39 protein-coding genes and 1 pseudogene are annotated in these 42,644 nt (G+C 44.9%); 25 read left to right on the forward strand and 15 right to left on the reverse strand.

Translation table 11 applies throughout. The features are described from left to right. Together AWV70_RS24600 and AWV70_RS12880 are read right to left on the reverse strand one after the other, a co-directional pair. Window positions 1-677, reverse strand: a pseudogene (locus AWV70_RS24600) (ABC transporter ATP-binding protein); the annotation flags it as partial. A 109-nt stretch (window positions 678-786) separates the two neighbouring features. Continuing rightward, window positions 787-1,680 carry a PucR family transcriptional regulator gene (locus AWV70_RS12880; RefSeq protein ID WP_082713612.1) on the reverse strand — a complete coding sequence of 298 codons (894 nt, stop codon included), beginning with the start codon at window positions 1,678-1,680 and terminating at the stop codon, window positions 787-789. Between the two features lie 351 nt (window positions 1,681-2,031). Here AWV70_RS12880 and AWV70_RS12885 point away from each other — a divergent pair, with 351 nt between their 5' ends. The 3 genes from AWV70_RS12885 to AWV70_RS12895 all read left to right on the forward strand — a co-directional run bounded on the left by AWV70_RS12885 (window position 2,032) and on the right by AWV70_RS12895 (window position 5,354). Next, window positions 2,032-2,268 carry a hypothetical protein gene (locus AWV70_RS12885; RefSeq protein ID WP_060207709.1) on the forward strand — a complete coding sequence of 79 codons (237 nt, stop codon included), beginning with the start codon at window positions 2,032-2,034 and terminating at the stop codon, window positions 2,266-2,268. 165 nt (window positions 2,269-2,433) lie between these two features. Then, window positions 2,434-3,843, forward strand: coding sequence for a tetratricopeptide repeat-containing diguanylate cyclase (locus AWV70_RS12890; RefSeq protein ID WP_060207712.1), 1,410 nt, complete (start codon window positions 2,434-2,436; stop codon window positions 3,841-3,843). Between the two features lie 191 nt (window positions 3,844-4,034). Then, a complete protein-coding gene (locus AWV70_RS12895) occupies window positions 4,035-5,354 on the forward strand; it encodes an acetamidase/formamidase family protein (protein ID WP_060207715.1) in 1,320 nt (439 codons plus the stop codon). Window positions 5,355-5,446: 92 nt separating this feature from the next. On the opposite strand, the gene AWV70_RS12900 is transcribed toward AWV70_RS12895, so the two are convergent. Beyond that, window positions 5,447-5,953: a hypothetical protein gene (locus AWV70_RS12900; RefSeq protein WP_060207718.1), complete on the reverse strand. Its 507-nt coding sequence runs from the start codon at window positions 5,951-5,953 to the stop codon at window positions 5,447-5,449. A 134-nt stretch (window positions 5,954-6,087) separates the two neighbouring features. Beyond that, window positions 6,088-6,861: a DeoR/GlpR family DNA-binding transcription regulator gene (locus AWV70_RS12905; RefSeq protein WP_060207721.1), complete on the reverse strand. Its 774-nt coding sequence runs from the start codon at window positions 6,859-6,861 to the stop codon at window positions 6,088-6,090. A gap of 205 nt (window positions 6,862-7,066) precedes the next feature. Here AWV70_RS12905 and AWV70_RS12910 point away from each other — a divergent pair, with 205 nt between their 5' ends. The 5 genes from AWV70_RS12910 to phnX are packed head-to-tail and all read left to right on the forward strand — an operon-like array spanning window position 7,067 to window position 12,364. Beyond that, window positions 7,067-7,819, forward strand: a complete 753-nt coding sequence (locus AWV70_RS12910) for an ABC transporter ATP-binding protein (protein ID WP_060207724.1) — start codon at window positions 7,067-7,069, stop codon at window positions 7,817-7,819. Beyond that, window positions 7,812-9,431 (forward strand): ABC transporter permease subunit, encoded by a 1,620-nt coding sequence (locus AWV70_RS12915; RefSeq protein ID WP_060207727.1) that lies wholly within the window; start codon window positions 7,812-7,814, stop codon window positions 9,429-9,431. The genes AWV70_RS12910 and AWV70_RS12915 overlap by 8 nt, the downstream gene beginning before the upstream one ends. Window positions 9,432-9,444: 13 nt before the next feature. Continuing rightward, window positions 9,445-10,431 carry an extracellular solute-binding protein gene (locus tag AWV70_RS12920; protein WP_414714837.1) on the forward strand — a complete coding sequence of 329 codons (987 nt, stop codon included), beginning with the start codon at window positions 9,445-9,447 and terminating at the stop codon, window positions 10,429-10,431. Between the two features lie 20 nt (window positions 10,432-10,451). Next, entirely contained in the window at window positions 10,452-11,546 is a 1,095-nt protein-coding gene (gene phnW / locus AWV70_RS12925; protein ID WP_060207732.1) for a 2-aminoethylphosphonate--pyruvate transaminase, read from the forward strand. Next, the gene (gene phnX, locus AWV70_RS12930; protein WP_060207736.1) at window positions 11,543-12,364 is read left to right on the forward strand and encodes a phosphonoacetaldehyde hydrolase; all 822 of its coding nucleotides are present in this window, start codon (window positions 11,543-11,545) and stop codon (window positions 12,362-12,364) included. Before phnW ends, phnX begins: the two co-directional genes overlap by 4 nt. A gap of 110 nt (window positions 12,365-12,474) precedes the next feature. Here phnX and AWV70_RS24160 read toward each other — a convergent pair whose 3' ends face one another. After that, entirely contained in the window at window positions 12,475-12,615 is a 141-nt protein-coding gene (locus tag AWV70_RS24160) for a hypothetical protein (protein ID WP_201024365.1), read from the reverse strand. 162 nt (window positions 12,616-12,777) lie between these two features. Further along, window positions 12,778-12,999: a hypothetical protein gene (locus AWV70_RS12935; RefSeq protein ID WP_060207836.1), complete on the reverse strand. Its 222-nt coding sequence runs from the start codon at window positions 12,997-12,999 to the stop codon at window positions 12,778-12,780. Window positions 13,000-13,161: 162 nt separating this feature from the next. Here AWV70_RS12935 and AWV70_RS12940 point away from each other — a divergent pair, with 162 nt between their 5' ends. The 5 genes from AWV70_RS12940 (at window position 13,162) to AWV70_RS12960 (ending at window position 18,942) form a co-directional block, all read left to right on the forward strand. Continuing rightward, a complete protein-coding gene (locus tag AWV70_RS12940) occupies window positions 13,162-14,754 on the forward strand; it encodes an ATP-binding protein (RefSeq protein WP_082713614.1) in 1,593 nt (530 codons plus the stop codon). After that, on the forward strand, window positions 14,755-15,441 hold the full coding sequence (locus AWV70_RS12945; RefSeq protein WP_060207739.1) for a response regulator: 687 nt from the start codon (window positions 14,755-14,757) through the stop codon (window positions 15,439-15,441). It abuts the gene before it with no gap. A 146-nt stretch (window positions 15,442-15,587) separates the two neighbouring features. Continuing rightward, a complete protein-coding gene (locus AWV70_RS12950; protein WP_201024366.1) occupies window positions 15,588-16,598 on the forward strand; it encodes a Bug family tripartite tricarboxylate transporter substrate binding protein in 1,011 nt (336 codons plus the stop codon). 349 nt (window positions 16,599-16,947) lie between these two features. After that, a complete protein-coding gene (locus AWV70_RS12955) occupies window positions 16,948-17,397 on the forward strand; it encodes a tripartite tricarboxylate transporter TctB family protein (protein ID WP_060207744.1) in 450 nt (149 codons plus the stop codon). An 18-nt stretch (window positions 17,398-17,415) separates the two neighbouring features. Then, window positions 17,416-18,942, forward strand: a complete 1,527-nt coding sequence (locus tag AWV70_RS12960) for a tripartite tricarboxylate transporter permease (RefSeq protein WP_060207747.1) — start codon at window positions 17,416-17,418, stop codon at window positions 18,940-18,942. A 172-nt stretch (window positions 18,943-19,114) separates the two neighbouring features. On the opposite strand, the gene AWV70_RS12965 is transcribed toward AWV70_RS12960, so the two are convergent. After that, a complete protein-coding gene (locus AWV70_RS12965; protein ID WP_060207750.1) occupies window positions 19,115-20,104 on the reverse strand; it encodes an ornithine cyclodeaminase family protein in 990 nt (329 codons plus the stop codon). 193 nt (window positions 20,105-20,297) lie between these two features. Further along, window positions 20,298-21,575, reverse strand: coding sequence for an MFS transporter (locus AWV70_RS12970; protein ID WP_060207753.1), 1,278 nt, complete (start codon window positions 21,573-21,575; stop codon window positions 20,298-20,300). Between the two features lie 158 nt (window positions 21,576-21,733). Here AWV70_RS12970 and AWV70_RS12975 point away from each other — a divergent pair, with 158 nt between their 5' ends. After that, a complete protein-coding gene (locus tag AWV70_RS12975; RefSeq protein ID WP_060207756.1) occupies window positions 21,734-22,285 on the forward strand; it encodes a helix-turn-helix domain-containing protein in 552 nt (183 codons plus the stop codon). A 32-nt stretch (window positions 22,286-22,317) separates the two neighbouring features. On the opposite strand, the gene AWV70_RS12980 is transcribed toward AWV70_RS12975, so the two are convergent. From AWV70_RS12980 to AWV70_RS12990, 3 genes are all read right to left on the reverse strand, one after another. Further along, a complete protein-coding gene (locus tag AWV70_RS12980; protein WP_235588658.1) occupies window positions 22,318-22,911 on the reverse strand; it encodes a YitT family protein in 594 nt (197 codons plus the stop codon). 163 nt (window positions 22,912-23,074) lie between these two features. Beyond that, a complete protein-coding gene (locus tag AWV70_RS12985) occupies window positions 23,075-24,001 on the reverse strand; it encodes a thermonuclease family protein (RefSeq protein WP_235588659.1) in 927 nt (308 codons plus the stop codon). Window positions 24,002-24,384: 383 nt separating this feature from the next. Further along, window positions 24,385-25,317: a general stress protein gene (locus AWV70_RS12990; RefSeq protein WP_060207762.1), complete on the reverse strand. Its 933-nt coding sequence runs from the start codon at window positions 25,315-25,317 to the stop codon at window positions 24,385-24,387. A gap of 183 nt (window positions 25,318-25,500) precedes the next feature. Between AWV70_RS12990 and AWV70_RS12995 the strand changes: the two genes are divergently transcribed. Continuing rightward, window positions 25,501-29,340: an AAA domain-containing protein gene (locus AWV70_RS12995; RefSeq protein ID WP_082713616.1), complete on the forward strand. Its 3,840-nt coding sequence runs from the start codon at window positions 25,501-25,503 to the stop codon at window positions 29,338-29,340. An 18-nt stretch (window positions 29,341-29,358) separates the two neighbouring features. After that, a complete protein-coding gene (locus AWV70_RS13000; protein WP_060207768.1) occupies window positions 29,359-30,099 on the forward strand; it encodes a hypothetical protein in 741 nt (246 codons plus the stop codon). A gap of 109 nt (window positions 30,100-30,208) precedes the next feature. Here the strand turns inward: AWV70_RS13000 and AWV70_RS13005 are convergent, their stop codons facing one another. Further along, complete coding sequence (locus tag AWV70_RS13005) at window positions 30,209-30,631, reverse strand: general stress protein (protein WP_060207771.1); 423 nt, start codon at window positions 30,629-30,631, stop codon at window positions 30,209-30,211. A 150-nt stretch (window positions 30,632-30,781) separates the two neighbouring features. On the opposite strand from AWV70_RS13005, the gene AWV70_RS13010 reads away from it, so the two are divergent. Beyond that, window positions 30,782-31,519, forward strand: a complete 738-nt coding sequence (locus AWV70_RS13010) for a hypothetical protein (RefSeq protein ID WP_060207774.1) — start codon at window positions 30,782-30,784, stop codon at window positions 31,517-31,519. A gap of 202 nt (window positions 31,520-31,721) precedes the next feature. On the opposite strand, the gene AWV70_RS13015 is transcribed toward AWV70_RS13010, so the two are convergent. Together AWV70_RS13015 and AWV70_RS13020 are read right to left on the reverse strand one after the other, a co-directional pair. Then, window positions 31,722-31,943, reverse strand: a complete 222-nt coding sequence (locus tag AWV70_RS13015; RefSeq protein WP_060207777.1) for a hypothetical protein — start codon at window positions 31,941-31,943, stop codon at window positions 31,722-31,724. 489 nt (window positions 31,944-32,432) lie between these two features. After that, complete coding sequence (locus AWV70_RS13020) at window positions 32,433-33,485, reverse strand: YsnF/AvaK domain-containing protein (protein WP_060207780.1); 1,053 nt, start codon at window positions 33,483-33,485, stop codon at window positions 32,433-32,435. 144 nt (window positions 33,486-33,629) lie between these two features. Here AWV70_RS13020 and AWV70_RS13025 point away from each other — a divergent pair, with 144 nt between their 5' ends. Beyond that, window positions 33,630-34,649 (forward strand): C40 family peptidase, encoded by a 1,020-nt coding sequence (locus AWV70_RS13025; protein WP_060207783.1) that lies wholly within the window; start codon window positions 33,630-33,632, stop codon window positions 34,647-34,649. 130 nt (window positions 34,650-34,779) lie between these two features. Further along, window positions 34,780-35,700: a patatin-like phospholipase family protein gene (locus AWV70_RS13030; protein WP_060207786.1), complete on the forward strand. Its 921-nt coding sequence runs from the start codon at window positions 34,780-34,782 to the stop codon at window positions 35,698-35,700. A 90-nt stretch (window positions 35,701-35,790) separates the two neighbouring features. Here the strand turns inward: AWV70_RS13030 and AWV70_RS13035 are convergent, their stop codons facing one another. After that, entirely contained in the window at window positions 35,791-36,477 is a 687-nt protein-coding gene (locus AWV70_RS13035; RefSeq protein ID WP_060207789.1) for a C40 family peptidase, read from the reverse strand. Between the two features lie 285 nt (window positions 36,478-36,762). Here AWV70_RS13035 and AWV70_RS25120 point away from each other — a divergent pair, with 285 nt between their 5' ends. From AWV70_RS25120 to AWV70_RS13060, 6 genes are all read left to right on the forward strand, one after another. Then, window positions 36,763-36,894, forward strand: coding sequence for a hypothetical protein (locus AWV70_RS25120; protein ID WP_268777868.1), 132 nt, complete (start codon window positions 36,763-36,765; stop codon window positions 36,892-36,894). A gap of 175 nt (window positions 36,895-37,069) precedes the next feature. Beyond that, a complete protein-coding gene (locus AWV70_RS13040; protein ID WP_060207793.1) occupies window positions 37,070-38,389 on the forward strand; it encodes an ABC transporter substrate-binding protein in 1,320 nt (439 codons plus the stop codon). A gap of 73 nt (window positions 38,390-38,462) precedes the next feature. Continuing rightward, window positions 38,463-39,425 (forward strand): carbohydrate ABC transporter permease, encoded by a 963-nt coding sequence (locus AWV70_RS13045; RefSeq protein ID WP_235588660.1) that lies wholly within the window; start codon window positions 38,463-38,465, stop codon window positions 39,423-39,425. Between the two features lie 12 nt (window positions 39,426-39,437). Next, the gene (locus AWV70_RS13050; protein ID WP_060207796.1) at window positions 39,438-40,259 is read left to right on the forward strand and encodes a carbohydrate ABC transporter permease; all 822 of its coding nucleotides are present in this window, start codon (window positions 39,438-39,440) and stop codon (window positions 40,257-40,259) included. Beyond that, window positions 40,256-41,026 carry an HAD family hydrolase gene (locus AWV70_RS13055; protein WP_060207799.1) on the forward strand — a complete coding sequence of 257 codons (771 nt, stop codon included), beginning with the start codon at window positions 40,256-40,258 and terminating at the stop codon, window positions 41,024-41,026. The genes AWV70_RS13050 and AWV70_RS13055 overlap by 4 nt, the downstream gene beginning before the upstream one ends. A gap of 16 nt (window positions 41,027-41,042) precedes the next feature. Beyond that, entirely contained in the window at window positions 41,043-42,140 is a 1,098-nt protein-coding gene (locus tag AWV70_RS13060) for an ABC transporter ATP-binding protein (RefSeq protein ID WP_060207804.1), read from the forward strand. Window positions 42,141-42,644: the final 504 nt, after the last annotated feature.

The raw sequence follows: 42,644 nt of genomic DNA on the forward strand, positions 1-42,644 counted from the left end.
GGATTTTCATATACCTCTTTCGGCGTCCCGATCTGTTGGATGAATCCATCCTTCATGACGACCAGACGGCTAGCCATCGTCATCGCTTCTGTTTGGTCGTGCGTTACATACACGGTCGTCGTCTTCAATCGCTGATGCAATTTCGTGATTTCGGCGCGCATTTGGACGCGCAGTTTTGCATCGAGATTGGATAATGGCTCATCCATGAGGAATAAGCCGGAATCACGCACGATGGCACGACCGAGCGCAACACGTTGTCGTTGTCCCCCAGACAGCGCTTTCGGCTTTCTCGTCAAATATTCATCCAACCCCAAAATGCTTGCCGCATCTTTTACACGCTTATCAATTTCCGCTTTGGAAAACTTCCTAAGTTTTAATCCGAACGCCATATTATCGTAGACCGTCATATGAGGATAAAGCGCATAGTTTTGGAATACCATGGCGATATCACGGTCTTTCGGCGGAACATCATTCATCACTTTATCGTTAATGCGAAGTTCGCCTTCTGAAATCTCTTCAAGACCTGCAATCATTCGAAGTGTTGTTGATTTACCGCACCCCGAAGGACCGACAAGTACGATGAACTCTTGATCTTCGACTTTCAAATTGAAGTCGGAGACCGCAACTGCATCGTCTCCGTACTTTTTATAAATGTTTTCTAGAACTAATTCTCCCATTTTCTTCACCCCTTGGTTATGTACATGGTTTTAGTTTACCGAATGAGGGGCCTTCGGGGTATGTGCAACGTGCATAATATTTTGAAGAATCATATTGTGCAGTTTGACGTCATTCAATGGCGAGCAAGCTTGCGCAATAAGCGACGAGAGCGCCGTCAAAATTGCGGACGGAAATGCCTGTAATATCTTGAAACTTTGCTAGACGATAGTTAAGCGTATTTCTATGGATATGTAATTTATCGGAAGTGACCGATGCATTGAATCCGTTCTCGAAAAAAAGACGAACCGTTTTCAGCATATCGACATCGTAATTGATCGGTTCCGTTATTTCCTTCCTTAATACATTTTCCATCGTGCCCGAAAGCGAATCCATAAGGAAGGTGGGGAAAACCCGTTCCATCGTGAAAATACGTTCACCTGGCAAAGAGGAAATGCCTCTGGAAAACCATTGCTTTTCAGTTTTATACTGCCCAGGATACATACTGTCTGCCGTATGGAACTTTCCGATATACATCTTTAATTTAATGAAAAAATCACTTTCTAGTATAGCGGCGAATGAAATGTAGTCATCTATGCTATGGATATATTCGGATTTTTGTTCAAGAAGCACCGCTTGTTGTGGGGAAGGGAATAAAAGTATTGAACCATTACCGAAGAAAGCCTCCACAGCTTCACGTACATCTACCTCCGTAACATCCTTTCTTGCAAAGGACAAATGGACAGCTCTAATCTCCGAATCATCCTTCAATGGAGGAGGGCCATCCCCATTGAGGAATCGCATCCACTTTTCAACTTCAGGGCTGAGAATAGCAGAAGAGGGTTGTACCTCATTGTAAACGAGAGACAACAAGTCATAGTCGCGTGGGGAAACCTCCATTTTGTCGATGCATATCCAACGATTATTCGATGGATCATGAAATAGATATGTATGATCGCGTATGTAAGAAGGTGCATCCGATAAAATTTCAAGAGAGGGAAATAGAGAATTAAAAGTAGTGGACAAAACAGAAAACCCCTTCCATTTTGAAAATATCCTATTCTTATTTAACCATAGGGCTGAAAGGAACGAAAGGGTGAGAGAAATCCTTGATAATGTTGACGGAATCCATTGGGCGGTTGGAATAACTTCAGACAGAAGCTGCTGTCCGCTCCTCCCGTCGATTTATACCTGTTGCGAAAAATGAATGTTTCCCCAAGTTCCCCCAGCATCTGACAATATAATCTGTCGATGCACATTGATTCGTTTTAGTTACTGGCGATTTTCAAAGGTGAATAGCGTATTTTATCAATAAAATTGAATTTTCTATCCCTTTAAAAAGCCGTATAGTATTAGAAAGAGCCTAAACTTGAGGGGGTGATCGCGATTAAAAAGATAGCCGCAATTTTTCTAGCAGTCTCCGTCGTGGCAAGCAGCATGGCTATATTTGCAGGGGTTGGTCCGGCTGTTGAACTTCTTGCTTCATTCGAAAAGGAATACGCGAATCAAAAAATTGATATCGAAACGATGAAAAGATTGGATGGGGGGTTAGATAAAGCCGAATTGGACATCCTCAAGCTCGCCAAGAAAATGGATGGACAAGCAAGGAAATAGGGGGAAATGCCACAAATAAAGGAGCTGTTCCATCCAGCTCCATACATATTATCTGACAAAGAAGTACTACAATAACCCAATGCATGATACTATAGTAATAGAGTTATTTAATTTTACGAGTCATGCAGTTATATAGAACTAATACTGTCGATGGAGGTTATGGGCATGGAGAAGGAAGAATTGGTTTCATTGCAGCAAAAAGTCTTGAAGCTACGGGTGGAAGGGAAATATGAGGAGACTATTGAAGCATGTTTTCAATTATTAGAAGCCGGAATAGCCGCGAATGACCCGAAATCCATTTTGACTGCCCATATAAACAACGCTGCGTCCTTTTACTGCATTGGTGCCATCGAAGATGCGTTCCATAGCATTGATGCTTATGTCGATTACTGCACCGACAATGGTGATGAAGACGACAAATTGAATGGCTACAACGTCCTTTTCCTGCTACATGAGTATAGCAAGGATTATGAAAAAGCGAAAAAGACATTGGCACGAGCCATAAAGCTCGGGAAAACACTCGAGCATTACAACATTGTCAGCAATGCATATAGCAATTATAGCTCCATTTTAGCGATAGAAAATGATTTTGAAAACGCCCTTTCCATGGCTGAAAAGGGATTGGAAGCGGCGAAACTTCATGACCCGAGAACGCCCATATTAGAATTCCGGGTCAAGCTAAATATCGCAAACGCGCTGATAGGCATGAATGATCTTGAAGCAGCGGAACAGTTCGTCATTGAAATGGTCGATGATCCGCTTCTTGATTCATTTATCCGGGAAAAGACGCAAGTGCATGATTTGTATGGACGCTTTTTAATGAAGAAAAAAATCTATCCGGAAGCACTGCAAGCCTACGACAAAGCGAAAGAACTCGCAGAAAGCTATAACGACCGGAATTTACTGAAAGGCATTTTGGAAAAGAGATGCGAGCTTTGTGAAGTGATGGGGGATGTGCAACGAGGTTACAAAGCCCAGAAAGTATATATCGATTTGTTAAGCGACCTGCATCAGCACGAAGTGACGATGACTGCTGTCAAGTTAGGCGTGAAGCATCGGATTTCAACTATCGAACGCCGGGCAAACACCGATTTTCTAACAGGCCTATACAATAGGAGCTATACGGAAACGACGACAGACAAATGGCTTGCCGAGGCTGTTACTAAAGGAGAAAGCATCGTGTGCATCGCACTGGACCTCGACAACTTGAAAAGCTTGAATGATACATACGGTCATATATTCGGCGACCAAATCATCAAGAAAATCGGTCAGGTGTGCGTCAGCCAAATTAGAAGCGGTGACTTGATGGGGCGTTTCGGAGGCGATGAATTCGCCATCATCCTCCGGGACCTTTCCATCGAAGAGGCTCAACATAAAGCTGAAAACCTGCTTGAAGCCGTCCGTTCAATCAAAATCCAGAAAGATGGCATCTATATTTCATTAACCGCCAGTGTCGGCGTCGCCGATAACGCAAACGGCACCATTCGAACATTCACCGATCTATTCCACCAAGCTGACATCGCGCTGTACCAAGCTAAACAAGAGGGGAAAAATAGGATCTGTACAATGAGTTAAGGAAAAGAGGCTGCAAGGCCTTTTTTTGTTGGATCGCGTCATGGCACAGTTAGAAATAACGTCCCCCGCGTCACAGAGCGCAACTCAACTAACTGTCATCGTTACGAAACAGCAGAAGGATCGAGAGTCACTACAAAATTATGAAGTTTGATATAATGAATAGAGCACTAGTGGATAAGGGGGAAGGAAAGATGAAAACTGCAGTAGGAACACCAGTTGAAACGCTTTTTGTAAACTCATTCATTGACGGAGTATTGGATCCCGCAAAAGAAATGATCGGCCCCGTGAAAGACGGAGGGCAAATCGTCGCGAATACAGCACCAGGATGCTGGGGCCCGATGATCACGCCGTGCATCAAAGGCGGACATGAAGTGACGACGCCGGTTTTCGTTGAAGGTGCAGAGGTCGGTGACGCAATTGCCATCCGGATCAAGTCAATCCAAGTGACTTCGATGGCAACATCATCAGGACATGACCAGCCAGTGGAAGGCCGATTCCTAGGCGACCCATTTGTTGCGGTAAAATGCCCTGGATGCGGAACGATGTATCCGGAAACCGTCATTAAAGGGATTGGGAAAGAAGCGATTCGCTGTGCTGCTTGTGATGAGGATATTACGCCATTCATTTTCACAAACGGTTATACGATCACGTTCAGCGATCGCGGTGACGTTGGATTGACGGTGACGAAGGAAGCGGCAGAGAAAATCGGTCAAAATGGCAGGAAATATATGCGCACGCCGGATGCATCCGTTCAAAATCCAATCGTCACATTTGCACCACATGACCTTGTTGGCACAGTCGCGAGAATGCGACCTTTCCTCGGACAACTCGGCACGACACCATCAATGAAAATACCGGATTCGCATAATGCCGGTGATTTTGGGTCCTTCCTTGTCGGTGCGCCCCATGAATATGCGGTATCGCAGGAAGAGCTGGACGAGCATCGGACGGATGGCCATATGGATATTAGCCGTGTGCGTGCAGGCGCGATACTCATCTGCCCTGTGAAAGTGCCGGGTGGCGGTGTTTATATCGGGGATATGCATGCAATGCAAGGAGACGGCGAAATTGCTGGTCATACAGCGGACGTTGCGGGGATTGTACATTTGCAAGTGAATGTATTGAAAGGCTTGTCCATTGAAGGACCAATTCTTTTGCCGAATGAAGAGGATTTGCCATATACAGCAAAACCACTCACTGCATCAGAAAAGCAATCCGCCAAGGCACTCGCAGCACAATGGGGAGTGGAGGAAATTGAAGAAAGTCTTCCCGTTTCAGTCGTCGGAACAGGCTCCGATCTGAACGGTGCAACGGCGAACGGACTTGCCCGCGCTGCGAAACTATTCGACGTGCCTGTTGAGGAAATCATGAACCGGGCAACGATTACAGGTTCGATAGAAATCGGCCGTCATCCTGGAGTCGTAACCGTGACATTCCAAGCACCGAAGGCTTATTTGGAAAAGGCGAACTTGTATGATGTGGTAGATGAACAGTATAGGGATAGGGATTGATAAGTAGTAGGAAGAGCGGGAAATTGACCGCTCTTTTTTGTATGGGAGTAAATTAATGGTGAGTAATAAAATACAGAAACTTATAAACGAGTTTATATCCCTGGAATGAAAAATAAAGTAATTAGCGTGAAGATGACAGCAATATTGGCGGAAGTAGTGATTTTGTTTGCCGGTAAATCTGAAGTCCCATACCTGACAACGATTGACAATACAAGTAAATAGAAAAGCGCAAGAAAATAGATAATAAGTATGTCGATTAGCCAATGCAATTCTGGCGTCACACTAGAAAGGACGGTCATCCCAAGAATAAGAAATCCAATGAGCGATAAAAGCAACAGTACACCTGATAAAGCCGGCATAATCCGCCAAACTTTATGTATGAAAAGCTGGTTACCCTTTTGAACTTGCCAATAAAATAGAAGCGCACAACCCCATATCGTTACGATGATCGTCAGAAAGGTGGCGACGATGGCCGGTTGAATCCCAAGGTTGATTAAAGAAAAAAATTCTGTAATCTTTTGCTGGAAAACTTGCTTCCCAACTATAAAAAGACCAAGGAAAATGATTGTTAATAATTGAAAGACAGTCCATTTCGGCAAAATGCCCAACTCCTTTGTTATAACTAATTACGGTCGGGTAAATAAGAAAGTTTCAATTGATTGTGTGAGCCGCTTAATCTGTGTGAATACAGAAAAATGCCACGTAGATGATGTACCTGTGGCATTTCCCTTTTTCATATTGAAGATGAATCTACACAAATCAAGTTTGTGGTTGTTTTTTTGAATCGATGAATCACATCATTCGTTACATGATGATCCGTAATGATATAGTCGATTTTCTCAAGCGGGGCAATCCCAATGGTTACATTTTTATTGAACTTTGTACTATCGGCAGCCACATATACTTCATTCGATAACTCAATTATTTTCTTTCTCGTAATTGCTTCTTCTAAATTATAGTCCGAAATTCCACTTTCAACAGTTATGCCACTTGCACAAATAAATGCTTTTAATATATTTAATTCATTAAAATTAAATAGAAAATCATACGAAGTAACGGATTTTTCCTTTTTTCTTACCTTGCCTCCGATAATGATCAGTTCAATATCACTTGTGAGTAATTCGTTCACTACGGGAATTGAATTAGTTATGACAGTCAGGTTCTTTTTGTTTTTAATATATTTTGCAATCTGGTAGGTCGTCGAGCCGCTATCCAAATAAATACAATCTCCATCATGGATATATTCACTGCATTTTTGTGCAATCATTTCTTTCTCTTTTAGACGACTGATCATACGGACATCGATTGAAGACTCTCCGAAATTCCATTCAACTAGTTTAACTCCACCATAAATTTTCTCGATTTTCCCTTGTGATGCCAGCAAATTGATATCTCTGCGAAGCGTTTCAACAGAAACATTTAGTTCTTCAGCCAATTCGGCGATCTTCATAACCTGATTAGCGATAAGTAGTTCAAGAATTTTCTTTTGCCTCTCCAATGGAAACATGTACACACCTCTTTGAATAGTTAAATTGTCTTGATTCAAGTGTACTGATTCTGAGTCAACGATTCAATAAAATCAAATCATAAAACACATTATATGTTCAACACTTGGTAATGAGTTGGTCAACATTTACATATGATTTACACAAATCGTGATTTGTATTTACAATTCTCCTCTATACTGAGGTTGTGGTTAGGGAGGTGAGCGTTTGCTGCAATTACAAAACATAAGCAAACAATATGATCTTAAAGTCGTTTTAGATGATATTAATCTTGAGATTCAAACAGGAGAGATTGTTTCACTATTAGGTCCGAGCGGGAGTGGGAAAACAACTTTATTGAATATCATTCTTGGATTAACAACTATGAACCGCGGGAAAATTATCTTTAACGATGTGGATTTGACGAATGTGCCAATGAAACGCCGTGGATTTAATATCGTATTTCAAGATTACGCGTTGTTTCCTAATCTAAATGCTTACGACAATATTGTATACGGCTTACGAAACAAGAAGGAAGTAGTGTCTGAGAAGGAAATCCAGGACTACATTGAGTTCTTAGGGCTGAAACCTCATTTAGCAAAGAAAATCGGTGAATTATCGGGCGGTCAGAAACAGAGAGTAGCGCTTGCGAGAACATTAGTTACAAAACCGAAAATTTTATTATTGGATGAGCCGCTGAGTGCATTGGACGGTGTCATAAAGGAATCCATAAAACAGCGCATTCAATTAATTGCAAAAGAATTTAAACTGACGACGATCATTGTGACGCATGATCCGGAAGAGGCACTGACGTTGTCAGATAAAATAGTGATCATTAATGAAGGGACAATTGCTCAATTTGGCACACCGCATGAAATCATCAATCAGCCAAGCAATCATTTTGTTGAAGAATTCATTTTGAAGCAATTGCATATCAAGAGACAAAATATTTATAACTTATTTGGTGACAACTATGCCTGATGTAAAACCGGCAATGCGAATCATCTATATCCCGATTTTACTATTCTTTACGGCTTTTCTCGTAGTGCCTCTTGGCATATTGTTTGTCCGTTCTTTTGAAACGAGCGATGGATTCAGTCTCTCGAATTATCTTTCAGTCCTTTCAAATGCAGAACTGATGGCGTCCATTGGCAACAGCATTAAAATCTCTAGTCTTACTGCTGTCATTACGACTTTTTTAGCATTTGTCCTAGCCTACGCCCTCAACTGTACAAACATATACAAGCCATTAAAAGCAGCGATTAAAACGGGAATCCTTATTCCGATGCTGCTGCCTACAATTACATATGGGTTTGCGATTATCTATTCTTTCGGCAACCAAGGGCTGCTCACAAAGATCACCGGGGAAAATCTTTTTGGGATTTACGGATTTAACGGACTATTGATCGGCTATGTCATCTATACATTGCCGGCGGCGTTTCTTCTGATTAATAACTCTTTCAAGTATATCGATAAAAAATTTATGATCGTTTCAAACTTGATGGGTGATGGAGTCATAAGAAGTTTTAAAAATACAATCGTTCGTCCGCTATTGGGAACTTTGGGGGGAGCTTTTGTACTTGCGTTCATCTTGAGTTTTACAGATTTCGGAATACCGGCTTCCATTGGAGGGACGTATACCGTTGTAGCGACTCAGTTGTATCAAGTGATGCTCGGTTCCATCCCGGATTTTAATAATGGTGCTGTCATTGCGGTTCTTATGTTACTACCGGCAGTATTTGGTGTTTTACTGTTAAACTACCTTGAAAAACTTAATTTTCATTATGACAAGTTTACCGCTATTGGGATGATGCAACATAGAGGTAGAGATGTAAGCTTTGGAATTGTCTCAACTGTCATTTTGATCGGTATGCTTTCGATTTTTGCTGTCATGTTTATTGCACCTTTTTTACACAGTTTTCCTTATGATCTTACCTTTACGCTTACACATATAATCGACACATTCCAATCAAGTGATGTAAGGACTGTCTATCAAAATTCATTATTCATTGCATTATCGACAGCAGTACTCGGTACGCTGATTGCGTTTTGCTCGGCGGTTTTAAATGTGCGAACAGCGATAAAAGGAAGAACGTCGACTGATATTATTTCCATGATGACGAATACAGTACCAGGCATGGTGTTAGGTTTGTCATATTTATTTCTTTTTAATGGAAGCAGTTTAAAAGGGACATTTACAATTATCGTCCTCTGTAACATTGTTCACTACTTTACGACACCTTATTTAATGGCAAAAAACTCTTTATCGAAAATGAATCCGATATGGGAAACGACGGGAGAACTATTGGGAGATAGCTGGATGAAGACGGTCTATCGGGTACTCCTTCCCAATTCGGCATCGACAGTGATTGAGATGTTCAGCTATTATTTCATCAATTCAATGGTTACGATCAGTGGGATTATCTTTTTAGTTACAGCGCAAACTTCGGTAGTAGCGAGCAAGATTAAAGAACTCCAGCATTTTGCGAAATTTAATGAAATATTCATTTTGTCAATACTAATCTTTTTAACTAATTTAGTCGTTAAGCTGCTTTGTGATCATTTTCAAAAAAGGAAATTCAACCATTTATGAGGGGGTTATGAATGTGAAAAAGTTGAAGGTAACACTGTTATCCTTAGTCGCACTAAGCTTACTCGTTGTATTGACGGCTTGTAGTAGCAGCAAAGCGGCTGGAGAAAAGCTAGTCATTTATACGAATGGTGATGAAGCGGCGTCAGAAGCTATGAAAAGTGCTTTGAACGAAGCTGGGTACGAAGGGAAATATGTACTCCAATCATTAGGAACTTCTGAATTGGGTGGAAAACTGTTAGCCGAGGGCAATCAAATCGAGGCGGACATCGTGACGATGAGTTCTTATTTCATCGAAAGCGCCCAACAGCAACATAATATGTTCAATGATTTAACGTTTACTACAAATGCTTTGGAAGAGCATCCACCGTATTATACGCCGGTGCTAGCGAATACAGGTTCAATTTTTGTAAATACAGAGGTACTCAAACAAAAAGGACTGCCGATGCCGACATCGATTAAAGATTTAGCGGAACCGGAATTCGAAGGGTTGGTGTCGATTCCGAACATCATGGATTCCTCAACAGGGTGGCTGTTAGTTCAAGCGATTATTAGCGAGTACGGTGAAGAGGAAGGGAAGACTGTTCTTCGTGAGTTACTTGCAAATAGCGGTCCTCATGTTGAGAGTTCAGGTTCAGGTCCAATCAAGAAAGTACAAGCTGGAGAAGTGGCTGCTGGTTTCGGGTTGCGCTATCAAGCGGTAATGGCTAAAGAAAGCGGTTTGCCGATTGAGTTTGTCGATCCGATTGAAGGCAATTTTTCATTGACTGAATCAGTGGCAGTTGTGAATAAAGACGACGCAACAACGACACTAGCAATGGAAATGGCAGAAGTCATTATTAGAGATGCTCGAAAAGAGCTGCTAACCCATTACCCGGTCGCGCTTTATGAAGGTGAAACGGTGGCGGATATGAACAAACCTGCATATTCCATGGAATTTGAACAACCGTTAACAGTGGAATTACTAGAACAACACCAAGAGTTTTTTAAATCAGCAAAATAACTTAAGAGGAGTGTTGCAAGATGAATACTTACAAATTATTAACACCCGGCCCATTGACGACGACGAGAACGGTGAAAGAGGAAATGCTTCTTGACCGTTGTACATGGGATGTAGACTATAAGGGCATTACGCAAAAAATCAGATCCCAACTGCTCGAATTCGCAGCAGCTCCCAAAGATGCGTATACGACGGTGCTCATGCAAGGAAGCGGAACGTTCGTTGTAGAGTCTGTGATGACAACTGCAATTGCTGGAAGTGATAAAGTGCTTATTGTAACGAACGGTGCGTATGGAGAACGGATTGTGAAGATGGCCCGATATAGTGGATTGAATTATGTTGAATACAGTGTGGCTTACAATGAGTTTCCAGAAGAAAATGACATAAGACGTATTTTAGAAGAAGATCAGCAGATTACCCATATTGTCATGGTACATTGTGAAACGACGACAGGTATTTTGAATCCGATCGAGATGATTTCGAACCTTGCTAAGGAATTTGACAAGACGTTGATCATTGATGCAATGAGCAGTTTTGGCGGTATCGACATCAATGTAGCTGAACTAGGGATCGACTATTTGGTCAGCAGTGCAAATAAATGCATCCAAGGTGTACCAGGATTCGGCTTTGTCATTGCCAAGATTGAAAAGCTTGTCGCCTGTGAAGGGAATGCGAGGAGTTTATCGCTCGACTTATATGACCAATGGAAAGAGATGGACAAGGATGGGAAATGGCGTTATACGTCACCGACGCATGTAGTGGCTGCATTCGCGAAGGCGCTGGAAGAGTTAGTGGAAGAAGGCGGCATCCCGGCCCGGTTTGCCCGTTATCAACAAAATAATCGCCTGTTGCGGGAGCGGTTGGAAAAAATGAATATCCATGCTTATATTACAGCTGAAAAGCAATCGCCGATCATTACAACCTTTCTTTTTCCAAATGAACAATTCAGCTTCGAAGATTTCTATTCCTATGTAAAGGCGAAAGGGTACGTCATCTATCCTGGAAAGCTGACAGATGTAGATACATTCCGGATTGGCAATATCGGTGAAATCTATGAAGAAGATATACGAGAGCTCTGCTCGATAATAGAAAACTATATGAAAGTGGTGGCACTATGAACAGAGTAGAAGGCGTAATTTTCGATTGGGCTGGGACGACAGTTGATTTTGGCTGCTTTGCACCTGTTAATGTATTTGTTGAGATCTTTAAAAATGCGGGAATTGATGTCACGATGGAAGAAGCGAGAGGGCCAATGGGGATGTTGAAAATCGATCACATCCGCGAGATGTTGTCCATGCCGAGAATCTCTGAATTATGGAAAGAGAAATATGGAAGACCTTTTAACGAACAAGATGTTGAAAATTTGTATGCTAAATTTGAACCTGCACTGATGGCTTCATTGGCGGATTATACAAATCCAATCCCGGGAGTCCTTGAGACGGTTGAAGCGTTGCGGAAGCTAGAATTGAAGATCGGCTCGACAACAGGCTATACAGCGACGATGATGGACGTCGTCGTTCCGCAAGCTTTGAAAAACGGTTATGAGCCGGATTATTATGTAACCCCAGATGACACGAACGGGGTTGGCCGGCCGTATCCGTATATGATTTTCCGTAATATGGAACAACTGAAACTATCCGCACCTTGGAAAGTCATAAAAGTGGGCGACACGATTGCAGATATACAAGAAGGTGTGAATGCCGGTGTTTGGTCAGTCGGTGTCGTGATTGGCAGTTCGGAAATGGGCTTAAGTTTAGATGAATATAAAGCATCGGCACAAGCCGATCAAGAAGCAATTATCGATAAAACAGCACGCCGATTTAAAGAAAAGGGAGCGGACTTTACAATCCGAACGATACGTGAACTTCCAGAGCTGATTGAAACAATTTCTAATCAAATATCAGAAGGTAAAAGACCTCATTCTATCCAACATTAAGCAGATGACATACGTGAGAGAGGTCGGCTAGTCAATTAATGATTAGCCACCTCCTCTTTTATATTGTGGGCATTAAAAAAGCACCGCCTTGAACGGTGCTACATAGCACATTATTGACTATTATCTTCGCGCTGCTCCGAAGGCTCTTCCGTCGGATCTGGCTCATCTTCATCAACGCCGTTGCAGCCGTATAGTAAGCCCGCTGATAAAATAACCGACATAAACGGAAGAAGAAATTTTTTGGATTTCATTCTTATCCCTCCTCAAATTAGACTCGAGTTATTTTGTGCAGACTATTATTAATTATTCATTTGTTTTTAAACAAGGGCTCAATTATTCTTTCAAGGGCTCAATTAATCGCATAAGACTTCAAAAGAAGTAAAAGGCTGTCCCGAATCACACGGGACAGCCTTTCATCTTTTCTTTTTATCCTCCCGAAAATACTCCGACACTTGCAAGACCCGCACTTTGCCGGTGTGAAACTCATGGTAGATTCCCCGGCTGTCGCGGAAGTAAATGTATTGGTCCCGTTCGGATTTGACGAACTGTTCGGCGCTTTCCAACGAATCGGTATGTATGAAGCGCCGTATGTAATGTTCCTTATCGAAAAAATAGGTGATTTTGAATTCTTTCATTGCGGCATACTCCTTTCCATCAATGATATCGTGCCCGCATCCATCCGAATTGATTCCCCTATTCCCCCATAATTCCCAATAGTGTAACATAGAGAGAAACGGATTTCTCGATGAAACCCCATCCAATTAGCATCTATACTTTCAGATAGAGAGATGATTCGCATGAAACCTATGTCCTTGCAATCACGCATATTTTCATATGGCGCCTTGTTCGTTTCCCTCATAGCAATCATTATCGGCATTTCGTTCTACTTCACGATGTCGAATGGAATTGAGAAACAGATTGGTGTCCGTGCGCTGAGTATTGCCAAAACGACGGCATCCCGGCCTGATGTCCGTGCGGCATTTGAAGAGGACGATCCATCCAGGCTGCTGCAGCCGATCGCCGAAGCCGTCCGACAGCAAACCGAAGCCGAATATGTAGTCATCGGAAACAGTGAAGGCATCCGGTATGCCCATCCGGTTGTTGATCGAATTGGTCAAAAAATGGTCGGTGACGACAACGAACGCGCACTTCACTTTGGAGAGTCCTATGTTTCGAAGGCGACTGGAACTCTTGGTCCCGCCCTCCGTGGAAAAACGCCTGTCTTCAATGAGCAAGGCGATATTGTCGGTGTCATTTCTGTCGGTTATTTGAATGAAGATATTTCGTCCATATTCTTTCAGTACATCGATAATATTTCGTATATCGTGCTCATCGCCATTGGTCTCGGCATCATCGGTTCGAGCGTCTTGGCACGTAATATTAAGAAAGAACTATTTGATTTGGAGCCTTGGGAAATCGCTAATTCATTTACAGAACGGAATGCACTTATCGAGTCTGTCCGAGAAGGCATTATTATGGTCGATGCGAAAGGGATCATTACGACGGTGAATGCGGCAGCCTATGACACGCTTTCAATTCCCGGCCAGACGGAACTGATCGGCAAGACGATTCAAGAAGTACTACCAAACACATTATTGCCGAAAGTGCTTGAAACGGGGGAGCGGCATCTTGACCGGCCGATGGAAATCCACGGGAAGAAAGTGATCGTCAACCGTGTCCCGATTCATGCAGACGACCGGATCATCGGCGCGGTATCGACGTTCCGTCTTCAATCTGAAATCGATCAACTATCTATGGAATTGTCGCAAGTGAAACGGTATACTGAGGCGCTTCGTGCGCAGACGCATGAATATAATAATTTCCTTTATACGATTTCAGGACTCATCCAATTGCATTCCTATGACGAGGCGATTAGCCTGATCCATGACGAAACAGCTGAGCACCAATCACTCATCCAGTTTGTGACGAAGCGATTGCAAGATCCTTTCCTTGGCGGAATCGTTATCGGCTTCTTCAATCGTGCGCGGGAATTGAAAGTCCGTTTCCTGCTTGATGAAGATAGCTTCCTGAAAGAGCTGCCGTCCCATTTGGAGAAAACTCATTTTGTATCTATTATCGGGAATCTAGTGACGAACGCATTTGAAGCAGTCGAAATGAATCCAGAAGTGAAACGGATGGTCCGCCTTTTCATTTTGGATAATGGAAGAGAGATATTGTTCGAAGTGGAGGATTCAGGAAAAGGCATTGCAAATGAAGTGTTGGATGATTTATTCAGAGAAAAAGTGTCAACGAAAGATGTGGAAGACCGAGGCTATGGGCTTTTAAAAGTGGCGGAGTACGTCGAAGATTTGGGCGGCTCCATAACAGTAGAAAAAGGAGATTTAGGCGGCGCACTGTTCATCATCTCTATTCGGAAAGGGGGAAATTGAGTGAGACCGATTGAAATTCTTATCATTGAAGATGATAAACGGATTGCTGATATTCATCGTCGATTTATCGATAAAATTGAAGGTTTTACCGTTGTCGGGGCCGCGCATACCGGTGAGGAAGCGAAGGATTGGGTGCAAGCATTGTCCCCGGATCTTGTGCTGCTCGATGTTTATTTGCCAGATGCGCTCGGTACGGAGATTATGGGTTTCATCCATGAAAACAGCCCTGAAACAGATATTATCTTCATAACGGCTGCCGCTGAAGTCGATATTGTGAAAAAAGCATACCGCCGCGGTGTTGCCGATTATATATTGAAGCCGCTCACATTCGATCGGTTCAAGGGAAGCCTACTTTCTTACAAAGCGAAACAAGAGAAGCTTGCAGCTGTCGGGGTCATGAAAGAGGACTCCATCCAGTTCTTGTGGAATAAAACAAATGTACCGTCAGCCGAACACATGGATTCCCTCCCGCCGAAAGGGATTGACCCAATAACGAAAGAGAAAGTCGTCAAACATATGAAACAGATTGAGGGGGGAATTACTGCAGAAACGCTCGGTGTGGATATCGGTGTTAGCCGGTCGACGGCCAGGCGTTATTTGGAGTACCTCGTTTCAGAAAAACAGGCACATACCGAACTTATTTACGGTTCAGTTGGACGTCCTGAAAGAAGGTATTTCATTCACTAACGGTGTGAACTTTATGAACAAAATGATGTTTACGCCCAATATCGAACTTATGACCACAAACATTGAAAAAAATCAACTTTCTGATAAATTTATGATAGCGTTTGAAAGCGCTATCATATTTTTATTTTAAAGGGGGATATATGGTCATGTGGAAGAAACTTACGACAGTTGCTTTGACCGGTGTATTGGCGTTCAGCCTTGCAGCATGTTCAAAGAATGATGGAGCAGAGGGGAGCTCTTCGAAATATCCGGAGCGTAACATAACAATCGTCGCACCATCTGGGGCAGGCGGTGGATGGGATTTGACCGCCCGTGCGATTGCGAAAACGATGAATGATACAAAACTGATTGAAAAACCGATCACGGTTGAGAATAAACCAGGTGGTGGCGGTGCCGTTTACATGGCGGAGTTTGCAACGAAAGAAGTGAAGAATGACTATGCGTTGCTTGTAAAAAGTCCACCGCTTCTCATCAATAACAACAAAGCAGAAGGAAACAGCCCATACGGCTATAAAGATACAACTCCATTGGCACAGTTGACACGCGATTACGGCGCGATTGTCGTGAAAGCAGATTCAGAATTCAAAACGCTGAAGGATGTATTGGAAGCTATTAAAAACGATGCTAAATCAGTCACGCTTGCCGGCGGATCGGCACCTGGTTCGATGGACCATCTTGTAGGTGTCCTGCCTGCTTTCGAATATGGAATCGATCCGAAAACTGTGAAATATGTATCTTATGATGGCGGAGGAGAAGCTGTTGCGGCATTGCTCGGCGGAAATGCGGATGTTATTGCCACGGATGCATCAACAATTGGTCAATACGTTAAATCCGGTGATGTTCGCGTTCTTGCTGTCAGTTCATCGGAACGCCTCGGTGGCGAATTGACTGAAGTGCCGACATTCAAAGAAGAAGGCATTGACGCAGAGTTCACAATTTGGCGCGGACTTTTCGGACCGAAGGAAATGACCGATGCAGCAGTCGATTATTGGGCGGAAAAATTGAAAGCAATGATCGAGACAGATGAGTGGAAAGCCGAACTTGAAAGAAACGGCTGGGAAAGCGAATACCGCAGCTCGGAAGACTTTACGAAGTACTTGGAGGACCAAGACAAGGTGATCGTCGAACTACTGACAGCACTTGGCATGCAAAAGTAAGGTGAAACTTCAATCAGTGGTGGTCTTCCACTGATTGTTAGTTGAACCAATCGGGCTTTTACTGGCTGTTGATCCCCACTAATATTATATTCCTAGTTATTTTTAGAAGTGGGGATCTTACAGACAGTTAAAGCGGGATAAAACGTGTTCTGGCGGCTTGAACGGCCGCCATTTTCAATCCAGCTACTGGCGCCAGAAGCTCGGGGTCATAAGTCAAAGCTGATCTGTGGCAAAAGGCATTGCTCCTAACGCTTCGCTTTTACTCGCAAAAGCCGTTCTTCGTTACGGCTTTGCCTGTCGCTTCTAAGCAGGCGCCATTCGCTTTTTTTATAGGGAGGTGTTAAAGACTATGAGTAAAACATTCGATCGATATGCAAGCATCGCTTTTTTACTAATCGGTCTTTTATTTGTAATCGAAAGTTCGAAGATTGCGAGCAGTGCATACGGGTCAACGGTCGGACCGAAAATCTTTCCGTTAGGGCTAGGCATCATTTTGATTTTATTGAGTATACGGTTGCTGTACGAAACTTTCAAATACAAAACGGAAGCAGCGTCCACAGAAAAACTACAATATAAAAAGTTCCTCATCATTCTCGTGAGCGCAGCATTGTATGCATTCTTATTGGAGAAGATCGGGTATGTCATTTCAACATTCCTCTTTTTGCTCGTCGCATTCCAGACGATGGAACGCGGCAGGATCGTGCCAAGTCTCATTATCGCTGCGGTGTTTTCATTTGGCGTTTATTATTTCTTTGCGGAATTTCTTGGCGGCTCATTGCCCGGATTCCCTAGGTTTTAAGAAGAAAGGAGTCGCAATATGAGCACATTACAATTTTTGGCCGACGGGTTCGCGACCGCATTCCAATGGCATAATCTATTATTTGCGTTCATCGGCGTTGTTATCGGAACGGCAGTCGGCGTTTTGCCTGGTATCGGCCCGATGAGTGGGGTGGCCCTTCTCATTCCGGTTACAGCAACGATTACGTCCGGCATGCCGACAAGTGCAGCGGCTGCGAGTTCTATTATTTTGCTTGCAGGCGTTTACTATGGTGCGATGTATGGGGGATCCACCACTTCGATTCTTTTGAACACTCCAGGCGAATCATCGTCTGTTGTCACGACGCTTGACGGTTATCAAATGGCAAGGCAAGGCCGGGCTGGGGCGGCATTGGCAATCGCTGCCATCGGATCGTTTTGCGCGGGAATCGTTTCCTTGATCGGCCTAGTTTTACTCGCGGAACCGCTGTCCAATGTAGCCATCAAGTTCGGACCGGCGGAATATTTTTCATTAATGCTATTAGGTTTGGCGGCAGTGAGCGGTCTTGCCGGAAAATCGATGACAAAGGCTTTAATGATGACCGTTTTTGGACTGATGCTAGGAACAATCGGCATTGACGCTGTCTCCGGAATTGCCCGTTTTACATACGACCAGCCGATCCTGTTTTCTGGATTGGAATTTTTGACGATTGCGGTGGGGCTATTCGCGCTTGGCGAAGTGTTTAAGACGGTATTGGAACGTGACAATGAATCAGGAGCAATTGCAAAAATCAACCGGATATTGCCGACAAAGCAGGATATGAAAGACAGCACCGTGCCAATCGTCCGGGGTTCATTGCTCGGATTTTTCATCGGGGTTCTTCCAGGCGCTGGCGCGACGCTCGCTTCTTTCTTCTCGTATATGACCGAGAAGAAATTCAGTAAGCGCCCTGAAACATTTGGTAAAGGGAATATCGCTGGTGTTGCCGGTCCTGAATCTGCAAACAACGCGGCTTCTGGCGGTGCGATGATTCCATTGCTGACACTCGGAATCCCGGGTTCCGGTACGACAGCCATCTTGATGGGCGCGCTCATCATGTACAACATCCAGCCAGGACCGCTCCTTTTCGATGAGCATCCCGAAGTGGCGTGGGGGCTAATTGCGAGTATGTTCATCGGCAACTTGATGTTGCTGATCTTGAATATGCCTCTCGTCCGTGTTTTTGCGAAAGTTATTCAGACACCGAAGAAATATTTATTGCCGATCATTGTGGCAATTTCGTTTTTCGGTGTATATGCCGTGCAATATACGACGTTCGATTTGTATTTATTGCTTGGATGCGGCGTACTTGGATATGTTTTGACGAAAAACGATTTTCCGGTCGCCCCCCTCGTGCTCGCGCTCGTGCTAGGACCAATGATCGAAAACAATATGCGACGAGCGCTTACGATTTCGAATGGCGATTTCAGCATTTTCGTCACGAAGCCACTGTCCCTTGTGTTTATCATAGCGGCTGCAGCCTGGCTGTTGATCCCGCTGTTGTTGAAATTCAAAGGCAAAGCCCTCATTGTTGAAGAAGAAGGATAATAAAAAACGGATTGCCTAATGGGAGAGGCAATCCGCTATTTTAGTGAGTGGTATGTCGTCGTCCCGCGTCCAAAGTGAGTCGCTCCGCGTCCAAAGCACTCTGCTTTTCTATATAGAAAATAGGCGAAGGAATCCTTTTTTTGAATTCCCCGCATGTTATACTTACACTATCTTACACTTCCACTTCAATCCCGATTCCCGCTTCCAATGCTTTTCGGTAAACGCCTTGCGCGACAGCGAGATCGAAGTATGCGGCACCGACGGATTTGAAGAATGTGATTTCATTCTCGTCCGTTCTGCCAGCGACTTTCCCACCGATGACGTCCATCAGTTCGCCATGCAAGTCATCGAACGACCATTCAGGCTGTTCGTTAGCGTGAATCAATTCTCCGGCTTCCTCTTTCACACCGGCTTCATCGTCAGTGACAATTTTGCTGCATCGTTGAATGAAGGTAAAATCCATCTCGCGCATATGGGGCAAGTAGGAACCAACGCCATTGACATGCGTGCCAGGCTTCACATCATTGCCGTCAAAAACCGGGGTATTCGAACGGGTGCTGCAACAGATGATATCCGCTTGGCTTACTGCTTCGGATACATTGTCCATAATTTCAATCTGTATGTTTTCATCAATGCCGAAAGCGAGAAGCCTTTCTTTGAAACGTTCTGCCTTAGCCGTAGTCGGATTGACGAGCAGCATTTTTGAAATCGGTCTAACTTCCAAGACACCGAGAACTTGTTCAAATGCCATTGCTCCGGTTCCGATGACTGTCAGGACAGTCGCATCTTCTCGTGCAAGACGGTCGGTTGCAATTCCGCTCAGTGCTCCCGTCCGTAGCCTCGTCAAATATGAAGCGTTCATCATGGCGAGATGTTCGCCGTCCTTCGCGTCAGTAACGAGAATAACTCCTTGTGTGGTCGGTTTACCTGATGCCGGATTTTCCGGAAAGATTGTTACCGTCTTGATCGTTGTCATTTCATTCACCAAATCAGCGCTCGGCATATAGAGCACGGATGCGCTATGTTGTGGGAATTCGATGACAGTACGATGCGGGTTGGCAATTTTGTCTTCTGCTTTCGCACGCAAAATCTGTTCGACGTCATGTATGGCCTCATTAATTCCGTACGTTGTTTGAATTTCTTTTTCATTGATAATCAGCATGAAATCGCTCCTTCTTTATCCCGCTTTAACTGGCTGTAAGCCCCCCACTTTGTGGGGGCAATAGCCAGTAAAAGCCCGATTGGTTCGGGCCTGCACGATGCAGGTCACAAAGGCGTTGCAACAGGACGTTGCGAACTTAGCCTTTGTTCGACTAATCAGTGGGGAAAGAACCCCCACTGATTGAAGTTTCACTTTATTGATCGAGCGCTTCGTTCTTTCGGTCTTTCACAGCCCAGATGGCGATAAGGGATACGACCGCGGTGAAAATGATATAAAGCGCAACCGGAACATACGAATTGTTGAACTCGGCAAGCAGTGCAGTAGCGACGAGTGGTGCAGTTCCTCCAGCAAGGGCAGCGCCAATCTGATAGCCGAGCGAAATACCTGTATAACGGACTTCCGCTGAAAAGATTTCAGAGAACATTGTACCAAGAACCGCCGTAATCGGCGCCCAAATGATGCCAAGTCCGATGATTGTTGCAATAACGAGCAATGCGACAGATCCTTGTTTAATCAACCAAAAGTATGGGAATGCATAGAGGATCATAGCAACTGCGCCCCATACATAAAGTGGTTTACGTCCGACTTTATCTGAAAGTCTTCCCATGATTGGGATCAAAATCGTCGTGATAATTGTAGCGATCATGACGGCATTCAACGTCGCAGTCCTCGAATAGCCTAGATAGCTTGTCGCATAGGAAACGATAAACGTACCGAATATGTAGAATGGCGCCGTCTCGACAACTTTCGCTCCGATTGCGATCAGCACTTCACGCCAATGCGTTTTAAATGTTGTGACGAGAGGGATTTTCGGAATCTCTCCTCGCTCTTGGACTTCTTTGAATGAAGGTGTTTCATCGATTCCTTTACGAATCCACAATCCAAATAGGACAAGCAATGCACTTAAAATGAACGGTACGCGCCAGCCCCATGTCATGAACGAACCTTCTGGGAGCATTGTCATGATCGACAATGCAAATGTTCCAAGCACCATTCCGATTGTAACGCCCATTTGTGGGACAGATCCGAAAAGGCCTCTTTTTTCCGGTGGCGCATATTCAACTGCTAGCAAGAGAGCACCGCCCCATTCGCCACCGATTCCTAAACCTTGAATGAGTCTAAGCGTAATCAATAGAATTGGCGCCCAAATGCCGATTGCTTGATAGGTAGGCAATAACCCCATGCCGAATGTGGCAATCCCCATAAGGCTTAATGTTATAACGAGTGTTTTCTTTCTTCCGATCCTGTCACCGATATGGCTGAAAATGATTCCTCCGAATGGACGGATGAAAAACGCAAGAGCAAATGATGCATACGCTAATAATAGACCGATTGTTGGGTCTTCATTAACAAAAAAGATTTGATTGAATACGAGCGCAGCGACTGTTCCGTATAAGAAGTAATCGAACCATTCGATCGAACTTCCGACGAGACTTGCGATGAGCACCCTGTTTAGTTGTTTCTTCTCCACATTCTATTCCCCCTTTGCTATAATTGAAGTACTACTTCAAATGAACGGCAAAAAAATGAAAGCGCTTTATCGAAATATTGAAGTGTCACTTCAATCGCTTACATCCATCATAGGTACATGCTAATATTCTGTCAATAGAAACTTTTAGGAGAATGACAATGGTTGCAAATCATTTAGGGACAAAAATTAAAAAAATTCGGTTAGAACGTGGTATGACGCTAAAAATTCTTGCAGAGCGAACGGGCTTTTCCATCAGCTTCCTTTCCCAGTTGGAGAGGGGCAAATCGTCCGCAACATTGGAATCGTTGAAAAAGATATCAATTGCGTTTGGGGTGAATCCGAGTTACTTTTTCGAGGAAGAAGAGGAATTGGATGAAGGTCGTACCCTCGTTATCGATCAACGTATGGATGCGCATCACATTTATTACAAAGATTTAGGGACGATGGTTACCGATCGTGATTTCGCCCCGCTGTTGGTCATTTTGAAACCCGGTCAAACAGAAGGCAATCTGATTACGCATAGGGGACAGGAGTTTCTTTACGTCATTGAAGGGACACTCACCGTCCGTGTTGAAAACGAGCTCTATGTACTGGGTCCGACCGAGTCGTTCATGCTAGATTCAACCCGTCCGCATTATTGGTATAACTACACGGATAAAGAGGTGAAAATTCTCTGTGTATCTTCGGAAGTGAAGGCAGCTAATTCTTAGGGGCAAGCGATATTGGAAAAGGCGGCTCTTTTTCATGCATAGAAGTCACTCGCTTTGTCGAATGAAAAAGAACGCCTTTTTGACTTGGAAACAAATAGACTAATTGTAACGCCAACAAAAAATACTGTTGTATACGAAACGAACAGCTGCGTTGATGATATGAGAATGCTTCCAATCGTAACAATGAAAATATCAAATGAAAAAATGACATACCCGGGATTTAATTTGAAACGCCTTGCAAACATTTGGGCGAGTAAATCTGTACCGCCTACGCTTATATCGTGACGAAGCATAAGCCCGGCACCCAGTCCAATAAAGATTCCTCCAAGTGCAGCGCTTGATAAAGGGGCAGTTACAACATTCTTTCCGAGAATGTGGAGTGGGTACAGAAAATCTATCATTAATGAGGAAAATAGCAATCCGTGGATTCCGTTATAAAAAAATGAACGATAGAAGAACCAAGCCCCAGTAAAGATAGGTATATTCACGACAAGTAATGCCAAGCCTACTTTCACATCACTTACATAGTGAATAATCAAACTGATACCTAGAGCGCCGCCATCCAATAATTCAAATGGAACAAGAAATAAATTCACGCCGATACCAACTAATAAACTACCAATCAAAATGATAATAGCTCTTTGAACAAAAATAAGGACCCCACCTATTTACATAATTTGTAGATGTATATGTAGGGACCTCGCGATTCTTTACATATTTTATTAGAATCCATGAAAAACAATAAAAGCCGATTGAATCCTTTCGGAGACTATCGGCTTTTGTCATTCATTATCTTTCACATGCATATCCATCTTTGTCTCGGTCCATTTTCGCTTGGTAGGCGGCATGGCCTTGAGGAACGCCGTTCGGATATTTCTTTCGGAGCTCCGTACAGTTTTTGAACCATTCCAGATTGCCCGCAACGTCAGTATTTGGCGTTGTTGCCTGTTTACCTGTGGTTGCACTTGGCGCATTCGGCGCCACTGTAGAACTGGCAGGTACCGCATCACTGTCAAATCCGGAATCTGTCGCATAGTTTTCGATCGACCAGATGCCAAGTTCTTTTTTCTTCGCTGTCGCTTGCGATTCCTCGAAAGGCGTCAAATGACGCGTGTTCGGCGGGTACACGTACGCGACGCGTGCCAAACCTTCCGCTAATAAAGTCTTTTGGACACTTTCTCCGTCAACATAGACGTAGGCAAGCAATCGATCATATTTATCGTACCGTTCCCCGATATCGAATTCGAGCGTGAGCGCACCGCTATTCACCAGTTGCCGGTTGCGCTCCTTCGCCTCTTCACCGAACGGCTGCTTGCCAAGGCGCGGATGATTCGTCTCAGGCGTATCAATCAATAAATAGCGGACATTGATTTCCTTGCCGTTATATAATACTTTGATCGTATCGCCGTCTATCGTCTTCACCAATGTGACTGGAACTTGCGCAGTCGTGCCGGATGTTTCTGTTTTCTTCCCAGTTGCCGGTTTCGTAGTGGAAGCAGGCTTCTTCTCTCCAGATGGAGCGCTTACTGTTGGGGTATGATTTTCAGTTTCCGATTGATCATTCTCCGGCGCCTCTTCTTTCAGCGTTTCCTCATCAACTTGTTCAGTCGAAGCATCTTCTTTCCATCCTTCATCATCAGAAGGAGCGGCACATCCCGCAAGTCCGAGGACTCCAACGAACAACAATCCAATAACTGCTTGTAACCAACCTTTCAAATTTTCATCCTCCACAACTTGAAGACACGAAGTCTCCAATATAGTCATCTATTATTTTTTTATAACTTAGTTCGGAATAAACCATTACTAAAATTACTCTAGTATTATAGCAGAAATGTTTATAGAGAACGAGAGGAAGAGAATGGAATAGGCATTCCCTCTTATGAGCGCAAAACAATGATTTATGATCACTACCCTGGATTTATGAGCACGAACTGGAATTTATGATCACTTCCCCGGATTTATGATCGCAAAACGATGGTTTATGATCACTTCTCCGGATTTATGAGCGCGAAACGAGGATTTATAATCGCTTCCCCGATTTTACGAGTGCAATTCACACAAAAAGACCACGCGCTTGTTAAGGCGCGTGGTCGACTCTGTCATTCATCCCTGTCTCGGTTCTTCGGCTGCAGCCAAGTCCCATCATCACCCTCCATTTTTCCGACATTCCGCAAGTCGATGACAATCGGTTTTTTCGGTTCAATGACATCTTCGGAATAAACTCCCTGCACCGAATCAAGCTCGTCAATATTTGTCGTCTCTGCCATTGCATCTTGGCGATCCATTTGGCTTTCCATGAAATTATGAGGATTGGGGATGGCGTCCGTACGTTTTTCATTCACATCGTCAAACTCCCTGTTCCGACGTGCAGCCCTATGCAAATGGCCGCGTTCTCCGGACGGCGTGCCACGGAGTTTTGAAGGAGGGGAGAGGTTGGCCGGATTTGGTTCATACTCGGACCTGTCGAATAGAGCCTCCGCTCCCGCTCTGCCAAACAGTAAATCTTCCCGTGCGGCTGGCCTTCCTCCTGCATAGCCATCCGTCGGTACACTGTCCCTGTACTCATTTTTAGGCAAGCCGTCCTTACCAATGCCGACGGGCGAATCATCCCGCTTATTCAATCGCTCAGCTTCCGAAACCGGCTTGTTGAACGGGTTCGTTTCCGCCTTATGCCGCTCCTCGTTAATTTCATAAGCGGACTTCTCTGGTTCACCGTCAACATATAACAGCCACTTGCCTTGCTTGATCTCCGCTTCGTACCGCCTCAAGTCCGCCTCGTCAAATCCGACCTCGACAAGCATGCTCCGCACATGATTCTCCCCGGAAATATAGCCGATGAACCGGTCCAGCCAATTCGAAGGCGCCGATTGGATGTCCTCGGCCGTTCGGCGCCTCAACATATCGACATCCTCCTCATACCTCGCGATAAGATATATATTCTCTGGGTCTATCCCTTTTTCTTCCAACTCTTCAATAGCGGTAAGCAGAGCCGCTTCTGTATCGTACAACCCGACAAAGGTTTTTGGGGCCATATACACTCACTCCTTCTATCTATTGGATAAACGTGACAATCTATCTATGCAATACCCGAATCTTCGAAATGGGAAACGATTGCAACAAGTTCCACTTCCCGATTTTTAATGAATCCGGACCACTTTTTGTTGTATGATAGAACGTATGGTTGATTTCGGATTACTATCAGAAAGGAGGATGTCATGATGAACAAAAGCGAAGTGATGGGCTGCCGCCTTGATATGACACAACGGGCTCGGAAGGAAATCGGAAACTGGGCGATTGACGAAAACGAGCTCTTTTCCATGCAGGCAAATTTCTCTGTGTACATCGAAAAACTTCCCCAAAAACAGGACAACATGACATTCTCCTTCTACTTCGACCCGGAAGGAAATCCGCAGCTCGCCAACCACTTGAACGAACGGGTCGCCGTCATGGAATGCGTCTACAAAAACGAAGGCTTCCTCGCTACGAGTTTCAGAGTGAAAGGGCGGAAAGAGCCTGTCCGGACGAATCGCCGACTTGGCGTCCGCTTGGCATTTGCGGTCAACCGGCGTACCGGCAGCCCGATGCCGATTGAGCTATATACGAGCCTTCGGGAGCTCCCGATTGCGCAAGAGCGTTCGGAATACGTGGAAAAACGGATCAAGAGCTGGGAAGGATACTTGCGGATCGAGGAGAAAAATGCAGACGTCGCGGATGTGACTGCCCATTTCTCAAACCCGGTCGTCAATGAATCATTCAGTCGGTTGACGATCATTTGCAGTGGATTGGAAGCGAAAGATTGGGGTTCCATTACCGGATTCAGCGCCAAGCTGAAAGGGTCAGGCGATGATCTCGGTACGGTCGTTGATGTGAACCGGGGAAGACGGTCGGTAAAGATCGAGCTGAGCCGGAAGTATCAAACGATTGCGCGGCGCGGCTCTTTATTGCCAAATGGCGCCCGTGAAATCGTCTTCAGCAATTTTGCGGAATTAAGCCAGATTAGACGGCTGCGGAAAGGATTCAAGGATCTGCAAGACGGATTTGCGGCGAATCCTAATTTGGAGAAGGTGCTGTTCGAGGAACGGCCTGTCGTCCAAATTACGAATAAGCGGCAGGAGCTTGAGTTCCACCATCCGTTGAATGAGTTTCAGCGTGAAGCGGTCACGGGTGCGATGTCAGCGCATGATCTGTACGTCATCCAAGGGCCTCCGGGAACAGGAAAGACGACGGTCATCTCGGAGCTTTGCCATCAGCTTATGAAGGCGGGGCAGCGGACGCTCGTCGCCTCTCAATCAAATTTGGCAGTGGACAACGCGCTCGGCAGGCTGCTGTCCGACCCTGGCATCCGGATTTTGCGCTATGGGCGAACGGAGAGCATCGAAGAGGAAGGGAAGCGGTTCATCGAGGAGAATGTCGCTTCCTACTGGCGGGATGAAACATTGGCTGATGTCAATGAACAGCGGGAGAAGCGTGCGGAACATGAACAGGAGATCGCCGAAGAAATCGGACGTCTCGAAGAAGAGATCCAGCACATGCAGACGGAACGGGAAGAAATGGACCGGAGGATTGCTGAGAAACGGGCTGCCGAGACGGATATGAAAGACTTGCGGGAAGAGAGGAGTTCCTTGCAGCGTCTGCAGGCAGATTTCGATGTGAAGCAGAATTCGATTGACCGGCAATTGGAAGAATTGAACGATACGCTAGCAAAGCTCTCGATTGAAAAGGACAGGCTGCAACTAGAAAAGGAAGCCGCTTCGATCCATCCAGAAATGGATGAAAAGATTGACCAGGCGGAGCATGATCTGTCGGCATATCGCAAAAAGCTCCGCTATTTCCAAACGGTCGAAGCGATTGAATACGCGGGAATGGCCGTCCGTAGGCTGGCAGAGGAATCTGCGATGCACAGATCGAAGGTCGGCTCTATGCCGCGATTCCTCGAAGAAATTCCTAACGTCCGTAAATTACAGGAGCTGGAAGAGCTTTTCACGTCGCATACGATCAACCCGTCGCTTCCGACCAGCCTTGAAATGAATACGCTGCGCAAATTGCGCGTGGATATTCAAAACGGGACGTATCCGTATGCGCTTCTCGAATGGAAGGAAGTGGCGGAGAGGCTTGCGAATGGCATTACCCATGCGGAAGAATTGCTGCGCAAATACCATTACCCGGTCGAACAGGTTCGCAGTAAGCAAGACGATAAATACAAGACTGCTGAAGAGATGCATGACATGCTCGATAAAATTGGCCGCTTTTTTGTAAAGCCTGAGACGAAACGAATTTTGGCGGCACCGGCGAACGCGGAAAAAGCGGCTCTTTTGCATCGGCTGGCGGATAATCTCGGCTATTTATATGGCAAAGCGGAAACCGTGCGGAAAGTTTCCGAGAAGATCAAAGCTTCATCCGATCGCGAGTCGGCGGGGCGGTTCACTGCTTTAAAAAATGAAATCACGGAGGAAATGACCGCCCAATTGAAGGAAACCGAAGCGGAGGTGCTTGCCGCTGAACAGGCGATCAAAGCGCATGAGGAACAACTCCTTCAATTGAAGGAAGAATGTTCCTCACTTGCTATGCATGTCGACGAGCATACCGATCGACACGACGTCGAGAAGATGATTGCAGAACTCGATCATACGCTTGCTGAATTTGAAGAGCGGAAGGTTTTATTGCAACGGATTGAACGGGCGATTGAGGAAAATGCCAGTGAATGTCATAAGGTTTCTGAACAGCTCGCAACATCACAGGAATCTGCCGATGCATTGCTGAAGGAGAAAGCGGAGTCGGTAACCCGGATGGAGAGATGCGGAGAGCGGATTCTCGCCTTGGAGGAAATCATCCGGTCCGAACCGGAATTGCAGAAGAAGGAATTGATGGAAGACATCGATGCGAAATCTGCAAGAGCGGCCGAATTGAAGCGGGAGCTTGAACGGATGCCGATTGCACGCTTGTTGCAGGATGAGTGGAGCGAGATGCTTGCGGGCGCCGGGGAGTTTGACTTGGATGAGATCCGCAAGCTGTATGTGAAGCATGCGAATGTTATCGGAACGACTTGTGTCGCTTCTGCTAGACGGGATTTTATAGAGGATTATCCGGAATTCGATGTCGTCATCATTGACGAAGTGTCGAAAGCGACGCCGCCTGAACTGTTGCTGCCGATGCTGAAAGGGAAGAAAATCGTCCTCGTCGGGGATCATCACCAGCTGCCGCCGCTTGTTGGCCGGGAGACGATGGAGGAATTCATCGAGGAGATTAAGGATGAGACGGAAAAGGATGAACTGCGCGGCATGCTGAAGGAATCGCTGTTCGAGCGGCTGTTCAGAACGTTGCCGAAGCAGAACAAGACGATGCTGGGCATCCAATACCGGATGCACGAGGAGATTATGGAGACGATCGCGCCATTTTATACGGATGGCCAGTACCGTCTGCAATGCGGTTTGCCTGATTCGGATGCAGCTCGCGATCATTTGCTGTCATCCAAGTACATCAAGCGGAATGATCATCTCCTATGGTTCGATATGCCGAATGAACCTGCGTTTTTCGAGGCGCAAGTGAAAGGCGGAACGAGCTTGTACAATGAAGCTGAGCTGGAAAGGATCCATGAATTGCTGTTGGATATCGATGACGCTACAGCGAATGCGAAACGGGAAGGCAGAATGCAGCCGGATGAGAGAAAAAGTGTCGGTGTCATCAGTTTCTACGGGGAACAGGTGAAGCGGATCGACCGACTCATTGAACAGGATATTATGCCAAAGCATTTGCATTGCCGGACAGGCTCTGTCGATAAATTCCAAGGGATGGAAATGGACATTATCATTTTGAGCTTCGTCCGGAACCACCAGCAGCCGAGCGGCACAATCGGCTTTGCTGAAGATTACCGCCGATTGAATGTCGCATTGTCAAGGGCACGGGAACTGCTGATTATCGTCGGTAGCTCGGATATGTTTACGAACCGTCCGAGGAAGACGGAAACGAAGGCGATGTATGCCCGGCTCGTCGAACTGGTGAAATTGCAGGACGGTTTCAGGGAGTCAGCCCTCGCGATTGCGGAGTGTAATGGATGAAGGGAAAGGGGTGGATGAATGGACCCATTGGAAAAGCGGCTGCGCGATGAATTGCTGCGGGATTTGAACGTGAAATTGCTCGAAACGGCGAAATGGTCATTGCCAATCCAGGTGATCGATATCGAGTATGAAACAGTGAAGCGCAAACGAATGGATATTTTGATGAAGATGCTGTTAGTCGCTTTCCGTACTTCGCGATTCGCTTCTGTTGAAGAGTTGAGCGGTATGCTTATCGTCGAACCGCTCTTTATTCAGGACATTATTGATCGGATGGACCGGGCCGGTATGATTGTCATGAACGATGGTGCCTATTCGTTGACGGAAACGGGAAGGCAACAGCTGGATGCAGGTATTTACATCCAGCCGCCGGAGATGGAGGAGTCGACAGTCCGTTATAGCCCGTTGCATGGAAGATTCCTTGTCGGGGAATTCACGGATGGCTCGAGAGAGGCGTTTCGGCATGCATTGGTTTTTCGCAAGTTAACTGATTTCCGTGATGAAGAGTGGCGGGAAGCGCTTGATCAACTGGACGTCGCTTATACGGACGGCAATGTTCAGCTCGTTGTCCAAGCGATTACAGCGGTCAACGAGTTGGAACGGAATTCCATCCCCTGTATTGAATTCCGTCTCCACCAAACCGCTGACGACCGGCTTTTTGCGCGCGTATGGAACATGATGACAGGCGAGTGGGACGAGACGCTTGAAAATCATATTATGGAGCGTGAATTGACGGAATGGCGGGAGAAGTATTTGGGATGAAGGTAAAACGGGATTTGATGAAAGGGTGTTGATCGCCTGAAGGATCGCCTGATAACTATAAACAGATGAAGGGAAAGCGACTCTTTTCCTTCATCTGCTTTTTAATCCGTCAACTATCGGGATTCGCCTCTATTTCATCCAATGGAATCGGCTTATAGCCTTCGTATTGCCTTTCCACTGCAATCGGCTCGCCGCTGTGTTCCTTTTTCAGCTTTCCATTCATGTACAGCAACAAAGCTCCCTCCTGGACAGCGTCGAAATAATGTTTTGCTTCGTTGTCGGAGAAACCGGAGTCTTTCAGCAACCGACGCACATTATGCTCGCCGGCAAGAAACCCCATAAAATGATTGAACAGGTTATACGGAGAGTCCTCGCCTTCCTGCAACGCATTGCTCCGCAGTTCATCGATCGCCATTTTGTCCTTCATGACAATATACAAATCCTGCTCCTCCACACCTTCATGCTTCAGCTCCAGTATTTTAGACATCAATCGCTCGTGATTCGGAAAGGATCCGATAAATGTTTTATTCATCTTTGTACCTCCTCAATCCTCTTTGTCTTCGGAAAATACCCTTATTGCGGAAAAAAGAAACAAACAAGACGGCCGCCTTCGAGAAAAAACGAACAAGAGGCGGTCCTGACGACATAGTATAGGAGAAAGACTCGGTAGAGGAGCAAGAGAATGGAAAGTTCGAAGGTTCATCATGGTGACAAGCCGATCGGTTTTCCGACGAACCAAGATCGGTTCGTCTGGAATCCGTATGTGGAATTCATAAGAGACCAATGCGGGGTCAATAAACAGCTTGTGACAGCGGTCGAAAAGCTGGAAATACTATGTTTCAAGATTTTGGATATCGTTTCGAACCAGCAGCATGTCCATCGGAACCGCTATCTTCATTTGCGGGACAGGATTTGGGAAGTCCATGAAAAGTTGAGATCGGAATCCATCAGACAAGACGCCATACGAGAAGAGTTAGGGAAGCAGGGGGAAGCTGTTTTTCGCCTGCGAAAAAGTTTGCAGAGCCACAGAATGTCAATGCGCGAATTCACTATTCATCAAAATGATGATTTGCATGATGTGCTGGACATGCTTGACCGGATCAGTGCCGATCATGCGAAAATCGGGGAAATGCAGGAGAAAGTCATCGATAAATTGGAAGAGCATGATTTGCAGCGGAAACAGGAAGCGGAGGAAGTGGAGAGATCGATTGGAAAAATCCTTCTGGCAAAGAAAAGCATCGGTATGCTGCTTTCCTCGTTGCCACCGACCTATCCTATCCAACGAATCGTTGTGGATGGCGGAACAATTGACGTCGACCATTTGTTGAATGTGGATGAAAAGAAAGGCATCGCATATTTCTCTTCACCCACAGGCATCGTAACAGCGGCAATCGATAAGCTGGACGCGATTCATTGGTAGTAAGGATTGGGAGGCCATTTTCAAATCAACAGTTCAGTTCGGGCGACAAGCGAAGCGTCCCAGGTTGAACTGTTTTTTTGTGCAAGGGCTCCATTAATCAGTGCCTTTCAATATGTATTTTAAAAGGGCGGCTCAAAAAAGGTTGTCCCGATTTTGAGCCGCAAAGTCAGGAATCCACTTTCATATCCCTTTTAAACATTCATTAGACTGGTGGGAAATCGACTAATGAAATTCGTCTGCAATCGGCCACAACTAATCCGCCGCCGCTCTCAGAAAAGTATGCTAGATTATTGTCTCGGTCTAAAGCGATAAAAGCATTTACGCTTTCACTAAAGCCATCTACAACGATCTCGTCAACGGGATATTGCGGTGGAAGTTTTTCCAATAGCTCGCAAATCACATCGTTATTAGTTGAGTTACTCATATTTGTCACCCCACTTTTTTTGAACTTCCCTTTTTACGTAAGGGAGTAGTATACTATATTCTCCTTTTACGAATGTTTTTAGGTGGACAACCGGACTTTAACAAAGATTAATTGACTGTAATCAAAAGAATAGGTTGATTGACGGTGCTGTCTCACAGATACCCAATCTAACTGGATGGAAACTTCTATGAATGAAAGACCCACTATGCAATCAAACCCGATTCCAAAAAAAATCTGGACAACCAAGCAGACGTCCTTTATCGGATGAAGCTACAATAATACTGTATAATAACCCCTTGAATTCAAAGGGTTTTTTATAGAAGGGGGTGACCAAGCCGTAAGCAACACGGGCAGAGTTAGCATCCAATGTCCATAAATCGCTTCAATCATCGTGAAGCATAAAAAGTGTCTCACCCCAAGACAGGCACTTCAACTTAGAAAAAGCCCGCAAAGCGAATAACGGCTTTGCGGGCTTTTTTTTCTGTGAGCTTAAAACTTGTCGTCATCCCATTTCTTCCGCATCGTCGGCTCGTCAACGAATTCATCTTGTACGTCGACTTCACCAGATTGCTCAAAATGGGCTTCTTCCCGTTTAACTGTTTCATTCACAGTTTCGGTATCTTCAACTTGTCGTTTGCCAACGACGATTTCCTCCGAAACATATGGTTTCTTTGTCACATCGAGGCGCTCCTCAGTAATCGGCACTCGGATTGATTCATCGTCCTGTTGCATTTTAAATCCATTCACATCGGAATCATACTCATTCACAGGACGACGTTCAATGTAAACTTCTTCACGTGTGACAGGGACATCGAAGGTCTGTTCTTCCTCGACGACATCTTTATGGAGTGTGACTTCGCCTCTTTCGACCTCTTCCTTATCTACGCTAAGTCGTTCTTCACGCAGACGCATTTTTTCCTCCTGCATATTCCGGTCGAATTGATCGGTTTCGTCGAAACGGTTCTGTACCCCATAATAGTTGTTTGGGGGCGTTTCATAGTCTGTTTGGTTGCGTATTGCTTCACCACCGACTCTTCCAAAGTCCTCGTTTACTCCTTCATACAAATTGGAATTCTGAAAAGCGCCTGTTGAATAATCATTTCTATGCAATTCATTTTCTTCAAATTCAGATACACGATTTGCACCTAAGTTTGGATCGGTGGCACCGTCAACAATGCCGAAACGTCCATCGCTTTGCGTATGAAGTCGATTCAATTCCCCTTCATCGACATATATCAGCTTTCCGCCATTTTGGATTTCATTATAATAGTTGTCCATATCGCCATCCGCTATACCGGCTTCTTTCAGCATGCTGCGGACATGATTTTCACCGGTCAGGAAATTCATGAAACGGTCAAACCAAGATTCCGGAGTCGTTTGTACATCTCCGTATTTCATTCCTTGGAACATCGTTACGTCTGAATCATCTTGCGCAATGACATAAATATTTTCACCTTCGATTCCTTGATTTTTCAAGTCATCTATTTTTGTCATCAACTCCGAGTCGTTGTGATACATTCCGATAAACTTTTTATCATCCATATTATATCTCTCCTTCTCTTTGATTGATGGTACTGCCTTATAGATACCCGAAATGATAGGATGGAAACTTTCATGAATAAAAATCCTACTATGCAATCAATTAGGAATATACTAATATTAAGAGGAAGGGGAAGGAGGGCGTTCATGCAGAAAAAAATAATAGCTTTCATAATGATATTTTGTTTATTCATTACTTTTCATCAGACGTCCGCATCTACGGAAGTCAAGGATTCTTCTGGAAAAGCTGAAACGGTGCATTATGCGATCAGCGTTCCGGTGACCAATGTTTGGCGAGTCCCGAACAAGACACGAAAGATTGACGCGATCTCCATAATGGCGCAACCTGATATGCCAAAATGGACAAAAGGGTTGACGGTGGCGGAGAAAAATTGGCTGATCGGCAAGACGGATACGCAGGCTCTGTACGGAGACCGTGTGGAAGTGTTGAAATCGAGTGGAGACTGGCTCCGAATTGCGGTGGCCGACCAGTTTACGAAAGGCCAAGCGAAAGGCTACGAGGGCTGGGTGCCGAGATCGCATGTGAAAGCCTACTCCCCTGTAGATGACGGATCGAAAATCGCTATTGTCACAGCAAAATTCGCATCCGTATACAATGAACCGAAACTCCATGATAAATATAAATTTATCGATATTAGCTATACGACGATCCTCCAAGTCGTGAAGGAGGAAAAGGATTGGCTGCAAGTGCGGACGAAAACGGACGGCTTGAAATATATCCGCAAGCAGGATGTGAAAGTATATGCCGATTTCGAATCAATTCCGAAGCCAAGTCAAAAGGAACTTGTGGACAGCGCGAAGCAATATGTCGGACTGCCATATTTATGGGCAGGTGTATCCGCGTATGGCTTCGATTGCTCAGGGTTGATGTATTCAGTTTATAAAAATCACGGCATCCTCATTCCGCGCGATTCTTCCGTCCAAGCGACTCATGGTACGGCTGTGAAACGGAATGATTTGCAGCCAGGCGACCTGATGTTTTTTGCACATAATAAAGGAAAAGGGAAAGTGTATCATGTCTCGATGTATATCGGGGACGGCAAAATGGTCCACGCCCCGAACTCATCCCGGAAAGTTGAAGTCGTGAACATCAACACAGGCACGTATAAAACAAACTACGCCGGCGCCAGGAGATATTTGAAATGAAATGATTGCGAACGGACCTTCCTATGTGTGGAAGGGCCGTTCCGTGCTTAAAGCAATATCCGATAGGCACTTCAAGTTCTACATTCCTCTCCCATTGCTTATAGTGTAACAACGCCATGGGAGGGATGCTGTGTTAATTGATGGGGTATTTGCAGGTGGCGGATTGAAGGGGTTTGCATTGGTTGGTGCGTATCAGGCATTGGAGGAGAAGGGATACCGCTTCAATCGGGTGGCGGGGACGAGTGCCGGGGCGATTCTTGCGTGTTTCATTGCGGCAGGGTATTCCGGCAAGGAAATCGAACAGATGATGCAGGAAGAAGACCTGCAATCATTGCTTGATCCGCGGAAGACTCTCCTTCCCGTGCCATTCATGAAATGGCTGCTGCTCTATTGGCGCATGGGGCTTTATCAAGGGCATGCTCTCGAAGATTGGTTTTTCGAAAAGTTGTCGGCAAAGGGGGTCTACAATTTTGCCGATTTGCCGCCCGGATCGCTCAAGCTCGTTGCTTCAGACCTGACACATGGAAAGATGATCGTGCTGCCTGATGACCTTGTTCATTACGGCATTGAGCCGGGGGTGTTTTCAGTCGCGCGTGCACTGCGGATGAGCTGCAATATTCCATTCTTCTTTGAGCCTGTCCGATTTAAGGCGCCGAACGGGGAAACAATAGTTGTCGATGGAGGGGTGCTGAGCAATTTCCCGATGTGGATTTTCGATGATGCGGAAGGCAAGAAGGAACGGCCGTTGATCGGCATGAAACTGAGCCATCGAAAAGATGACATGGGCGGCAGGGAAATTAGCAATGCACTTAACTTATTCGAAGCTTTGTTTTCCACGATGAAAAACGCGCATGATGATCGGTATATTTCCCGGAAGCACGAAAAAGACATCATCTTCATCCCGGTCGAGCAATACAGCGCAACACAGTTCAATATGGAAGATGAACAGAAGGATGCACTAATGGCAATCGGCAGGTCGCGTACAAATGAATTTCTACAGACTTGGCCACATTCAATAGAAGGAACACGAAATTTCAGGATGAAAATCTAAAATAAAAGCCGTCTGCACAGATGTATACAGACGGCTTTTCCATTTCCTGCATTAACCGGCAGTAAGACTCCCGCCGAGTGAAGTTGCACCTTATAATCTTTTGTAACTGTGGAATTTTGACTTCCAATAGCTATTGTTCAAGCTGACGACTTGCGATTCCTTTCCGCCTGCATGGACGAACTTATTGTTGCCGATGTAAATGCCGACATGAGAAATCCCTTTCCGGTATGTGTTTTGGAAGAATACTAGATCACCCGGCTCCGGCTTGCTTACTTTTTTCGATTGATTGAATTGTCCTAGCGTATCACGGGAAACTGATTTGCCGGATTTCTTAAAGACATATTGGACAAACCCGCTGCAATCGAAACCTTTTGTCGTCGCTCCACCAAAGCGGTACGGAATGCCAATCAGTCCCATTGCACGATTTACAACGTTGTCCGCAAGAGCAACATTGTTATTGCTTTTGGCAACCGAATTCTTTGTCAATAAAGTGCTGAGCGCCCAGCCAGTTTTGCCGTTCGCTTTCACTTGGTACCATACTTCTTTGCCGATTTTCTTTTCATTCACGTACGTGACTTTTGTACCTTTTTTAGCTAATGTGAGGATTTTATAGTTTGTTCCCGCTCCAGAACGGATATTAACATTATATGCTGTTGAGTATGTACCTGTATGTGCTGATACGGATTGTGATGAAGGAGCACTTGCCTCCGCATCTGCTGCCGTAAATCCAAATGCCAATGAACCTGCTACGAATAACGATAAAGCAACTTTCTTCACACGATTCCCCTATCTACCACTTATCTAAGATGGTTTTATATTTTTTAGTTCGTCTTGCTGATCACTGTTCCAATTGTAGAGATTGAATGTTACAAGAGAAGGGCAATGATATTACAAAAACATTACATGCGGATTTCTCTTCTTTAATAAAAGTATATATTAGAAATGGAGGTTAATATTTCCTACAAGGCATCTTGAATTCTGAAAAATGTTATATTTAGCGAATGTGTATCCTTGCTGTTTTTGTTACATACTATAAGAATGTAACGAAATGGAGGGATATTTTTGATACAGATCATTCATTTGATGGCAACAGTCCAAGATCATAAACGGATTACACAATCGAACCAAAATAATAGCGGAACATTGCGGATCCAAGGTTTGCGGAATGAAGAAAAACGGCTGAATGGGCGATAAATCCATTTAGCCGTTTTTTTATGTGCAGTTTCCGAGCAATACATAAAATTATTCTACGTGTTTTGTCGTAATATCTATATCTAATTAATAAGATGTTAGTGATTCGATGGTCGCTCCAATCACTAATTTCATTCGAATGTAAAAAAATATTTCAATAAAAGAAAGGAAGGTTGGGATGAAAAGGAAACTGGCGGTTCTGGCGTTTTTTCTATTCACAAGCATTTTCCTTCTGGCAGCATGCTCAGACAAAGGAAAGGACTCAGAAGTGGAGACCAAAACAGAGGGGGAGACGACAACTGGGACAGAAGAAGAGAAAGTAGAAGAAAAGGATCCTGTCGAATTAATGATGTACAGCTGGCGACCTGAAGATCGCGAAGCCTATGAAAAATTCATCAAGGAATTCGAAAACGAAAATCCTGGCATTACTGTAACATTTAAGCCTTATAAATCGACGGAATACGGAACGATTTTGACGAATGCGCTGACAGCGGGGCAAGGTCCGGATATTATCCAGCTGCGTCCATATGATGGGGCGACTTCCATCATCGATGCTGATTTTGTCATACCTTTAGATGATATTGAAGGGATCAATGATATCTCTGATGAGTACTTGACCGCAGCAAGAGGCTCGGACGGCAAAGTATATGGCGTTCCATTATCGCTGAATGCCGGCATTATTTTCTACAATAAAGACGTATTTGAAGAGCACGGCTTTGACTTGCCGACGACATGGGATGAGTTGCTGAAAGTCGGAGAGGAAATGAAAGCGAAAGACATTGTTCCGATAGCACAGGCAGGGAAAGCAGCCTATTTGCTGTCACTTACACATAGCGTCATCGGCGCCACATCTTATGACCAATCTTATATCGATGATTTGCTAAGCGGGAACGAGGATTTGACTGACAAGCGCTTCGTCGAGTCAGTGAAGCGCATGGAGCAATTGGAAGGTTTATTCCCGAAAGACTTCATTGCTTTGGACGATAAAGATACGCAGGCGATGTTCTACACAGGTCAAGCGGCGATGTATATCAATGGAAGCTACCGTTTGGAAACATTCGAAAACACGGCGCCGGATTTGAACATTGGAATCCTTCCTTCCTTTGCAAATGAAGAAGGTGGAGAGACACCACTTGTCACATGGGTGGATGGATCCTATGCAGTTGTCAAAGCATCGAAACATCAAGAGGAAGCAAAGAAATTCATGGAATTCATGGCTTCAAAAGAATTCGGCCAAATGTTCAGCGATGATTTGGCGCGGATCAGCGCAGTACCTGGAGTTGAACCGAAGCATGAATTGGTGAAGGAAATGACGGAGCTAGGCGAAAAGAATCCGACTCCATATTTGATGCTCGTCTATTTGGGCGGCGGTTCACCGACGACGAAGACGACTTTTGAAAACGCGTTGCAAGGCATGTATATCAAGGAATTGACTGTTGACGGCGTAATCGATGAATCACAAAAATCAATGGATAAGTGGTTTGAACCAGTGAATTGATCATACGGAGAGTCAGCTGGTGTACGGGACCCCGCCAGCTGATTTTTCATTAAAACGCAGAGGGGGAGAGACGTTGGTATTGAAGGAACAGGTCGCGGACGTGAAGGCTTCACCTAAACCCTCCAAGAATAAAAGAAGCATCAAAAGACACTTTTTGCATCTTTTTCTACTGCCCGCACTAATTTTCTATGTCGGCTTTCAAGTGTATCCGATTCTTACTGCCTTCGTGAATAGTTTCTATTCGTTTAAAGGGATGGTCAGGCAGGACTTTATCGGGTTGGAAAATTTCGTTAGGCTGTTTACGGAAGAGCCGTATAATACTATTTTTACGAGGGCGTTTTGGCACAATATCATTTATTTCATAGGAACTGTTGTAGCTAAACTTGTATTGGCGTTCGCTTTAGCATTGCTGATCAATAGCAAAATTAAAGGTAGGGAATTTTTCAAGGCAGTTTTCTTTATGCCGAAATTATTATCGGTCATCGTTGTCGGCTTCCTTTTCAGCTTGATCCTGAATCCGACGAACGGGGCATTGAATAGCTTTTTGAAAATGGTCGGGCTAGCTGAATGGGCGCATCCTTGGCTCGGGGATCCGAAAACGGCGTTGTATACGATCATTCTCGTGAATAGCTGGTATGGTATCGGATTCGCCATTCTCATCTTCCTAGCTGGCCTTCAAGCGATTCCTGAGGAGATTTACGAAGCGGCAAAAATTGACGGATCATACGGGTTGAAAATGCTTTTTCAAATTACGATCCCAATGGCTATGCCGTCGATTATGATCATGACAATCCTTACATTCATCGGCTCATTTGAAACGTTTGAACTTGTGTTTGCGATGCAAGGATCGTCAGGAGGACCTTATTATTCCACGGACGTATTGGCACTGTTCTTCTATCGGTTGGCGTTCGGATCCGTTGACGGCGGAGACGCAATCGGGCTCGGTTCTGCACTCGCGGTCGTTCTATTCCTGATCATCTGTACCGCAACCGCCATTTCGCTTTTCTTCTTTAAAAGAAAAGAAATTGAACAATAAAGGGGTGTCAGCATGTCAAAAATCCTTAATCAATTTATAAAGTATCCGATTTTGATCGTGTTTTCGCTCATAGCACTGTACCCAATCTTTTTAATGTTTCTCTCATCCGTTAAGCCGAATCTCGAAATATTAACATCCCCTCTTTCGTTTCCGAAGGTGTTCACGTTAGAGAACTACGCTACTGTTTGGGAAAAAGTGAATTTCAGCAGTTATGTGTGGAATAGCGTGTACGTAAGTGCATTGTCGCTTTTCTTCATTCTGTTCTTTTCGTCATTGGCCGCGTTTTACTTGTCTCGCTACGATTTCAAGTGGAACGCATTCATCCTGTTTTTCTTCATGCTCGGGCTGATGATCCCAATGAAATTGGCCATTTTGCCGCTTTATATGATGATGTTGAAGCTGGGACTGTTAAATTCCCTGAACTCGCTCATTATTGTCTACATAGCAGGAAATGTCCCATTTGCGGTATTCGTTTTTTATGGTTTTTTCAGATCGCTTCCGAAGGATTTGGACCAATCGGCGCGACTTGATGGATGTAATGAATTTCAAATTTATTACAAAATAATTTTGCCGCTTATGAGACCTTCATTGGCCATCGTCGGGATTGTCAACTTGATCGGTGTATGGAATGACTTTTTCTATCCGTTGATATTCATCCATGATGATGCAAAAAATACGATACCGTTAGGCATGCTTTCTCTCTTCGGCGAATATGACACACAATGGAATCTGTTGTTTGCAGGCTTGTCGATATCGTCGCTTCCGATGATCGTCGCATTTTTACTAGCGTCGAAGCAGTTCATTGAAGGCTTGACGACTGGGGCAGTCAAATGAAGAAATGGATTACGTTCGATTTGGACGGAACGCTCATGCAAAATCCTTTTGTCGGTCATGTGTTTCCTGAAATTGAGCGACGGATTTTACTTGAGGATAAATTGCTGGAAAACATCGTCGACCAGCTTGTGCTGGAGCATGAAACACGGTTGAAAGATGGAAGAACAGCGGATGCCTATGATTGGGACGATATAGTTTTGCAGTATTTGAAAGCCAATGGCCTGCAAACATCTATTCATGTTGAAGAGATTTTGAAAGGGGTTTGCGTGGAACCGAATATTTATTTGCTGGAAGATTCGGTTTGCGAAGTGCTGGATGAACTGAAGCAACTTGGCTTTTCATTGGCGGTTGTCACGAATGGCTTTACGAAATATCAATTGCCTGTCATGGATGTTTTGCAGCTGACGGAGCATTTCGATCTCATTGTCACTCCACAGGAAGTGGGTTATGCGAAGCCGGATAAACGGGTGTACGGCTCAATTTTAGAGCTTGGTGAAATTCATGCACATGTAGGCGATCGGATTGATCATGATGTCATTTCCGCAAATGCGATCGGCGTACGTTCCATTTGGATATGCCGTTATTTATCGGATTCTTTGAAAGAGCTGGAGCCTGATGAACGAAAGGGACTGCCAGAAATTTACGACATTGCATGGCGGAAGTTGGAGAGGGAAACGAAAAAGCGTGTTGAGTCGCTTCCGGCAGAAGCGGTTCCCAAAGAAGTGATTTGGAGTCTTTCAGAATTGCCATCCGTAATAAGTAAGTGAGAGAGGGTGCGAACTATTGGCAGAGTTAATATTGGAACATATATATAAGGAATTCGATAAAAATGTAACCGCCGTGTCGGATTTTCATTTGCATATCGAGGATGAGGAATTCATCGTATTTGTCGGTCCTTCAGGTTGTGGGAAGTCGACGACGCTCCGGATGATTGCGGGGCTTGAGGAGATTACGTCGGGAAGCATTTATATTAATGGAACTAGGGTCAATGATGTGGCGCCGAAAGACCGCGATATTGCGATGGTTTTTCAGAACTACGCGTTGTATCCACATATGACGGTGTACGGCAATATGGCATTCGGCTTAAAGAATAGAAAGTTTCCGAAAGCGGAAATCCATGACCGAGTTATGAACGCAGCAAGAATTTTGGGACTGGAGGAGTTATTGGATCGAAAACCGAAGGCTCTATCTGGTGGGCAGCGGCAGCGCGTTGCATTAGGAAGGGCGATTGTCCGCGATGCGCAAGTATTCCTTATGGATGAGCCGTTGTCGAACTTGGATGCAAAACTGCGTGTTCAAATGCGGGCAGAAATTGCAATGCTCCATCAACGGCTGAAAACGACGACGATCTATGTAACACATGATCAGACGGAAGCGATGACAATGGCAACAAGGCTCGTCGTCATGAAAGACGGCTTCATCCAACAAATCGGTTCCCCGAAAGAAGTGTATGAATATCCGGAAAATGTGTTCGTCGGCGGATTCATTGGATCACCTGCGATGAATTTTTTTACCGGTGTTGTCGGTGAAGGAACGTTCGAGATAGGGGATACAAAGCTGTTCATTCCCGAAAGCCGTATGGAGATGCTCCGCGGCTTGAGCTATATCGGAAAAGAAGCGATGATCGGTATCCGACCGGAGCATATTGAGGAAGCTTTCGTCGGCAATGAAAGTGGGACGAAAACCAATGTTTCCATCCAAGTGGATGTATCTGAGCTGATGGGTGCCGAGACGATGGTGTACTCCAGTTTGGAAGGGCAGAAATTCGTCGCTCGTTTAAGCGCGGAAACAGCAATCCGTCCTGGCAAGCTGGTGAATCTTGCATTTTCAATGGAGAAAGTCCATTTCTTCGACAAGGAAACCGAGATGCGCATCCGCTGATGGAAAGGGTCGCTACAATATCGTTGGCGGCCCTTGTTAATTGCATGAACGAGAACTCTTCGTGTGTGAATGAGAACTCTTCAAAGGGGAACGAGAACTCCTAACGCGAGAACGAGAACACTTTGCACAAGGGCTCATTTATTCGACATCAAGGTCCATTCTTTCTAACTAGGGTCCATTCATTCCGTTCCAAGGTCCATTCTTTCTAACAAGGGTCCATTCATTCCGTTCCAAGGCCCATTCTTTCTCACAAGGGTCCATTCTTCCACTCCAAAGCACCATTCTATTAAACAACTTTCCCTCTACTGAAATTAAATATCAAAAATAGTTAAATAATTTAAAAGGGAATTTCACAGTCTCGTCGAACTCTATTTGGTAGCAACGAAAATACCAATAAAAGAGAGGATGAGTGATTGGATGAAAGTCCTGAAGTATGTGGCCGCAGGTTTTATGGCGTGCACTTTGTTGTTCCAAGGGGCGACACACTTCGCATCTGCCCAAACG

The sequence above is a fragment of the Sporosarcina koreensis genome, from assembly GCF_001531445.1.
In the GTDB taxonomy this organism is placed as follows: domain Bacteria; phylum Bacillota; class Bacilli; order Bacillales_A; family Planococcaceae; genus Sporosarcina; species Sporosarcina koreensis_C.

Coding starts and splice junctions, on each gene's coding strand:
- AWV70_RS24160 (WP_201024365.1), bottom strand. CDS start 12,615: ATGAAATCCAAAAAATTTCTTCTTCCGTTTATGTCGGTTATTTTATCA.
- AWV70_RS12935 (WP_060207836.1), bottom strand. CDS start 12,999: ATGAAAGAATTCAAAATCACCTATTTTTTCGATAAGGAACATTACATA.
- AWV70_RS12905 (WP_060207721.1), bottom strand. CDS start 6,861: ATGTTTCCATTGGAGAGGCAAAAGAAAATTCTTGAACTACTTATCGCT.
- AWV70_RS13025 (WP_060207783.1), top strand. CDS start 33,630: ATGCAGAAAAAAATAATAGCTTTCATAATGATATTTTGTTTATTCATT.
- phnX (WP_060207736.1), top strand. CDS start 11,543: ATGAACAGAGTAGAAGGCGTAATTTTCGATTGGGCTGGGACGACAGTT.
- AWV70_RS13055 (WP_060207799.1), top strand. CDS start 40,256: ATGAAGAAATGGATTACGTTCGATTTGGACGGAACGCTCATGCAAAAT.
- AWV70_RS13020 (WP_060207780.1), bottom strand. CDS start 33,485: ATGGATGATAAAAAGTTTATCGGAATGTATCACAACGACTCGGAGTTG.
- AWV70_RS13015 (WP_060207777.1), bottom strand. CDS start 31,943: ATGAGTAACTCAACTAATAACGATGTGATTTGCGAGCTATTGGAAAAA.
- AWV70_RS12975 (WP_060207756.1), top strand. CDS start 21,734: ATGGTTGCAAATCATTTAGGGACAAAAATTAAAAAAATTCGGTTAGAA.
- AWV70_RS12960 (WP_060207747.1), top strand. CDS start 17,416: ATGAGCACATTACAATTTTTGGCCGACGGGTTCGCGACCGCATTCCAA.
- AWV70_RS13005 (WP_060207771.1), bottom strand. CDS start 30,631: ATGAATAAAACATTTATCGGATCCTTTCCGAATCACGAGCGATTGATG.
- AWV70_RS12990 (WP_060207762.1), bottom strand. CDS start 25,317: ATGGCCCCAAAAACCTTTGTCGGGTTGTACGATACAGAAGCGGCTCTG.
- AWV70_RS12915 (WP_060207727.1), top strand. CDS start 7,812: ATGCCTGATGTAAAACCGGCAATGCGAATCATCTATATCCCGATTTTA.
- AWV70_RS13040 (WP_060207793.1), top strand. CDS start 37,070: ATGAAAAGGAAACTGGCGGTTCTGGCGTTTTTTCTATTCACAAGCATT.
- AWV70_RS12965 (WP_060207750.1), bottom strand. CDS start 20,104: ATGCTGATTATCAATGAAAAAGAAATTCAAACAACGTACGGAATTAAT.
- AWV70_RS12995 (WP_082713616.1), top strand. CDS start 25,501: ATGATGAACAAAAGCGAAGTGATGGGCTGCCGCCTTGATATGACACAA.
- AWV70_RS12955 (WP_060207744.1), top strand. CDS start 16,948: ATGAGTAAAACATTCGATCGATATGCAAGCATCGCTTTTTTACTAATC.
- AWV70_RS13010 (WP_060207774.1), top strand. CDS start 30,782: ATGGAAAGTTCGAAGGTTCATCATGGTGACAAGCCGATCGGTTTTCCG.
- AWV70_RS12940 (WP_082713614.1), top strand. CDS start 13,162: ATGAAACCTATGTCCTTGCAATCACGCATATTTTCATATGGCGCCTTG.
- AWV70_RS13050 (WP_060207796.1), top strand. CDS start 39,438: ATGTCAAAAATCCTTAATCAATTTATAAAGTATCCGATTTTGATCGTG.
- phnW (WP_060207732.1), top strand. CDS start 10,452: ATGAATACTTACAAATTATTAACACCCGGCCCATTGACGACGACGAGA.
- AWV70_RS13000 (WP_060207768.1), top strand. CDS start 29,359: ATGGACCCATTGGAAAAGCGGCTGCGCGATGAATTGCTGCGGGATTTG.
- AWV70_RS12890 (WP_060207712.1), top strand. CDS start 2,434: ATGGAGAAGGAAGAATTGGTTTCATTGCAGCAAAAAGTCTTGAAGCTA.
- AWV70_RS12895 (WP_060207715.1), top strand. CDS start 4,035: ATGAAAACTGCAGTAGGAACACCAGTTGAAACGCTTTTTGTAAACTCA.
- AWV70_RS12950 (WP_201024366.1), top strand. CDS start 15,588: ATGTGGAAGAAACTTACGACAGTTGCTTTGACCGGTGTATTGGCGTTC.